We start from the raw sequence: 56,872 nt of genomic DNA, 5'->3' as shown, positions 1-56,872 counted from the left end.
ATCGAAGCGCTGCGGCAGGTGCACATTCCGCACTACCGGGCGCTGATCCTGCGCAAGACCTACCCGCAGCTTTCCGATCTGGTGGACAAGAGCCAGGTGTACTACCACAGGGCGTTCCCGCAGGCACAGTACAACGCCACGGCCCATGTGTGGAACTTCCCCAGCGGGGCAAAAATTTACTTTGGCTCCATGCAGTACACCAAGGACCGTACCAATTATCAGGGCAAGGCCTTCGATTTTATCGGCTTTGACGAGCTGACCCACTTTGAATGGGAAGAGTACAGCTACATGATGAGCCGCAACCGTCCCACCGGCCCGGGCACCCGGGTGTACATGCGGGCCACCACCAATCCCGGCGGCATCGGCCACGGGTGGGTGAAGGCACGGTTCATCACGCCCGCACCGCCCGGAACGCCTATCACCGAAGAATACACGGTAAAGCTGCCGGACGGCACCGAACAGAAGCTGCAGCGAGCGCGGGTGTTCATCCCTTCCAGCATTTTTGATAACCCCGCCCTGCTGGCAAACGACCCCGGCTACCTTGCAAGCCTTGCCAGTATGCCGGAAGCGGAAAAGCAGGCGCTGCTCTACGGCAGCTGGGACAGCTTTTCCGGACAGGTGTTTACCGAATGGCGCAACGACCCGGCCCGCTACGAAGACCAGCGCTGGACCCATGTGATCGCACCGTTCACCATCCCGAAGCACTGGCAGCTCTACCGCGGGTTCGACTTTGGCTTTTCCAAGCCGTTCTCGGTGGGGTGGTACGCAGCGGACGAGGAGGGGCGGCTGTACCGCATCAAGGAGCTGTACGGCTGCACCGGCAGGCCGAACGAGGGCCTGCGCATCGACCCGGTGGAACAGGCCCGGCGCATCCGGGAGGCAGAGCAGAACGACCCGCTTTTGCGCGGCAGGGTGATCCACGGCATTGCCGATCCGGCCATCTTCGATGAGAGCCGCGGCGAAAGCATTGCCGCTATGATGGAGCGCAGCCCGAACTTCCTGCGCTGGTCCCCCGGCGACAACACCCGGCTTGCGGGCAAGATGCAGTTCCACTACCGGCTGAATTTTGATGCGGACGGCAGGCCGATGTTTCAGGTGTTCAATACCTGCAAGCACTTTATCCGCACGATCCCGAACCTTGTGTACGACGAAAGCAACGTGGAGGACATCGACACCCGGCAGGAGGATCACATTTACGACGAGTGCCGCTATGTGCTGATGGAGAACCCTATCAGCCCGCCGGTGCGCTGTGCTGCGCCGCCCATGCCCGACGACCCGCTGAACCTGCACAAGCGGGCAAGATTTTACAGAATTTAAAGGAGAAACGCAATGGACGATTACGAGAACGAAGCTTTGCCCGTGGGTGAAGCACAGGTGGCCGAGGCCATGCAGACCTTGCAGAGGTACAAGGCGGGCAAGGCCGCGCTGGACAAGCGCATTGTGGATAACGAGCTGTGGTTCCGCATGGGCCATTGGAAGAACTACCAGAACCCCATGATGCCCGGCAAGGCCCAGCCTTCCAGCGGGTGGCTGTTCAACAGCATTGCCAACAAGCACGCCGATGCCATGGACAACTACCCGGAACCGAACGTGCTGCCCCGAGAGGCAGATGACGAGGACACCGCACGGGCACTTTCCAGCGTATTGCCGGTGGTGCTGGAACAGGCCGACTACGAGCAGGTGTACAGCGACTGCTGGTGGCGCAAGCTCAAACAGGGCACCGGCGTGACCGGTATCTTCTGGGACCCTGCAATGCGCGGCGGCATTGGCGACATTGCGGTGCGCAGCGTGAACCTGCTGATGCTCTACTGGGAGCCGGGCGTGGCGGATATTCAGGCATCGCCGGACTTTTTCAGCCTGAGCCTTGAGGACACGGCCCGGCTGTGCGCGCAGTACCCGCAGCTGGCAGGACACACCGCCAGCGTGCTGGACGTGCCCCGGTACATCCACGATGAAGGGCAGGACACCAGCTCCAAGAGCGTGGTGGTGGACTGGTACTACAAGCGCCCGGATGAAACGGGGCGCATGGTGCTGCACTACTGCAAGTTCTGCAACGGCGTGGTGCTGTACGCCAGCCAGAACGACCCGGCGCTGGCAGAAAGCGGCCTGTACGACCACGGGCAGTACCCCTTTGTATTTGACCCGCTGTTCGTGGAGGAGGACAGCCCGGCGGGCTTTGGCTACATCGATGTGATGAAGGACTGCCAGACCGCCATTGACAAGATGAACCATGCCATGGACGAGAACGTGCTGCTGAGTGCAAAGCAGCGGTATGTGCTCAGCGACACGGCGGGTGTGAACGAGGAAGAGCTGGCCGATTTCAGCCGGGACATCGTGCATGTGGTGGGACGGCTCAACGACGACAGTTTCCGTCCGCTGCAGACGGCGGGCCTGCAGGGCAACAGCCTGAGTTACCGCCAGAGCCGCATTGAAGAGCTGAAGGAGATCAGCGGCAACCGGGACATGACGCAGGGCGGCACTGCCGGAGGTGTGACCGCAGCCAGCGCCATTGCGGCCTTGCAGGAGGCAGGCAGCAAACTCAGCCGCGATATGCTCAAGAGCGCCTACCGTGCTTTTGCAAAGCAGTGCTATCTCATCATCGAGCTGATGCGCCAGTTCTACGACGAGCAGCGAGTGTTCCGCATCGTGGGCGAAAGCGGCGAGAGCCGGTTCGTGCCCTTCTCGGCGCAGGCGCTGCGGGCGGTGCCCGGCGGCAGCGTGGGCGGCGTGGAACTGGGCAGTCGGGAGCCGATCTTTGACATCGTGGTGAGCGCCGCCAAGAAGAGCACCTTCAGCCGTCTTTCCCAGAACGAGACGGCCAAGGAGTGCTATCAGCTGGGCTTTTTCAAGCCGGAAAATGCCGATGCCGCCCTTGCGGCACTGGAAATGATGGACTTTGAAGGCATTGAGAAGGTGCGTCAGCGGGTGCGGCAGAACGGTACCCTTGCCCAGCAGCTGGCTAGGATGCAGCAGCAGATGGCACAGATGGCGGCGGTGATCGCCCAGCAGGGCACCGGGCCTGACGAACCGGCCCGCAGTGCAGGCGGTGCGTCTGCGCAGAAGGACGTGCAGGCGGTAAAGCTGGCGGGCCTTGGCAATGCCCTGCCGGTGGCCGCCGCTGCACGTGCCATGGACATCCATTAAAAAGGAGGTGAATTTTATGATGAAAGTTTGTTACAGCGAGATGGATACCCCCGCCGGGCTGAGCTGCCGGCTGGAAGCTGCCGGTCATGCAGGCTATGCGCCTGCCGGGCAGGACATCGTTTGTGCAGGAGCCAGCACCGTGATGCAGGGCCTTGTGTACCTGCTGGCCGGGGAAGAGAATGCCCACAGCGAAGCCTTTGATGAGCCGGACGGCCCGCGTCTGGCAGTGAGCGTGGATGCGCCCTGCGAAGAATGGGTGCGCGGTGCCTTTGAGCTGGCCAAAGCCTGCTTTGTGCTGCTGGCCGAACGCTACCCGGAGAATGTCCGCTTTGCGGATGTGAGCCGCAGAGGAAAGGAGAGCATGATGGATCTGCAGCTGTTTGCAGCGGAGGCGACCGCCGCCTGCGGCGGAAATAGGGAGCCGAGGCTGGGGCAGCGGCCAGCAGAACACGAGTGCCGCTCAAGGCACGAAGTGGACGCTGAGAGCCGCAACTCGTGGGGAGCCTTTATGCTACAGCTCTTTGCAGAGGGAGAAGCCGCTCCCCCTGCCCTGAGCGAAGCGCAGACCCGGCAGGCAGTGGCCTCCGGCACCATGAAGCCGGACGAAGCAAAAGCGCCCGCTGTGCCGCAGACTTCGGCAGAGAAAACCGTAGAGCTGCAGCCGGAAAAGCCCCGGCAGGAACTGCCCGTGCAGCGCCCGGAACTGCCGCCGCTGTCCAGCTTTGCCCGCAGCACACAGGCTGCTGTGCACAGCCTGCATGCCCGCTGGGCGGCAGAGGAAGCGGCCATGCGCCGCAGCCAGCCGGATTTTGATCTGCAGAACGAGCTGCGCAGCCCGGAGATGCGCCGCCTGATGCAGCTGCCCGGCATGAGGGTGCGGGATGCGTACCGTCTGGCCCACTACGACGAAAACCTGCGCACTGCAGCGCAGGCTGTGGAGCAGGGCGTGATGGAACGCATTCAGCAGCGGGCCGCACGGCCCACCGAAAACGGCATCCGGCCCGGCGGCGCGGCTACCGTCCGCCCGGATGTAGCCAGCATGACCCGCGCCCAGCGAGAAGCACTGGAACGCCGTGTGCTCCACGGAGCACAGATCGAATTGTGACTATTTTACAAGAGAAAGGAATATGAGCATGAACAAGAATTTCAACATCCAGCTGTTTGCGGAAAACCTGAACACCACCGCTACCATGTCGAAAGAGATGAAAACCTTCTACGAGAAGCGTCTCATCGATCAGGCAGAGCCGCGTCTGGTGCACGACCAGTTTGCGGACTACTACCCTGTGCCCCAGAACGGCGGCAAGACCATTGAGTTCCGCAAGTACGACAGCCTGCCCAAGGCATCCACTCCGCTGACCGAGGGCGTGACCCCGAACGGTCAGGCACTGAATGTGACCACCATCACCAGCGATCTGCACCAGTACGGCGGCTGGACTCCGCTGACCGACGTGCTGCAGATGACCGCCATTGACAACAATGTGGTGCAGGCCACCCGTGTGCTGGCAAGTCAGGCAGGCCGCACCATGGACAGCATTACCCGCGATGTGCTGGCGGGCGGCACCAATGTGATCTATGCGCCCAAGCTGGCCGCAGACGGCACCGAGACTGCCGTTGCCAGCCGCAAGGCACTGGACAAGACCTGCACCCTGACCCCGAAGCTGTTCTTTCAGGCGGCGGCACAGTTGGGCGCGATGAACGCCGACCCCATCGGCGACAGCTACATTGCCATCATCCACCCCTACGCCGCCTACGACCTGAAGACCAGCAAGGAGTTCATTGAGGTGCACAAGTACGCCGACCCGGACACCATGTTCCGCGGCGAGATCGGCAAGCTGGGCAACATCCGCTTCATCGAGACCAGCGAGGCCAAGATCTGGAAGGATTCCACCTGCCCGGACGGTCTGGCTGTGTTCGGCACGCTGGTGCTGGGTGCCCATGCCTACGGCGTGACCGAGCTGGAAGGCGGCGGTCTGGAGCACATTGTCAAGCAGCTGGGCTACGGCGACGACCCGCTGAACCAGCGCGCTTCCGTGGGCTGGAAGGGCATGCGTGCGGCAGAGCGTCTGGTGGAGCAGTACATGGTGCGCATTGAGAGTGCATCCAGCTATTCTGCTACCGCTGCCGCAAACTGAGGAGGCGTGAGCCATGGCTGAAAAGAAAAATGTGCGCATCCGGCTGTTCAAGGATAACAGCCGCTACAAGGGCGATCTGTTCGTCAGCGTGAACGGTGTGAACTATAAGATCCGCCGCGGCGTGGAGGTGGAAGTGCCGCCCGAAGTGGCCGAGGTGCTGGAGCACAGCCAGATGCAGGATGAGCTGACCGCCGCCCGCATTGCGGCGGCAGAGAACGCCGCCCAGTAAACCCGCAACAGACAAAAAGCCCGGCTGGGGAGTCTGCCCGGCCGGGCCTTTATAAAAAGGAGAGTGAGCATATGACCGTAGGACAGGCGCTGGAACGCGCCGAAGAGCTGCGCCCGGGCAGCCGCATTGCGCTGGCCACCCGGCAGGCGTGGCTGAAGGAAGCAGACGCGATGCTGCGGGAACGCTTTTTTAAAAACAGCATCACAGATGCATACGACGATGTGGGCGCAGACCTTGCATGGGACGACAGCCTGCAGGACGACGATGTGCTGCTGGCACCGGCACCCTTTGATGCGCTGTATCCGCATTATCTGTGTGCCATGACCGATGCGGCCCTTGGTGAGACCGACCGCTACGTCGGGGAGCAGGCCCAGTACAACAGTCTGCTGGCAGATCTGGCGGCGTGGCTGCGGCGCAGCTACCCGACCCTGACGGGTGCCCAGTGGCGCTGGTAAGGAGGTGAGAGCATGGTTCTGGCAAACAGAGCGAAGCTGCAGAACAGCCGCAGTCTTGTGAGGGTATTCGGCGGGCTGAACGAGACCTATGCCTGCTCGGAAGCAGAGTACAGCGCGGGCGTGAATTTTTCTGCCCGGGATTTCCCGGCGCTGAGCACCCGCAAGCCGCGCCGCAAGCTGAGGGAGTTGACCGGGCTGAACGGCATGTATCACCTGAACGGGCTGCTGACCGTCTGTGGGAAGGATCTGATCTACACGCCGGATGCCGACGGCGCGAACCCGGTGACCTGCACCGAGGCAGTGACCGACGGCAAAAAGGCACTGGTGGGCATTGGTACAAAAATCCTGATCTTCCCGGACAAGGTAGCATTTGATACAGCGGACGGAAGTGTTTCGGCACTGGGAGCTGTATGGCAGGCAGAGGGACAGAGCGTGCAGTTTGCACCCTGCGATGCCGCGGGCAAGGCCTACGAGGTGAGCGGTTACGGCAAGGAGGAACCGGAGAAGCCTGCAGACGGACAGCTCTTTTTGAAGGTGGAAGACGAGGAGCACCCATGGGCCAGCACCAGCACACTGGAAGAGTACAGCGCATCCTCCGGCAACTGGACGGCAGTGCCGCTGGAATACTGCCGCATCACAGCGGCGGGCGCGCAGAGGCTATTTGCCCAGTGGGACACCGTGACCGTGCAGGGCACGGCAGCACAGCAGGCTGGCATGTGGACAAAGCTGGACGGGGATCTGGTAGTTTACGATGTGCTGGAAAACGGGCTGCGCGTGCGGGTAAGCCCGGAGGGAGATCATGTTTACGGCACGCTGGTGCAGAGCGCCGAGAGCGCCCAGTGGACCAGCTTGGACGGCAAGGAGACACGCAGCTTTGCGGTGAGCACGCCGGTGCGGATGGAACGCCGCGTGCCGGATCTGGACTACGTTACCGAGTGCGACAACCGGGTATGGGGCTGCAGCAGCAAGGAAAACGTGATCTATGCCTGCCGCTTAGGCGACCCCACCAACTGGTTTTCCTACCGGGGCATTGCGGCAGACAGCTACGCAGTGACGGTGGGCAGCGATGGTGCGTTTACCGGCGCGGCCACATGCATGGGCTATGCACTGTTCTTTAAGGAGAACACACTGCACAAGCTCTATGGCTCCAAGCCTTCGGATTTTCAGCTCACCTCGCTGCGCTGCCGGGGCGTTGCCAAAAACGCGGCGCGCAGCCTGTGTGTGCTGAACGAGACGCTCTATTATCTTTCGCCGGACGGTGTGATGGCATGGGACGGCAGCATTCCAACAAAAGTGTCCGGCGCGTTGGATTCGGGCCGACTGGCCAATGTGCAGAGCGCGGTGGGCAGTGCGCTGGATGGCCGCTATTACCTGCATGTGGCCCGCACGGCGGCAGGCGAAAATACGGCAAGGCTGCTGGTGTACGATACCGAGCGCGCGCTCTGGAGCGAAGAAAACGTGTGCTCCTACGAGATGACCAGCACCGGCGGACAGCTTTATCTGTGGGACGGGCAGGCACTGTGGGCCGCAGATCCCAGCCGCGAAGCGGACTGGCAGGCCACCGACGGTGTGGAGGAAAAGCTGAACTTTGAGCTGACCACTGGTGACATTGGGCTGGACGGGGCCGAGGACCGGTATCTTTCCCGACTGACGCTGCGGCTGGATGCCGAGTGCAGCAGTACGGTGGAGGTGGCCGCCAGCTATGACGGCGGCCCATGGGAGACGGTGGCAAGCCTGACGGCACAGGACAAGCGGCGCAGCTTTGATCTGCCGTTCGTGCCCCGGAGGCACGGCACCCTGCGGCTGCGCCTGAAGGGCAGGGGACAGATCACCCTGCGCAGCATTGCAAAAACAATGGCCGCTGCCAAGGGCGGCATTGCAGGCGGGGAGGTGTGACGAATGGCAAGCGTGATGGGCATTAACAAGATCGGCCTGCCCAAGCTCAGCGAGAACATGGACCCGGAGGATGCCCGCGCCCTGCGCAGCTACCTGTACCAGATGCAGGAACAGCTGCAGTATGTACTGAGCAATCTGGACGTTGAAAACATGTCCGACGAGATGCGCACGAAACTGCAGAATTTATAAGGAAAGGATCATATATGGCAAACAGAAAGAAAAAGGACGAAGCGCTTGCCGCTGTGCAGGCGCAGACGGAGGGCAGCGGCCAGCCTGCCGTGCAGAGCGGCTATTCGGCAGCGGGACTGGACAGCCGTTCGGAGGTGGAAAACGCGCTGGCAAATTCCAGCTACAAGCCCAGCCAGACCGTGACGGATGCTGCAGATGCGCTGAAGGAGTGGCAGGCAAACCGCCCGGGCGATTATCAGAGCAGCTATCAGGAGCGGATCGACCAGCTTTTGAACCAGCTGCTGCAGCGTGAGAGCTTCCAGTACAGCTACACCAAGGATCCGCTCTACCGCCAGTACGAGCAGAACTATTTGCAGAACGCCCACAACGCCAGCGCAGATGCTGCGGCGCAGGCTGCAGCCCTGACCGGCGGTTATGGCTCCAGCTATGCCACGAGCGCCGCCCAGCAGGCGTATCAGCAGCAGATCGGTGCGCTGAGCAGCGCCATCCCCACGCTGTACAGTCTGGCGCTGGATACGTATACCAGCGGCGGCAACGAGCTGGTGAGCCAGCTGGATCAGCTGAACAACAGCGAACAGGATGCCCAGCAGCAGTACAACAACAAGCTCTCGGACTACTACACCCAGCTGCAGCAGAAGGGCGAAGCATACAACAACGCCTATGCACAGGACTACGGGCAGTATCAGGATTATCTGAGCCAGCTGGGAACCCTGCACGATTATTACTCCGCGCAGGAACAGCAGCAGGCAGCACGCCGCCAGCAGGTGTTCAACAATGTGATGACCGTGCTGGGTGTGCTGGGCGATGCGGTGCAGATCGTTCTCAGCGGCACCACGGGCGTTGGCTCCATGCTGAGCGGTCTGCTGAATACCGGCTATAACATCTACTCCGGCAACCGTCAGTACGAGGCAGACCGTGCGGACACTCAGTGGAACCAGCAGCTGCAGGAGCGTCAGTATCAGGACAGCCTGAACCAGCAGCGCTACGAGAACGAGACGAGCGAGCGGGAGTATCAGGACAAACTCAACCAGCAGAAATTCAACAACGATGTCACAAGCCAGAAGCTGAACATCGCACTGGGCGAGTGGAACCTGAAAAAGTACAATGCAGCGCAGAAAGCAAGCCGCGCTGGCAGCACGGCGGCAGGCAGTAAGACTGGCGGCACTGGCACGGGCAGTACGTCCTCCGGTACGGCCAGCCGCAGCACGGGCACTGCCACCCGTCTGGGCAGTGACACCTCCCGGAATGTGACGGTGCCCTACATGGCCATGCTGATGCGCAGCCAGGGCAAGAGCGATACCAGCATCAGCACCGCACTGCGGCAGGATGGCTATTCCAGCGCAGAGATCGCACAGATCCTGCAGCAGATGAAGCGCTGACCGTGCGGATGGATATCAAACAATAAAAAGCATGTGCAGAGCACACAGGAGCCGTTCCGGCCAGAGGTGTTCTGCACATGCTTTTTTAGCAGAAAATAATGGCGTGCTGTTCGAGTCCCACTGGGATACCCCACCAAATAAAAAATCCGCCGATGCAGAGCATCAGCACAGCATTTGTCTTGGTAGACATTCCTACTGATTGGAACCCGCAGGCTAACCAACAGCCCACTGGGCTGTTGGTTGCTCTGCCGCTGATGCGTCAGAGCCGCCTTGTTCGAGCCCCACTGGGCACCCCGCCAAATAAAAAAATCCGCTGATGCAAAGCATCAGCGGATTTTTTGGTGGGGTGCCCAGTGGGACTCGAACCCACGGTCTCCAGATCCACAATCTGGCGCGTTAACCGACTACGCTATGGGCACCACATAGATGCGCCCGAAGGGACTCGAACCCCCGGCCCACTGCTTAGAAGGCAGTTGCTCTATCCACCTGAGCTACGGGCGCACGTTGTAATCCCATGGGTTCCATTATGGCGGCAGCTGTGTGTCGGCACACGCTGCGAGAAGTATAATACCATACAGGCCCCATTCTGTCAAGCAAAAAATGCAAAAATCTTTTTTCTTTTTTCAAAGCCCGCAAAGCACTGCTTTACAGCAGCCACATGCCCGCAAAGCCCAAAGCAAAGCCAAGCGCGGCTCCGCCCACGACATCGCGGATATGGTGCACGCCGGTCAGCACACGGCCAACACAGATGAGCACCGTGATGCCCACCATCACCCAGCCCGCCTTCGGGTAGAAATACATCCATACCATGGCCAGCACGGAAGCGCTCAGCGCGTGGCGGGAGGGGAAGGAGTGTCCCCGGGTCTCCTTGTGCCGCAGCGGTTCAAAGCCGGGCTGTTCATAGGGACGCGGCAGGTTCAGCCTGTCCCGCAGGATGGTGCCGCCCCAGAAGGTAAGCCCCGGCACGAACACCGTCCGCGCAATGACGGCGGTGAGATCCAGCGCGGCTTGACGCTGACTGCCCAGCAGCCGAAACAGCCGGACGTTCAGCAGGCAGAGCAGCACCGGATAACATACAAAAGGGATGAGCGGCAGCCAGCGGTCCAGTGCCACCACACAGCGCTTGGCTGTGGGGTGGACATCCATCCAGCTGTGCAGGGCGTGATAATGTTCTGCGGTCAAAAAGATCCCTCCGCATCGGGCACCTGAAAAATTAAAAGCAGGTGTTCAGATAATTTTCCACATCAAAGGGTTCCGGGGTGGAATCCTTGCGCAGGTACAGCGGGTGGTGGGGGTGGCCCTTTTTGCTGCGCCGGCCAAAGGTGATCCACGGGATCTCCCGTTCCCGCGTCAGGGCCACCATCTCCCGCATCAGGCCGGGCAGATAGTCCCGCTTTTCGATCAGCGTGCCCCACGCTGCCCACATGGTGGGTTCGGTCTGGGCCAGAACTGCCCGGAGCCAGCGCAGATTTTCGTCGCACAGGGCACGGTCCGGCACACGGTCCATATCGTTTGGGTCGGTGGCGCGCTGGGGATACACGTTGAACATGATCCAGCTGTCAAAGCCGTTGGCGGCGGCAAGGCGCTCCACACTTTTCAAGGTGGGATCCAGCGCACCGGGCTGGGCGGTGCTGGGGTTGATGCCAATGCATACCAGCGGGTGGGTGCCAATGCGGCCCAGTATGTAACGGTAAGGCTGATATGTATGCGGCTCGTAATACCAGATGCCGCCGGGATATTCGTCGGCCTTGAGTACGGGGATCTGTTCGGTCTGCATGGAAAGAATGCTCCTATCATTGTTTGCTTTCTATTATCGTACCTGAAACTGCAGGATAAATCAACTCTTTTGTGCGGAAAATCCTCCCATAAAATCAAATTTCATGGTATACTAAAGAAGGACGCTGCGGCAGCTGGCTGCAGCGCATTGCAGCTGAGAAAAAGGAGCAACTATGCTGGAAGATTACAAGAACGCACTGAAGAGCGGCCAGCGCGCTTACCGTGCCTGTGTGGCGCGCGGCCAGTCGCCGTATCTTGCGGTGCTGGACGATATTCTGGTCAATGTGAACATCGTGGCGCAGGAGCCGCTGGGCCTTGTGGAGATCCCGGCGGAAAGCATCGTCGGCACAAAGACCAGCGGCCGTCACACCGCCTTTGCACCGAACTTTATGCCCCTGCTGGAGCCGGACACCGAGTTTGCAGGCAAGTGGTCGAACCTCTGCGATGCGCATTTGGAAGAAGGCATCCACACCCCCATCATCGCCTACGAGTTCCTGAACAAATTCTATGTGCAGGAAGGCAACAAGCGGGTATCGGTGCTCAAGTATTTTGATGCGGTCAGGATCGCGGGCACGGTCACGCGGCTCGTCCCGGAACGGAACGACAGTCTGGAAAACCGTATCTACTACGAATTTCTGGATTTTTACAAGCTCTCCAAGGTCAACGATGTGCATTTCTCCCGTCTGGGGGGTTACGCAAAATTGCAGACGCTGGTGTGCAAGGCCAGCGGTGAAAGTTGGACGGATGATGACCGGCTGAGCTTTTCCGCCTTCTATACCATGTTCCGCCAGCAGTTTCTGGCTCTGGGCGGCGGCGGACTGAATCTGACTGCCGGCGATGCCATGCTGGTGTATCTGTCGGTCTACCGTTACGCGGATGCCTGCGAGAGCACGCCCAGCCAGATGAAGCAGAATCTGGAAAAGCTGTGGGATGAGGTGAAGGTGCTCACCGAGCCGCAGGCCGTGGCCCTTTCGCTGGAGCCGAAGCAGGGCCCCGGTGAACCGCTGCTGGCAAAGCTGAACATCTTTACAAAGCCCAGTGAGCTGAAGGTGGTGTTCCTGCACGAGCACAACGCCGAAAACAGCGCATGGGTACGCGCCCACGACAAGGGCATCGAAGCACTGCAGCAGGCGTTCCCGGACCGGGTATTCATCACCCGCAAAGAGAACATCGAGCCTGAGGTGGACGCGGAGCAGGTGCTGGAGGATGTGGCTCACGACAATGCCGACGTGGTGTTCACCTCAAGTGCCCGGATGCATACCGCCTGCCTGAAGGTGGCGGCCCAGCACCCCAAGACCCGCATCCTGAACTGCTCGCTCAACGCGCCGCACCCGCTGGTGCGCACCTACTATCCCCGCACGTATGAAGTGACCTATCTGCTGGGAATGCTGGCCGGCGTGATGGCAAGGACCGACCGCGTGGGCTATGTGGCGGCAAACCCGGTGTATGGCATCCCGGCGGCAGTAAACGCCTATGCGCAGGGCCTGAAGACCGTGCGCCCGGACGCAAAGGTGGTGCTGCGCTGGGCCTGCCTGCCGGACCCGGCACACCCGCTGGATTTCTCTGACCGGCCGGATGTGGAGATCTTCTATGCCCGCGATAACCGCGAGCCGGAAGGCACCCACCGGGACTACGGTCTGTGCCGCCGCCAGCCGGACGGCACCCTGCAGCCGCTGGGCCTGCCGGTGTGGCGGTGGGATACCTTTTATACCGAGATCATCCGTTCCATTTTTGACGGAGCGTGGGACAACGATGCAGCGGGAGCCAGAGCCGTGAATTACTGGTGGGGGATGCGCAGCGGCGCAGAGGAGATCGATTACAGCAAAGACCTGCCCGCAGGCACTTTACAGCTGCTGGACCTGATGGAAAAGATGCTGAGCGAGAACGACCTGCGCATCTTCCCGGAAGATCTGTACGCGCAGGGGCATGTGCTGCACTCGCCGGAGGCCGTGGTCTACAGTCCCAAGGAATTGATGGAGATGGACTGGCTGGACGAATGCGTGGAAGGTGCGCTGCCGCACTACGATGAATTGGATGTAAAAACGCATACGCTGATGGCGATCAACGGCCTCAATACCCTGAAAGGGTTTGTGAAATAAGCGGCCCTCAGGCCGAGAGAGAACGGAGCAAACCGATGTGAAAATTCTTGCAATTTCGGATGTGCCCTCTAAAGCACTGTGGGACTACGGTACCCGCGAACATCTGGAAGGCATCGACCTGATCCTTTCCTGCGGGGATCTGCCGCAGAAGTATCTGGAATATCTTACGAACTTTACGGCTGCGCCCATCTTGTATGTCCACGGCAACCACGACGGCAGTTACAGGGAAAATGAACCTGGCGGATGCATTTGTGTGGACGACAGCGTGTATGTGTGGAAGGGCCTGCGCATTATGGGACTGGGCGGCAGCATCCGCTACAATAACCGGGAGGACAGCTTCCAGTATACGGAAAGGGAAATGCGCCGCCGTGTGCGCAAACTCTGGCGCAAGGCCCATCATGTGGGCGGCATCGACCTGCTGCTCACCCACTCCCCGGCGGCTGGCCTGAACGACAGCACGGATCATGCTCACAAGGGCTTTGCGTGCTTCAATGATCTGATGGATGAATACGAGCCGCAGTGGTTCGTGCACGGCCATGTGCACCTGAACTATGATGCAAAGCTGCCGCGCGTGTGCACCCGCGGCAAGACCACCGTGATCAACGCTACCGAGCGCTATGTGTTCGAGATCCCGGACCCGGACCCCGTGATCCAGCATCATCCGATCTGGAAAAGATGGTTTGATGTAAAATGAAAAGCTGCCCTGCATTTTTGGATGCAGGGCAGCTTTTTTACGGTTTAAAATGGAGCCTTGTGTGGGAACGGACAACCTGCCGCAAAACAGGTGCGGAGTGCTTTGCAGCAGGAGAAAAGAATACAGGAAAAGTTACAGCTCCAGCTTGCCGGAGACTTTGTTGATCACGTAATAGGCAGCGTCTTCCTCGGGCTTGACGTATACCTTGCAGGATTGCACGCCAACCTTGTGGGTAGCGCGGTAATCGGCCTTGGCACGGTCGATGATATCGGTCACGTTATACTGCTTGCCGCTGAACTCCACATACAGCTCCGGTGCAAGCGGAGGACGGCCGCGGCGTGCAGGGGCCTTGGCAGATTTACGGGTCTTAGACTCCTTGGTCTCAGCGGTAGACTCCTTGGCCTCAGCGGCAGGAGCTTCCACAGCAGGAGCAGCCGCTGCGGTCTTTTTCTTTTCGGGCATAGATAAACCCCTCCTTGATCGTATTTGGATGCTGCACAGGGGGCTGCACAGCATTGGCTCCATGAAATATATTACTTATATAATAAGTTTTTAGAAATGGTTTGTAAAGTCTTTTTTGCAAAAAACTTTCGGAAAAAGGCAGGAAATCAGGTGTGAAACTCACTGGAATGCATTTTGATGCAGCAGTATTACGGAACTGCCACAAAAACACGCAAAAAAGGCGGACCTTTCTGGTTTGTGCCGGGAACGCTCCCGCTACAAACCCGGCGGGTAAAAGCGGCGGCTTTCCGGCCCGGATTTACTCCCGGCAAAGCTCCTCGGCGTGTTGCACAACAGGGGTAAGAAGCTCCTCGTCCCAGTCCTCGGCAAGGGTGAACAGCAGCTGATAAACGGCGGCCTGCGCCTGACCCTGCGGGTGCTTTTGGGCCAGCGCAAACGCGGCAGAAAGCATTTGCAGCTTGAGGGTGCGGATACTCTCGGGCGCAGCCCACAGGCGAACAAAATCGTAATCGTTCGTGTTGCCGCAGGGCATGGCACAGGTGGCGCAGCCCGGGGCAACGCGGTGCTTTTCAGTCTGGACGATGGCAAGCATCCGCTGCAGCCTTTCCTCCGGTGCATCCGGCTGCGCGGCAAGGCGCAGACCGGCGTTCAGCACCTCGTCGGTGTCGTCCGTTTTGGGCTCGCTGGTGGTGGCCCTTGCAAGGCCCACAAGGGCACCCAAAAGGGTATCTCTTGCCTGCTGAGCAGGGGTGACAGGCGCTTTTAAAAGTTCAGGCATGGCACAGTTCCTTTCAATGGTTCTTTCTGCGGAAAGTATAGCCGATTCTGCTATGTTTTACAAGATGAACAAAACAGAAATTAAAAATAAAATATAGGCTGCTTGTGAGTTTGATGCCGTTTGTGGTTATGACCCTATTTCGTGAAAAAAGTTCTCAAAAAGCCCGCAGGCTTTTTGAGAACCCAATAAAAATAATAATTCCGCTAAAGATGCTCAGAGCGAAGCGGAGAGCATTTAAAATCGTGCTCAGATCAGGCCCGGCACTTCTTTTGCCAGAAGCTCCGCCAGCTGTGCGTGGCCCTTGCGGGTCAGGTGCATGAAATCCACCTTGTTGAACTCGCAGTCCTTTGCATCGAGGAAGTGCACGCCCTGCCGCTCGCAGATGATGCGGAGCTGCCCGGCTACACCGGCAGATTTTTCCACACAGCCATTGCCCATCACAGCATCGTGGAAGCCTGCACCGATGGGAGGAGGTGCCACCACCAGAATGTTGGGCTGTTTGGTGCCCCAGCAGTCTACGCTCTTGGCTTTGAGGATGAGCCGCTCCATGCCTGCAGCAATGCAGGCGGCATTGGCACCAAAGCGCTCCTTGACATCATTCGTGCCCAGCATGATGATGAGCAGGTCGATGACCTCGTGGCTCTTGAGCAGGGCATAGATAACGCTGAGGGCATCCATGGATTCGTGGATGGGGTCCACAAATACGGTGGTGCGGCCGGAAAGTCCCTCTTCGGTCACAAGGTATTCGTCGCCCAGCGCCTTCTGCAGGCGGCAGGTCCAGCGCTCCTCTTCATTGAAGCGGATGCCGTGGTCGGCGCAGTCGTTTGGGTCGGCACAGTAGCCGTGGGTGTTGGAATCGCCCAGACAGAGGATATGTGTTTTCATATATGATTACTCCTTTTCCATGGTCTGCCGGAAGTAGTACACTGCGCCCACCATACCGGCGTCGTTGTGCAGCTGAGCGGCGCGCACTTCCAGCCCCTCTGCAAAGGCGGGCATGACCGATGCTTTTACCTTTGCGGCAATGGGTTCGATCAGCAGTTTCTGCTGCGCGCTCACGCCGCCGCCGATCAGAATGAGTTGCGGGTTGAAGATGTGCACCATGCCTGCAAGGCCCTGTGCGATCTCGTCCGTCCAGTGGTCCAGCAGGGCAAGAACTGTCTCGTTGCCTGCTTCGGCTGCGGCAAAGATGGCGCGGCCATCCTTCCAATCGGGGCTCTTTTCCTGTGCTGCGCGCACCAGCGCGGTGGTGGCAGCGTAGCGTTCCCAGCAGCCCTTTGCGCCGCAGGTGCAGTCCACACCGTCCAGTGCGTGGGTGCGGTAGTGACCCAGCTCACCGCCAAGGCCCCGTGCACCCTCTAACAAATGGCCTCCGGTCAGGATGCCGCCGCCCACGCCGGTGCCAAGGGTCACACCGATCACGTCCGTATAGCCCTGTGCAGCGCCGACCCACACTTCACCCAGCGTCATGCAGTTGGCGTCGTTGGCCACTGTGACGGGCAGGCCGAAGTCCTTTTCCAGCGCAGCCTTGATAGGGCTGCCGATGTAATTGGGAAAGTTGCCGCAGGTACCGGCCACGATGCCCTTGCGGCTGTCGATCTGACCGGTGGCTGAAACGCCGATGCCCGCAAGGCTTTCCACCGGGATGGAATTTGTAGTCAAAAACTCCTTTGCGGCCTTGCGCACGGTGGTGAGAACAGGCGTCTGGTAGCCGTCAAAACTGACACTCTCTTCGCCCTTGAGCAGCACCCTGCCGGTCTCATCCACGATGCCCAGCTTGACGGCAGTGCCGCCGATATCAATGCCAAAATACTGTTTCATCCGGCACACTCCATTTTACTTTTTTGCAGCGTTGATGGCACCGGTAAAGCGGGCCGTGATTTCTGCCGGGCGGGTGATGGCACCGCCCACCACCAGTGCGAATGCACCGGCTTCCAGCGCCTTGACCGCCTGCTCCGGGTAGTGGATGTGGCCCTCGGCAATGACCTTTGCCGGGCACTCTGCGGCCAGCTTATGGACAAAATCAAAGTCGATATCGTCAATGCCTTTTGTCTCCGGGGTGTAGCCGCGCATGGTGGTGCCCACAAAGTCGGCACCGGCTTCGGCGCAGGCCATGGCGTTCTCAAAGTTGTCGCAGTCGGCCATCACCAGCTGGTCGGGATACTTTGCCTTGATGGCGCGGATGAACTGGGCAGAGGTGGAGCCGTCCGGGCGCAGAGCACCGGTGCCCTGCACGGCAAGGATGTCCACGCCGCAGGCTACCAGCTCGTCCACTTCCTTCATGGTAACGGTGATGTACATGGGCGTGCCGGGGTAGTCTTTTTTGATGATGCCGATGACCGGCAGGTCCACCACCTGCTTGATCTGGGTGATGTCGCGCACGGTGTTGGCACGGATGCCCACAGCACCGCTCATGGCGGCGGCTTTCGCCATCAGCGGCATCACGCCGCCTTCTTTCGTGTACAGGGGCTCCGTCTCCAGTGCCTGACAGGAGACGATCAGACCACCCTTGATCTGAGCAAACAGTTTTTCCTTATCCATCGTTCAATCCTCCATCCGAATCTTTACAACAGCCTTGCGCACGCCCACACAGCCGTGCTGTACAAGGCCGGGTTTGTGCAGCTCAGTAGGGAAGAACAGCACAAAGCGTCCCTCGCCCAGTGTGCCGGTCACGACACTGGCGCTGTCCTGAAAACCGCAGTCGCCGGTAAAATCGCCGATCTCCCTGCCGGGATTTGTGGTAAAGCCCCAGCCCTCGCTGCCGGTGATGTCGAGCTGCAGGTCGGCGTACTTTTTGTGATATTCCGGGTGGTAGCCGTGGTCGGAATGGAGCGTGGCATCCATCGTGTTGATAAAAACTTCCTCGCCATCCACCTCGGTGCGGCCCAGCGGCAGGCTGGCAGGGTCGTGGGTCAGCAGGTAATCAATGGCCGTGTCGAGATTTTTGCAAAGGCCCTTGTAGCGCGTCAGGTGCTGCAGGGTATCACAGATCATAAAACGTCCCTCCAAAAACAAGCGCCCGCTCTCCCCTCTGAAAAGAGACGGAGAGGGGCGCTGCTTCAATTTTACAGTTTTGCGATGGCAGCTTCGATCATGGCCTGTGCTTCGGCCACGATGGCTTCATCTTCCGGAATCAGGCCGGGCATCGGCTCACGCACGCCGCCCAGCTCCAGACCGTACATCCGGCGCAGGATCTCCTTCTGCACGGCGTACAGGTTGCCGTGGGCTTCGCACATCTTGTAGATGATGCGGTCGGCCTCGTACTGGATGGCGCGTGCGGCTTCGATCTCGCCCTTGTTGATGTGCTCGTTCATGGCCAGATACAGCTCCGGCATAACAGCGTAGGTGCCGCCGATGCCGCCGTCTGCGCCGATCACGCGGCCGGAAACGAACTGCTCATCGGGGCCGTTGAACACCACAAAGTTCCCCTTGCCGCGGGCGGCGATGCCGGCATCCTTAAACATCTGGATGTCCTGCGTGGGCATGGAGCTGTTCTTCACAGCCACTACATTGGGGTTCTTGAGCATTTCCTTCAGCAGGCTCATGGTCAGACCGGTGCCTGCCAGCTGCGGGATGTTGTAGATGACGAACTCGGTGTTGGGAGCAGCAGCGGACATATCGTTCCAGTACTTTGCAATGGCGTACTCCGGCAGGTGGAAGTAGATGGGAGGAATGGATGCAATGGCATCCACGCCCACGCTCTCGGCATGGCGGGCCAGCTCCACGCTGTCGGCGGTATTGTTGCAGCCGACATGCGCAATGACGGTCAGCTTGCCCTTGGCTTCGCTCATCACGGCTTCCAGAACGGCCTTGCGCTCATCCACGTGCTGGTAGATGCACTCGCCGGAGGAACCGCCTACATACACGCCCTTGACGCCTTTGGCGATCAGATGGCGGGTAAGGGCCTTGACACCCTCGGTGGAAATGTTGCCCTCTGCGTCGTAGCAGGCGTAAAAAGCAGGAATAACACCCTGATATTTTTTGATATCTTTCATGTTCCAAACCCTTCTTTAAAAATAGTAATAAATACAGATGAAATGGTTTTGCATCAAGCTCGTACGCTTTCTGTTCCGGGCAGCGGCATCAGCGCCCTCTTGCGGTGCCCTGCATCCGCTTCGGCCCTTGGGCGGGCCTTGCGTCTTGCAGACCGCTGCGCCAAAAATCCCTCCCTGCATGCCCCTTTTTGTCGCTGCGCGACATCTTCCCCCGGCCGGGGGAAGTCTTTGCCCGCAGGCGGCGGTCGGGATTTTAGCCCTTAACAGCACCCATTGCGATGCCCTTGGTAAAGTACTTCTGGAAAATGAGGAAGATGATGATGATAGGCACAGCAGCCAGTGCGGCACCTGCCATGATCAGGCCAAAGTCGGTGCTGTTCTCAGCCTGCAGCTTTGCAATGCCCAGCGAGATGGTCAGGTTGCTGGTGCTGGACAGCATGATCAACTGCATGAAGTAGTCGTTCCAGCTGTTGATGAAGGTAAAGATGGCCAGTGCACCGATGCCCGGCTTGACCATGGGCAGCACGATGTCGATGAAGGTCTTGGCCTCGCTTGCACCGTCGATGCGGGCCGCTTCCAGCATCTCAGTGGGGATGCCCTCACTGAACTGCTTCATCAGGAACACACCAAAGGGCCAGCCCACAATGGGGAAGATGACGGCCCAGATGGTGTTGTACAGGTTCAGGCTGCTCATTTCGCGCAGCAGGGGGATCAGAATGACCTGCTTGGGCAGAGCCATTGCACACACGATGAGGGTGAACAGCAGCTTGCGGCCTACAAAGCGCTTTTTTGCCAGTGCATAGCCGGCCATGGCGGCGGTGATGCAGGTGAGGATCATGGACATGACGGCCATGAACACGGTGTTGATCATCCAGCGGATGGCAGCGGGAGCGGTGGGGCCTACCGAGAAGTAGATGGGCTCGCCGTTAGCGCTGAACTTGGAGCCAAAGGGCACAGCCAGCTGCCACAGCGGGGCGCTCTTGCCGGAGAACAGTTTCTGATAGTTTGTCAGCACCCACTGGCTGGGCCACCATTCCGGGGTGGTGGCGTTGATGGCGGCACCGGTCTTGAAGGAACCGGTGATGATCCAGTACAGCGGGAAGGCGAACAGCACCGCAACGATGCTGATGAGGATCAGCGTCAGGATCATGTAGGCACTCATTCTCTTGAGCTTGCTGGGGTGACGCTTCAACGGTTTTTGCTTTTTTGCAGCGGCATTTGCACTCATTGTCCGGCACCTCCTTTAATTATCCTGGTTGCCCAGCTTGAACTGGACAGCCGACAGAATGGCGATGATGACTGCCAGCACCACACCCATTGCGTTGCCGTAGCCGTAGCGGTACAGCTTGAAGGCGGTGTAGTAGATGTAGTACATGATGGTATCGGTGCTGTGGTTGGGGCCGCCGGAAGTCAGCAGCTGGATCAGCGCAAAGCACTGGAAGGAGTTGATGGTGGTAATGACCAGAATGTACAGGGTGGTGGGCATGATGGCGGGCCACTTGATCTTCCAGAAGCACTGGAAATCGGTGGCACCGTCCACTTCTGCGGCTTCCACGATGGACTGGTCCACATTGCCCAGAGCGGAAACGTACAGCACGATGGGCTGGCCCACAGAGGTGGTGAGCAGGATCAGGATAATGCAGCCCAGAGCAAAGCGCTCATCGCCCAGCCAGTTGATGTTCTTGTCAATGAGGCCCAGAGTCTTGCCCAGATAGTTGAAGATGCCATAGTAGTTGTTGTACATCCACTTCCACACCACGGTAACAGCCACAGAGCCGGTGACCACGGGCAGGTAGAACACGCAACGGAAAAGGCTGGTAGCCCACTCGGGCAGGTCTACGATGGCAGAGGAGACCCACAGCGAGAAGGCGCAGGTCACGGGCACGGACACCACCACGATGATGAAGGTGTTCTTCAGAGCACCCAGAAAGATGGGGTCTGTGAACAGTTCTTTGTAGTTTGCAAGGCCCACAAAGATATCGGCACGGTTCATGGTGGAATCGAAGAAGCTGGTCACCACGCACAGCACCATGGGGTAAATGACGAAGCCCAGAAAGAAGATCAGGCTGGGCAGCAGGAAACAGTAGGAGGCAAAGGTCTCGCGCCGTACCAGCGCACTGCTGCGCTTAGGCTCTTTGATCGCCGTTTTTGCAGCCAAGGGGATCACCGTTCCTTTCAGTTATGATTTTTTTTTTACAAATAAAGCCCCTCCCTCGTCGGGGTCTTCGAGGAAGGGGCGAAGAATCAGTAATTATCTGCCCCTGGCAGAACGGATGCGTTATGCCTGTGCGGCAGCGTTTGCGTTGTCCACAAAGGTCTTGACGGCAGTCTCGACATCCTCACCGGAGCCGACGCGCTGCAGCATGTTCCACCACTCGGTACGTGCGGTTGCCCAGCCCGGAGTGATCTGGTAGTAGTCGCCCAGATAAGCCATGAACTTGCTGTACTCGCTCATGATCTCGTTGTCGGCGTAGATATCGCCCACGCTGGTGCGGACCGGGAAGTAGGTGGAAGCCAGCACACTGTCCTTGACCTGATCGGGGTCGGCAGCGATGAAGTCGATGAAGGTCTTGGCTGCTTCGATCTTGGCCTCGTCGCCGTTATCAAAGATGCCGAAGCCCCAGATGCCGCCGCACAGCTTCGGGTCGCCGCTTTCGGTGGGGAAGGCCATGGGGAAGATCTCGTCGCCATCGTTGGTCAGACCGGCGGCGTTGTTGTCGCTGTTGGCCTGCTGTGCAATGTTCCAGCAGAAAGCCATCTGCAGGGTGCCGTTGCGGAACAGGGTGATCTCGTCGCCGCCTGCGATGGAAGCGTCAAAGTTGATGCCCTTGGTGTCGTGCAGGGTCTGGATCGCCTTGATGTTCTCGGCGGAGTCGGCAGTGTACTTGGTGTGAGCTGCATCGGTAAAGGTGCCGCCGTACATGTTGTTGATGATGGCGCGGGTGCCCTGGTCGCCGCCCTGACCTGCGCAGTAGATGGCTGCAACGTTCTCGTAACCGCCGTTGTACAGGGCATCAACGGTCTTCAGGAAGCCGTCGGTGCTCCAGGTGTGCTTGTCGGTATCGATGTACTGGTCAGCGCCCACTTCCTTGACCTTGGTCATGTTCACGGCCATGCAGTGTGCGGTCATGCACAGGGGATACTCGTAGTAGTTGCCGGCAGTGTCCTTGCAGGCGGACTCCACGGACTCGTAAATGTCCTTCTTGGCATCGTCGGTCCACAGGTCGTTCAGCGGAGCCATAACGCCCTTTGCGCCCCAGTTTGCAACCAGACGCTCGGGACCTTCCATGATCAGATCAGGTGCGCTGCCGCCCTCGATAGCGGTGTTCACCTGATCGTCGCCGTTGGTGTAGTCCAGATACTCCACAGTGACCTTGATGTCAGGATACTTTGCGTTGAAGCTGGAAACCAGACCCTGAACGGTGTCGTCATTGCCCCAGCCGCCGATGGGGTATGTCCACAGCTTGATGCTGGTGGAAGAAGCAGCTGCGCTTGCAGCGGTAGAACCTGCGGTGGAAGCAGCAGTGCTGGTGCTTGCAGAAGAGCCGCCGCATGCGGCCAGAGCGCCGGCTGCGCCCAGAATGCCAGCGGCCTTCAGGAACGAACGGCGGGAAATGCAGTTTTTCATAGTAGTTTCTCCTTCGCATTCAAGATGCTTCACGTTGTTGGCGGCCTGCCGTGCCAGCGACCGCTCTTGATGGCTCCATTATAGAAAAATATTTTCATTTTGTCCATTCATGGTTTTCATAAATTTTCAGAATGACAGTGTGCATTGTGCACAAAAGTGTGGGATATATGTTGAAATGCAAAGAAAATCTTGCTTTACTCTTCTGAAATTATTACAAAATGGTACAAACCCACCGAAACGATAGTGAAAATGTTTTTCTAAACAAAAATGCAAAATTGAAAGATATTTTCACAGAATGGCCGTTTTTTCCGCCAAAACTGTGTGCTCTGCACAGAACTGCGGGCCAAAATGTGGGCAATGCGTCTCTTGCGAAGCGGGGACGATTCTTTTATACTTTTTATAAAGGTGAATGAAACGGTCGGCAGCTGATCCGGGTCGGTGGACTGCTGTGCCGGAAAAGAGGAAAAAGAAAAATGGCAACGAATTTTTGGGAGCTGCTGCAGCAGCATCAGGGCGACCTGACAAAATCGGGCCGCACCGTGGCGGACTATCTTGTGCAGCACGCGGCAGAGGCACAGTATCTGTCCATCTCCTCGCTGGCAAAGGAGTGCTGTGTGGCAGAGGCAACGGTGTTCCGCTTCTGCCGGGCGCTGGGGTTTGAGGGCTATCATGAAATGCGCATTGCGCTGGCGCAGGCCAACGCCACCGGTGCACTGGTCAACCAGCATGTGCCGGAGCCGGATGCCGACACGGCAGCTTTGTGCGAGCACGCCAGCGCCCTGCTGATGACTACTATCAACGGCACCCAGAACAATCTTTCGCCGGAGGCGGTGGACAAGGCTTCGGAGCTGATGCACAAGGCCCGGCAGGTGTACTGCCTTGGTCAGGGCGGCAGCATGTATATTGCAAATGATATCTGCGCCCGCTTTGCCTGCATCTCCACCAAGTTCCGCACGGCAGGCGACAGCCATATGCAGCTGATCACGGCCAGCCTGATGACCCCGGAGGATGTGGTGCTGTTCGTTTCCTATTCCGGCGCTACCCGCGATATGCTGGAAACGCTGCGCGCGGCCAAGGCGGCGGGCGCAAAGATCATTCTGCTCACCCATTATGAGGATTCGCCCGGCGCAAAGCTGGCGGATATCGTGCTGCTGTGTGGTGCGCAGGAAAGCCCGCTGGACTCCGGCAACATCCCGGTCAAGGTGGCGCTGCTGTATGTGGCTGAAGTGCTGGTGCTGCGCTACACCATGGACGACCCCGAAAATGCCAACGCCGCACAAGATCGCACCAGTGAAGCACTGGCGGTCAAAATGCTGTAAAAATATTGCCCGCAAGGCCCCTGCAGATCCCGTGTTCTGCGGGGGCCTTGGCATATCCGGAAAAGAGTGCACAAAATTTGTTCTTGATCTTTTTCAAAAAAAAAATAGACCTCATCTTTTTGATGAAGTCTATTTTTCTTTAGCCTCTTAACTTAACGGCATTGGGCGAATGCCTGATGGGCTTTTATGCCGGTGGTGGGGGTCGAACCCACACGTGTTATTAGCACAAGGGATTTTGAGTTTTTATCCGCATCTTCCATCTGGTGTCATCCAGTGATATCTAGTGATATCTGGTTCCCACTGTGCAAAGGCAAAATTCACGCCTCAACGAACAATAATTTGAAATATCCACGATTTTTCGATGCGTTTTTCCTCTACTCTGTTTTTTCGGTTTGGACCGCCCAAATGGAAATTGGAGGGATGTTCAGGAGGGATGCAGGGCAAAACGCTCCTCTGCTTAGGCACAAAACGAAAGGAAAGTCAAGGATAATGAATCAAAATCAAGCAAAAGAGTATTATAAAAAATTATTTGTGAACTATCCTGATGTGCTGTCTGTCGAAGAAGCAACAACTTTACTCGGTTTCAAAAGCCAGACTGCCATCATCAGAAGAATCCATCAACATAGAATTCGCTGCCTGAAAGTCGGACGATCTTTCATGATTCCGAAAGAATATCTCATCGACTATCTTTTGGATAGCTAAATTATATAGCCATTATATTACATAGCGCACCACTTTTCAATAAGAAAAGAGTGCGCTTTTTATTTTCAAACGAAAGGCGGTTGATTTTTTGAACACAAGCTGGAGCAAAACGTTGAAAAAGCCACATGACCCTTGACTACTTTTACGGACAAGCCGGAGAACTGTTTTCATTCTACCGCATTCCCAAGGCTCTTTTTCAGGAGCCACGGTTCCAGAGTCTGTCCACCGATGCAAAAACCCTGTACGGCATCCTGCTGGACCGCATGAGCCTGTCTGTGAAAAACGGCTGGCTGGACGAGCAGAACCGGGTGTTCATCATCTTCACGATAGAGGATGTCAAGAGGGCGTTGTGTTGCGCAGACAACAAAGCGACCAAGCTGCTCCGGGAACTCGAAAAGTTTGGTCTGATTGAACGAAAACGCAGAGGTCTGGGAAAGCCAAGTTTGGTGTATGTGAAGAACTTTTCGGCAGAATCGTCAAAATCAATATTCCAAAATCGTGATTTTCACGATTCTGGAGGCTTCAAAAACGCAAGTCAAGACCCTTCAAAATCACGATGTAATAAGACTAAAGAGAATGATACTGAAATGAGTGAGACTGATCCATTCAATTCTGAAGAAGCGGATGGGATGAGCAAACGCACCCAACTGGAAGAATATTTTTCTCAGTCTTTGGAGATAGACCTTTTGCTCCGGCTCTGCCCGGATGACAAGGACATTATCTACCAGATCGTAGACTTGCTGGTGGACACCTGCGCTACCAACCGTAAGCTGCTGCACATTGCTGGGGACGATAAGCCCGCCGAGGTGGTATGCAGTCGGTTTATGAAGTTGAACGCCGACCACATCCGCTTTGTGCTGAAGTGCTTTGCAGAGAACAGCAGCCCGATCCGTAACATGAAACAATATCTGCTCGCTTCTCTGTACAACGCGCCCACCACCATGCAGCTTTCCTACCAGAACCAAACCAACCACGACTTAGCGAATCGGAGGTGATGAAAATTTCAAAGAAAGCAACCACGATAGCCATCGTCAACCAGAAAGGCGGCACCGGCAAGACCACCACCTGTGAAAATCTGGGCATCGGGCTGGCGATGGAGGGCAAAAAAGTTCTGCTGGTGGACACTGACCCGCAGGGCAGTCTTACCATCAGCATGGGCTGGCAGCAGCCGGACGAGCTGCCTGCCACATTGTCTACTCTGATGCAGAAAGCCATGAACGACCAGCCTATCCAACCCGGTGAGGGCATCCTGCACCATGCAGAGGGCGTAGACCTCATCCCTGCCAACATCGAATTGGCAGGATTGGAGGTGGCTCTGGTAAACAGCATGAACCGGGAAAAGATGCTCAAACAGGTGTTGGACGGAGCAAAACGGGAGTACGATTATATCCTGCTGGACTGTACTCCCTCCCTTGGTATGCTCACCATCAATGCACTGGCAGCGGCAGACACTGCTTTGATACCCGTACAGGCTCAATATCTTTCTGCCAAAGGTCTGGAGCAGCTTTTGCAGACAATCTGTAAGGTACACCGGCAGAAAATCAATCCGAAGCTGAAAATCGAGGGCATCCTGCTCACCATGACGGACAGCCGCACCAACTATGGAAAGCAGATCGACACTTTGATTCGTCAGGCATACGGTAGTAAAATCAAGGTGTTCGACCAGACCATTCCCCGGTCTGTTCGTGCTGCTGAAACCAGTGCCGCCGGCAAGAGCATTTTCCAGTATGACCCCAAGAGCAAGGTGGCAGAAGCCTATCAATCTCTTGCGAAGGAGGTGTTGGTGGATGCCGAAAAGCGGCTTAAACGTAGCACTGAAAGGTCTCGATGATATTTTTTCGACCGAAGAGTCCCGGCAGGAAGAACAGCGGGAGCAGGTACAACAGATTCCCGTCAGCGAACTTTTCCCGTTCAAAAACCACCCGTTCAAAGTTCTGGACGATGATTCCATGACCCGGACGGTGGAAAGCATTTCGCAGTTCGGTGTGCTTGCGCCGCTGATTGCCCGCCCCAGACCAGAGGGCGGCTATGAGATCATCTCCGGGCATCGTCGGAAACACGCCGCAGAGCTTGCAAATCTGGACACCGTGCCTGTCATTGTGCGAAACATGGAGGATGATGCCGCCACGATATTGATGGTCGATTCCAATTTGCAGAGAGAACACATCCTGCCCAGCGAGCGGGCATTTGCGTACAAGATGAAGCTGGATGCAATAAAAAATCAAGGTGCTAGGTCAGATTTAACTTCGTCCCAAGTTGGGACGAAGTTGAGAGCCGATGAAAAAGTAGCAAAAGATTCAGGCGAAAGTCGCAATCAAGTCCAGCGTTTTGTGCGTCTGACGAACCTTGTCCCTGAATTGCTCGACATGGTAGACGAGAAAAAAATCTCTTTTAACCCTGCGGTAGAACTGTCCTATCTGGACGAAAAACAGCAACAGGATTTTTTAGAAGCAATGGATGCTTCTCAGAACGCACCATCTCTTTCACAAGCCATTCGGATAAAAAAGCTGGCGCAGCAGGGTGAGTTTGACTATGATGCAGTCTACAACATTATGAATGAGGAAAAGAAAAGCGAACTGGACACCGTGACCATCAAAAACGAAACCCTGCGGAAATACTTTCCACGCAATTACACGCCCCGGCAGATGGAAAGCATCATCATCAAGCTGCTCGACCAGTGGCAACTAAAAAAGCAACAGGCAAAACAGAAGAAGCAGGAAGAAGCGCGCTGATCGCAGACTGAACCAAAAGACCCAGTTCCGGGTCTTTTATTTTTGCAAAAATTTTGGAGGAAACGTCTATGAACTTTACTACCACTCACATCCGTTCCGAGAAAGTCACCATTGATACTCGCATCTACACGATTCTGAACGGCAGAAAAAAGCCTGGTGAAGTCTATCTCGCTGCCATTGCCCCGGATATGGAGCTGACCATCATCACGCTGGACGAGGCTCCCGGCATCCTGCCCTGCTTTGAGGAGGATGATGCCTGCCTGAACCTTCCCAACACCTCGCTGCTGCTCTGCTACAACCCGGCGCAGGTGCTGAAGATGGGCGGAAAGCACTACCTGACCGGCCCGGTGATTCTTGTTCGCACCAACATGGACGGCGAGGTCATCTCGCTGACCATCGATGAAGTCTACCTGTTCCAGAAGTATCTGGCAAGCCACAGCATCACCCTGATGGCAGACGACCAGAAGCTGCCCTGCATCTGCATGGAGTGAGGTGTGCCATGCTGAACTTTTTTATCGGTTTCGCCTTTTTTGAAGCAGGTGCCATTTTCGGCTTCTTTGTGGCGGCTCTGATGCAGGCGGCACAGAGCCGCGAAATCGGGCTGAACGGAAAGGAGGATTCGCATGGCTGAAAACACCTTGTCGGTGCTGAAAATTGCACCGGGACAGTATCCGCAGCAGGTCGAGATCGATAACGACCTGAAGACTTTGCAGCAGGCAGTGGGCGGCTCCATCGGCGCAAGCTACCCATTTGAAGATCCGGTTGCCATCGTTTATAACGATGACGGCAAGCTCATGGGTCTGCCCCTGAACCGTGCCCTTCGGGATGAAAACGGAGAAATGTATGATGCCGTTGCTGGGACTTTTCTCGTGGTGGGGCTGGGCGAAGAGGATTTTGTATCGCTCTCCCCGGAACTGGCACAGAAGTACGAGCAGCTTTTCCATCAACCGGAAGCCTTTCTGAAGCTGGGCAACCGTCTGCTGGTGCTGCCGGTGCCTGATGAACCCCCGGCAGAAAAGCCCCGCACCAAGCCCTCGGCAGAGCATGAACGCTAAAAGCATCCTGCTGCATGGGAGGTGATGGCAGTGCAGGAAGAAATCGAACAGAAATCATTCAACATTATGATCTCTACCACCAAGCTGTCTGCCCGGACCGTTCTCCGGGCGGTAAAAGCGGCGTTTCGGCTGTACCAGTCCAAGGCATCCCAAGGCAAGCAGAGCGTCCGCACCCTTCTGCGGCAAAACCGGGGTGTGTCCAGCGTGGAGATCAGCAAGACCGGCATCCGTGGTCTGGAACGCTACGCCAAAAAGTACGGCATCGACTATGCCATCCGCAAGGACACCTCCGAAGTGCCGCCCCGGTATCTGGTCTTTTTCAAAGCCCCGGATGCAGAAGCCTTCAACTCGGCGTTCAAAGAGTATTCGGCATCTCTGCTGAACAGAGACAAACGCCCCTCGGTGCTGGCAAAACTGCATGAACTGGTGCAGGCGGCGGCAGAACTCCCCGGCAAAGTCCGGCATAAGGAACAGGAGCGTGGACTGTGACCACGAAAAAGCTGACAAAGCTGCTGGCACTGTATCTGCCCTATATTTTGCTGGGGCTGGTGGCAACCAACATTGGCGAAGCGTGGCGGCTTGCCGAGGGCAAAGAGCTGGGGGATAAGATCATGGCGATGATGGGCACCGTTCCGGTGGCGTTTGCGAACCCGCTGCCCAGCTTGCATCCGCTCGATTTGCTGGTGGGCTTGTGCTGCGGTGCAGGGTTACGGCTGGCGGTCTATTTGCGTGGAAAAAACGCCAAGAAGTACCGCCACGGCATGGAGTACGGCTCTGCCCGGTGTGGTGCATAATCTTAACTGTAAGGAAAACTATGTGGACGCAGGAGGTATGCACATGAACGAATATAATAAAATTACAGCCCTTTACTCCCGCCTTTCCGTCGGGGACGAGGACAGAGATGGCGGCGAGAGCAACAGCATTGTAAACCAAAAGGCATTTCTGGAACGGTACGCCCAACAGCAGAGATTAACCAATATCCGGCACTACATTGACGATGACGAAAGCGGCAGGTTCTTTGACCGCTCTGCCTATTCCCGCATGATGGAGGATGTGGAAAACGGAAAAATAGGCGTCTGCATTATGAAAGACCTGACGCGCTGGGGGCGTGATTATCTCCAAGTCGGCAATGCAATGGAGGTATTCAGACGGAACAATGTCCGCTTTATCGCGGTCAATAACGGCATAGACAGCGACAATCCCGATACATTGGAGTTTGCGCCCTTTATCAATATCATGTCGGAGTGGTACGCAAAGGACATCAGCAAGAAAGTAAAAACGGGTATCAGGACCAAGGGTGCAAGCGGCAAACCCATCGCCACCGAAGCCCCATACGGATATATGAAAGACCCGAACAACAAGGATTTTTGGATAATCGACGAGGAAGCCGCCGAAGTGGTACGCTTGATTTTCCGTCTGTTTATCGGCGGGAAGAACAGAAACCAAATTGCCGTATATCTCAAAAACGAGCAAATCCTCACGCCTACGTTCTACCTCAAACAGCACGACAGAGGGACAGCGAAAAGCAGACCGCTGAACGAGGAAAATCGCTATAAATGGAACAAAGCAACCTTAACCAAGATACTCACAAGGCAGGAGTATTGTGGTGATGTTGTCAATTTCAAGACCACAAAGCATTTTCGGGACAAGCGCAACCACTATGTAGATAAAAGCGAATGGCAGATAACCGAGAATGTGCATGAGCCGATTATCGACCGCGCCGACTTTGAAACCGTACAGCGGATTTTGGAAAACGCGCCTGTCAGACGCCCTAACGGGGACGGAGAAATCCACCCTTTGTCGGGCTTGATGTTCTGTAAAGACTGCGGCGCAAAAATGCACATTCGCATAGATTACAGGAACGGCGGCAAGCGTCATGTTGCCTTTTGCAGCGAGTACCACAAGGGCAAAGCCAAAAATCCCAAATGCAATTCCCCGCACATCATAGACGCTGATTTAGTCATGCAGACTATCGCGGATGTTCTGAAAAAAGTTGCAGAATACTCCATAAGCAACCGGGAGGAATTTGAAGCATTAGTCCGAAAAAACCTTGATATGCAGCAGACGGACAAGAGCAAAAAACAGCAGAAGCGTATTCCGCAAATTACAACACGCCTTGAACAGATTGACAAGGTGCTGAATAAACTCTACGAGGATAACGCCCTCGGTGCTATCCCACAAGACCGATACGAGCAAATGTCACAGAAATATTCGGAGGAATACTATACGCTGAAAGCGGAACTTGCAGAACTCAAAGAACAGTTATCCGCGTTTGAGGACGCAGGAGGATGGGCGCATAAGTTTTTGAAGCTGATAGAACGCTACGCCGCCTTTACCGACCTTACCCCCGCCATTCTCAATGAATTTATCAGCAGAATTGAAGTGCATGAGCGCGATAAGAAAAGGGCAAAACAAGCTGTTCAGCATATCGGGATATATTTCAGCTATATCGGCAAGTTTGAAAACGAACTGACACAGCTTGCAGAGCCGACAGAGGAAGAAATCCGGCAAATGCGGGAGAAAATCGAAGAAGCCCAAAAGGAAAAGAGCCGCGCTTATCATCGGAACTACTCAAAGGAATACCGGGCGAAAAACCTTGAAAAACGCCGGGAGTATGAACGCATCAAGGCGCGGGAATATCGGGCAAAGCGAAAGGCGCAAGCCGCTGCGCTGCCCGTATCGTAAAACAGAATAACCGACAGCAGAAAGGGATTTTCCAACTATGGGAAATCCTTTTTTTGCACCCAAAGGAAGGAGTGACCCAATGACAGAAAAGAAAACCACAACCACCGCGCAGAAGCAGCCGGATGGTATCATCACAACACAGCGGAACGGACAGACCATCGTTGCGGAGTTGTTTTTCAATCACAGAAGCGCAGAAACATTCCGCGACAAGCTGCTGAAAGCGATACTTGCCGACTATTCGCATTTTTCTGCGTCTGACGGTCAAGAGCCGTAAAAACGGAATATTTGACGATTGGAACACTCTGGACGAGGAATGTATCGCCAGAGCATTTTCTATTGAAAAAACGCCGTTTTTCCCAAGTCAAGAGCCGAAGAAAACACCCGAAAAATGCCCCTACTGCGTAACAGGGGCGCAGAAAGGAGAGTTTATGAAAACAGGACTGAAAAAGCAGGAAAAGACCACCGATATTTGGTTTGACGAGAAAGACCCCCTTATCCATATCCGCACCCACAACACCGACTTGAAGAACAGGCTGACCGCGTACAGCCGCCGCTTCCCCTCTGTCTGTAAGCTGACCGACAGCGACCCGGAAACGGGCTGTATGGAGTTTGAGATTGCAAAGGGACGCTTCTCTTTCCGTCTGACCGCACCATACAGCGAGGAACGCAGACAGGCGGCAAGCGACTATGCAAAGAAGCATGGTATTTCAGCCGGGAAAAGCAAGCCATGACACAAAGATACAGTAAAATTATTAGGTAAGGACGGTTGATGTCTATGTAAAACGAACAGGAGGATAAAAATTGACTGGAAGCATTTACGGCTATGTGCGTGTCAGCACAAGAGAACAAAACGAGGACAGGCAGCTTATCGCCTTACGCGAGGTAGGCGTTTCAGATAAGAATATCTTTATGGATAAGCAATCCGGCAAAGATTTTGAGCGTCCACAGTACAAAAAGCTGCTTAGAAAAATGAAAAAAGACGACCTGCTCTATATCAAGAGCATAGATCGTCTGGGACGCAACTATGAAGAAATCTTACAGCAATGGCGTATCATCACAAAGGACAAGGGCGTTGACATTGTGGTTTTGGATATGCCCCTGCTTGATACGCGCCGGGGAAAAGACCTTATGGGAACATTTCTCTCGGATATTGTGCTTCAAGTGCTGTCCTTTGTGGCAGAAAACGAGCGCACCAATATCAGACAGCGGCAAACAGAGGGTATCGCGGCAGCAAAGGCGCGGGGTGTGCGCTTTGGGCGACCACCACGCCCCTTGCCGGATAACTTTCATGCTGTTTATCAGAGGTGGCGTGCCGGGAAAATTACCGGCACAGCAGCCGCAAAAGAGTGTGGTATGCCCCTTGCGACCTTTCGCTACCGGGCAGAAATCTACGAAAAAGCCAAATTATTGTAAATAGGCGGTTTTACAGAAAGGTGTACTTTCCTGTAAACCGCCTATTGCTTATAGGTATTTAATATTATACTTCTTCAGACGGCGTTTTTCAAGTCTTGAAATGTAAATATTCGTTTATATCCCGGCTAATTTGTCGATAAAATGCGTTTACAGGAAAGTACACGTTACTAAAGGGAATGGAGATAAATTATTAGATATACTACTGACAGCTTCCAAGAAGCTAAAGAGGTCCCTAGCGCCTACGGGGAATTTGTATCGATAAGGGGTACAAATTCCCACTAAGCGCTCGGGACCCCTTGTAGGAAAATGTCCTAAAATTTTGTATAATAGGAATTGAAGTTAAATTAGATGCTAAAAATTTGTAATTAAGAAGGAGGGATTCGTCATGTTGGTATTCCAAATGCGTAATGTAGATAAAACATCTACTGTTTTGAAACAGACTAAAAACAGTGATTACGCAGATAAATAAATACGTTAGATTAATTCCTACCAGTGACTAATCTTATGACTTTTTAAACAGATAACTAAAATTACAAACAAATCGTTTAACTTCTGTATTTGTTTATAGATGTAATCACTTCAGGAGAGATTACATGAACAAAAATATAAAATATTCTCAAAACTTTTTAACGAGTGAAAAAGTACTCAACCAAATAATAAAACAATTGAATTTAAAAGAAACCGATACCGTTTACGAAATTGGAACAGGTAAAGGGCATTTAACGACGAAACTGGCTAAAATAAGTAAACAGGTAACGTCTATTGAATTAGACAGTCATCTATTCAACTTATCGTCAGAAAAATTAAAACTGAATACTCGTGTCACTTTAATTCACCAAGATATTCTACAGTTTCAATTCCCTAACAAACAGAGGTATAAAATTGTTGGGAATATTCCTTACCATTTAAGCACACAAATTATTAAAAAAGTGGTTTTTGAAAGCCGTGCGTCTGACATCTATCTGATTGTTGAAGAAGGATTCTACAAGCGTACCTTGGATATTCACCGAACACTAGGGTTGCTCTTGCACACTCAAGTCTCGATTCAGCAATTGCTTAAGCTGCCAGCGGAATGCTTTCATCCTAAACCAAAAGTAAACAGTGTCTTAATAAAACTTACCCGCCATACCACAGATGTTCCAGATAAATATTGGAAGCTATATACGTACTTTGTTTCAAAATGGGTCAATCGAGAATATCGTCAACTGTTTACTAAAAATCAGTTTCATCAAGCAATGAAACACGCCAAAGTAAACAATTTAAGTACCATTACTTATGAGCAAGTATTGTCTATTTTTAATAGTTATCTATTATTTAACGGGAGGAAATAATTCTATGAGTCGCTTTTTTAAATTTGGAAAGTTACACTTTTTAATAACGGAGGGAATGGAATGAAAAAACTTGTAACCTTGCTTCTTTCGCTTGCTTTAGTGCTATCAGCATGGTTTTATTTGTTTTAGTAGCTTTTCAATCTTGCGCTGCCGGATTAGGAAATGCTTTAGCAGATAACGGCGAAGTAAGCGGAACATCAGGAATGTTGCTTGCTTTCTGTATGCTGATTGCAGGCATCGTTGGAGTAGCAACCCGAAAGAGCAAAGGCGGCGGAATTGTTGCCGGAGTATTCTATCTGTTGGGCGGACTGCTGGGAATTGTAAATTACGGTAGCTTCTCTGACCTTGCTATCTGGTCTGTCCTTTGTTTCATTTTCGGAGCTGTCTTTATTTTGGGCTCCTTGAAAATGAAGAAAGCAGATAAAAGTAACACAGACGCGGCAGAATAATATTATTCAAATAACAATAACATAATTCCCCAACAGGGCGACTATTTCCAAACCGAAGTAGCCGCCCTTTTCTTTTACTAAAAATCAAAAAGGAGGGCTACCATGTCGAAGAAAAAACCACCGACCACCATCGAGGAATGTAACGCCGAAATGGAACTGACACAGAAGAAAATCCGGCAGTATGAGAACAGGAACAAAATGCTTGACCGCAAACTTGCCATTGAGAAGCGCAAGGAGCGCAACCACCGTCTTTGTTCGCGGGGCGGCTACCTTGAAAGCCTTGTCCCGGCACTCATTGATATGTCAGAACAGGAAGCCCGCGACTTCCTCTACACCGCGGTTTTCAGCGACAAAGCGCAGGAGTTTTTGAGAAAACGAGCCGGAGAAGCGACACCGAAGAATTACCCTTGCACACAAGGGCGCACTTATACACCCTAACGGGCGTGTGCGCTCTGCCGAGGGCTTTATCTCCGCACCGGGCATTATTGCCTTGTGCAGAGATTGGCGGCTTGCGCCGCGACAGGGAAACCTACACTTTCCCTGCGACAGCTTGCGCTGTCTACCCTTTTGTGTACCCCACGAAAGCGAACACCTTGCTTTGCAAGCTATTCACTTTCATGGGGTTTTGTTGACCGTATCGGGAGGTGATACTATCGCAATCTACCATTGCAGCATTAAGATTGTCAGCCGGGGAAAGGGCAAATCTGCCGTAGCCGCAGCAGCCTACCGCGCCGGAGAGAAGCTGACAAACGAGTGGGACGGACTGACCCACGACTATACAAGAAAAGGCGGCGTTGTTCATTCTGAAATCATGCTGCCGCCCCATGCCCCACCCTCTTTCTCTGACCGTTCTATTCTATGGAACAGCGTGGAGCAAATCGAAAAATCGAATAACTCACAGCTTGCGAGGGAAATCGAAATCGCCCTACCTGTTGAACTTTCAAGAGAGGAACAGACCCGCCTTGTCCGGGAATACTGTTCCTCTCAATTTGTTTCCAAAGGAATGTGCGCCGACTTCAATATCCACGACACAGGCAACGGCAACCCACACGCTCATATCCTTTTGACTATGCGCCCCCTTGATGAAAAAGGCACATGGGCGGCGAAGTCAAAAAAGGAATATGTCCTTGACGAAAATGGGGAGCGCGTAAAGCTGCCAAGCGGCAGATACAAGACGCGCAAGGTTGACCTTATGGACTGGAACAGGCAGGAGAACGCCGACCTATGGCGCAAGGCGTGGGCTGACCTTGCCAACGACTATTTAGAGCGAAGCGGCAGCGCGGAGCGTATCGACCACCGCAGCCATGCAGAGCGTGGTATTGAGGAACTCCCCACCGTCCACATGGGTGTTGCAGCTTCCCAAATGGAGAAGAAAGGCATAGCCACCGACAAGGGAGAAATCAACCGCATGATACAAAAGACCAACCGACTTATGCGGGAAATCCGGGGCTATATCGACAGCTTGAAAGAATGGCTTGCGGAGGTTTTCGCCGCTAAGAAGCAACTGCAAGCTGCCCCGCACTCTCCCGATATTGCCACGCTGCTTACAAGGTATTTGAGCATTGAACGAGAGAAAAGCCGGAAGTATTCACAGGGCTGGCAGCAACAGCATACTGCCGGGGAATTGCAAAAAATCAGCAAGGCGATTGTCTATCTGCAAAGCAAGGGCATTGCTACCCTTGAAGATTTGGACGCTGCCCTTTCCTCTGTTGATGAAGAAGCAAAGCGGCTGAATACAAGCGTTGTTGCCAAGCAGAAGCGCATGAGGACATTGGAAAAGTTTATCGAGCATGGCAGCAACTACAACCGCTTGAAGCCCATTCACGATGAACTGAAAACGCTGAAAAACGGATGGGGCAAAAAGAGAGAAAAATTTGAGCAAGCCCACGAAAGCGACCTCATTATCTGGAACGCCGCCAACCGTTTCCTGCACGCAAATCTGCCGGAGGGTACAAAGTCTTTCAAGGTGTCCGAGTGGCAGAAAGAATTTGACGAACTGAAAGCCCAATCCACAGGCGAATATGAAGAACTGAAAACAAAGCGCAGCGAGGTTAAGGAGTTACAGCAAATCCGAAAGTGCATTGATATTGTAGAGCAAGCCGAGCAGCGCACACAGGAACAGACACACCAAACACCAAGACGCAAAAAGGAGGATATTTCCCTATGACCTACACCAAAGAACAGATTGACCGGGCAAATCAGACCGACCTTGTATCATTCCTGCAAGCCCAGGGCGAACAGCTTGAACGCGCCGGACAGGAGTACCGTTGGAAACGGCACGACAGCTTGACGGTCAGAGAAAACAGATGGTATCGGCACAGCCAGAGCAAAGGCGGCGGTCCGATTGATTTTGTCATGGAGTTTTACGGCAAAAGTTTTCTTGAAGCCGTTGAAATGCTGATAGGCGAACGGGGCGAAGCACCCCCACCCGTCTATCTGCAATTCAGACTACCACCCAAAAGCCCCGACAACCAAACAGCGAGGAACTACCTTACAGCCGCCCGGCGCATTGATGAAGATGTGTCGGGCTTTTTCTTTTCCTGCGGCGATCTCTACGAGGAAGCCGCCCACCATAACGCCGTATTTGTCGGCAGAGATGAAAGCGGCATACCGAGATATGCCCACCAACGGGGAACGGTGGGCAGCTTCCGGCTTGATGTGAAAGGCAGCGACAAGACTTTTAACTTCTGCTACCGGGGCGAGGGCGAAAGGCTTTTTGTCTTTGAAGCCCCCATTGACCTGTTATCTTTCCTCTGCCTGTTCAAAAAGGAATGGCAGAAACAAAGCTATCTGTCATTGGGCGGCGTGAGTGAAAAAGCCCTGCTGCGTTTTCTCTCTGACCGTCCGAATATCAAGACCGTCTATCTCTGCCTTGACAGCGACAAAGCCGGGACAGACGCTTGCAGCCGCCTTAACAGCATTATCCCCCAAGGCTACACCGTCAATCGCCTTGTACCGTTGTTCAAAGACTGGAACGAGGTTTTACAGCGTAAAGAGGAAATTACAGACGGAAAATATCTGCGCGAAGCTGTCTATGGCTTGCGTGAGCCGCAACAGGAAGAAACCGTTGAAATTATCCGCATGAGCGAGGTTGACACACAGACCGTTGAATGGCTATGGGAGCCGTATATCCCTTTTGGAAAGGTAACAATCGTACAGGGCAACCCCGGCGAGGGAAAAACCACCCTTGCCCTGCGCCTTTGCGCCGCCTGTACCAACCGCAAGCCCTTTCCGGCTATGGCAGAGCATGAGCCTTTTAATGTTATCTATCAGACCGCAGAGGACGGTTTGGGCGATACCGTCAAGCCGCGCCTTATGGAAGCGGACGCAGACCTTGACCGGGTACTTGTCATTGACGAGGGCAAACAGGAATTGTCCTTATCCGATGAACGCATAGAAAGGGCAATCCGGCAGACCGGGGCGCGTCTTATAATCCTTGACCCCATACAGGCGTATGTAGGCGAAAAAACGGATATGAACAAGGCAAACGAAATACGCCCTATCTTTCGCCGCCTTGCCGAAGTTGCAGAGCGTACCGGGTGTGCCGTTGTGCTTATCGGGCACTTGAACAAAGCTGCCGGAGGTCAGAGCGCATACCGGGGATTAGGCTCTATCGACTTCCGAGCCGCCGCTCGTAGTGTGCTGCTCATAGGGCGCGTGAAACGAGAGCCGAATGTGCGCGTTATCATTCACGACAAATCTTCCCTTGCACCGGAGGGTAAGCCTATGGCGTTTTCGTTGGGCGCGGAAAGCGGCTTTTCATGGATAGGCGAATATGACATTACCGCTGATGAACTGCTGTCCGGCACAGGCGGCAACACCGAAACCAAGACCGAGCAAGCGGAAAGGTTGATACTCGATTTACTTGCAGACGGTAAGGAAATGGCAAGCGAGGATATTGTCAAGGCGGCAGCCGAAGCCGGAATATCCGAAAGAACGGTACAAAATGCCAAGCGCAGCATGGGCGGCATATTGGGCGCAAGGCGCGTTGGAAGTCAATGGTACAACTTCATCAAGAAGAAGCAGCCGCCCGAAACTGCAAAATGAAAGTGCAAAACGCAGAGCCTTTGCACCTTGCACTTTCGCACTTTCACTTTATCAACTCGCCCCATGTTGACCGCATGGGGCTTTTCTCTTGAAAAAATCCTGTTTTGCGTCAATAAATTGCGAAAAGCACTTGACAAAACGCTTCATGGGGCACCGCCAAGGATATTGAGCCGTTCATGGCACCCAAGTTTGCAGACAACATCATCCTGACCAAAACGGAACGGCTGATGATGTCCAACCGCCCACCGGACCCCAAAAACGCCCGGAACAAAAATGTGCTGGTGGTGGGAGGCTCCGGCAGCGGCAAGACGAGATTTTGGCTTAAACCCAACCTTTTACAATGTCATAGTTCCTATGTGGTCACTGACCCGAAAGGTAGTATCGTGGTCGAGTGCGGGAACGCACTTCTGAAAAACGGTTACAAGCTGAAAATCCTGAACACCATCAACTTCAAAAAGTCCATGCACTATAACCCCTTCGCCTATGTCCACAGCGAAAAGGACATTCTCAAACTGGTCACAACCCTGATGACCAACACCAAGGGTGAAGGGTCCGGCGGGGACCCATTCTGGGAAAAATCGGAGCGTCTTTTGCTTACTGCCCTGATCGCTTATCTGCACTATGAAGCCCCGGTGGAGGAGCAGAATTTTGCAACACTGTTAGAAATGCTCAACACCATGCAAGTGCTGGAGGACGACGAGGAATACCAGAACCCTGTGGACTTGCTGTTTGAGGAACTGGCAAAAAAGAAGCCCAACAGCTTTGCCGGGCGGCAGTACAAACTTTACAAGCTGGCTGCAGGTAAGACTGCGAAATCCATCCTGATTTCCTGCGGTGCCAGGCTCGCCCCATTTGACATCCAAGAGCTGCGGGACCTCACCATGTACGATGAACTGCAACTGGACACGCTGGGCGATAAGAAAACGGCGCTGTTCCTCATCATGTCGGACACGGATTCCACCTTCAACTTTCTGATTTCAATGGTCTACACCCAGCTTTTCAATCTGCTGTGCGATAAAGCAGATGATGTGTACGGCGGCAAGCTGCCCATCCATGTGCGGTGCCTGATCGACGAGTGTGCCAACATCGGGCAGATTCCAAATCTGGAAAAGCTGGTGGCGACCATCCGCAGCCGTGAGATCTCAGCCTGCCTTGTTTTGCAGGCGAGAAGCCAGTTGAAAGCCATCTACAAGGACAATGCGGATACCATCGTAGGCAACATGGACAGCCAGATTTTCCTCGGCGGCAGCGAGCCTACCACCCTGAAAGACCTGTCGGAGATGCTGGGCAAGGAGACCATCGACGCATTCAACACCTCGGACACCCGTGGCAACAGCCCCAGCTACGGCACCACCTTCCAAAAGATGGGGCACGAATTATTGAGCCGGGACGAGCTGGCGGTGCTGGACGGCGGCAAGTGCATTTTGCAGCTGCGTGGTGTCAGACCTTTTCTTTCTGACAAATACGACCTGACCCAGCATCCCAACTACAAGCTGACCTCGGACTACGACCCCAAAAACACCTTTGATATTGAAAAATATCTGAACCGCAAAGAAAAAATCAATCCCAATGATGAATTTGTTGTGATTGATGCTGATTCGCTCCCGTCTGCCTAACCCGGTAGGCGGTTTTATTTTTGACCGGAGAGGTACACCAGAAAATCTACTCCGCCGCAGTTCGCGGCACAACATCTATGGTTTCGGGTGTGTACGGACGGTCTTCGATTTTTTCAAAATAAAGGAGAAACGACTATGGAATTCTTTAACTCTGCTATCGAAGTTCTTCAGACTCTGGTTGTGGCTCTGGGTGCCGGTCTCGGCGTGTGGGGTGCCATCAACCTGCTGGAAGGTTATGGTAACGACAACCCCGGCAGCAATGCTCATGTGCGGTAAAGTAACAAATGATAATTTGATAGACAGCAGCCACTATTTCCAAAACACAGACCAATACGAAAAGCTGATGTGGGGATTTTCCTATATCAGCTTTTGTCTTTCTAAGCATTTTTTGGAAAGTGATGTATTTGTATCTTTCCTATTGACAGCCAGCCTTTGAAGTGATATATTTATCTTGTAAAGTGACAAATACATCTCATCGGAGGACACCATTATGAAAAAAAGAACGAAACTCACAATTTGCCTGGGCGTGATATGCGCTCTGCTGGTAGCAATATCTTCATGGTACACGATAGCATTTAACAATTCAAGGTTTATTGTGCCTATGGATTTATCTGAATATGTTTTCAGAGTGCAAGACCTGCCTATGATTATTTCCGGCGTACTTCTTACCTTGTATATTGTGAATATTGTTGTGTTGTTTTTGGAATCTATTAAAACAAACAGGCGTAGGGAATTAACCTTGCAATCCACCAGAACAATAAATCCAAAACTGGGTTTTTTAGGTTTATTAGGATTTGCCGGATTTTTGGGATTTTGGACTTACAGCGTTGACAAGACAATTTTTCCTTTTGTGTTTTTCCTGTTTTTCGGCTTTTTCGGATTTTTCTATGAGGGAAAAATGTCAAATACTCTTATAGATGAACGATACAAAGAAAACAAAATGAAAGCGCAAAGTGTAGCGAACAAAACCTCTCTGTCCATTATTTTTCTTGCAATACTCATTTTGGGACAGGGAAAGCTCATGGATAACCTTGAATATACCTTAATTGCTCTTGTTATTGTTATAGCTCTCTCCATAGCACTTGAAATATTCCTTAGCGAATATCTGCTATATCATTATGATAACGATGAACAGTTTGATGAAAGCGAGGAATAAGTGTGCCGGATTTTGAATGTAGATTAAAAAAGTACAGGCTATTAAAGGATTTGACACAAGAGCAGTTAGCGGCACAGGTAGGCGTGCGGCGAGAAACAATTATGCGGCTGGAAAAGGCACAATACAATCCCTCACTTAAACTGGCGATTGATATTTCAAGAGTTGTTGAAGCACCGATTGAAGAAATATTCGTTTTCAAGTGATTTGTGCGGAATTATGCTTATTTTATAGGCAGTTTTTATAGGCAGTTGCGCTAATGTTAATCTGCATTGCTTGCCGCATAGCAGCTATCATGCTATTTTTGATTTACCAAGACAAAGGAGTGGAACACATCATGTTTAGTGAAAATCTAAAAACTCTCAGAAAACAGAAAGGCTTTTCACAGGAAGAATTAGCAACCAGACTTCATGTAGTCAGACAGACTATCTCCAAATAGGAGAAAAATTTGTCCGTTCCCGACGCTGATACTCTTATTCGTCTGGCTGAAATATTAGAGGTATCTGTCAGTGAATTGCTGGGTACGAAAATTGAAAATGAAAATGTCGCCAGTGATGTTGCCGAACAACTATCCAGAATAAACGAGCAACTGGCAATCAAGAACCGCCGCTCACGTCGTATCTGGAAAATTGTTGCCATTATATTGGCAGTAATCGTTCTTGTGAATATTTTTATTGCTGCCTTTTTCAGCGTTCCAGACCTCAACAGCAATACCCAGAATAACCCGCCAGCAATAAGTGATGAAACGATAAGCATAGATGAATGAAGTCGCTAAAAATAGCAAAACCAGCGGAGCAAATCAACGGTCAAGATGAACGGGCTGCGCCCGCCGTTGACAGTTCCGACTGTCCTTGCTGGTGGGTAATCAAGGGGCGACAGCAAAAAGTGCTGCCGCCCTTTCCCATAATCGAAGAAAGGGGGATTTTCCATGACTGAATACGAAGCCTATCAAGAACATATCCGCTATACCCATGATACCTATTGCCGGATTGTTATTCGCCATGCGTCCTTTGACGCTGCCCGTATGCTGGCAGCGAGGTGGAAACGGGAAATCTCCCTTGAATACTTGACCGAAGAAAAGTTTGTTCCACTAAGCGCCATAGACGAGTATTTTCAAGTTCCAGACTATGGCGAAACTTATCCGTTCTCTGTCCGGGGGCAGACGATACTTTTAGATAGCTGTTCTCTTGCGGCTGCTCTTGCCCGATTGCCGGAACAGACGCAGGAAGAAATCTTTTTGTACTACTTTCAGCACTTGACGCAGAAAGAAATCGGAGAACAAAGCGGCTGGACACGCAGCACAATCGGGCGGCATATACGGCTTGCCTTGAAGCGGCTAAAAGAGGAAATGGAGGTGCTGTCCCATGAGTAACCGACTTCTCCCCTATGACACTATCATAAAGGCACATGAGGGCGACCCCATAGCGATACAAGCCGTCCTTGACCGATACGCTGGATATATCCGCTACTTCTCTAAGATGAACGGCTATTACAACTCTGATATGGAGGACTACATCAGAATAAAGCTGATTGAAAGCCTGTTCAAGTTCCGGCTTGACCGATAACATAGAAACTGAATATCCCGCCGCCCCGCAGCGGCACATGAAGCAGTAAATCCGAAAAAGATTTGCTGCTTTTTTTGCGCTCATTTTTGGCAAATTTCCAAAAGTTCCGTATTAGATAGTGAAACCAAAAAAAGGCTGCCGTTTTTTTTAGACAGCGGGCAAAACGCAGCTTCCGAAACGCCTTATTGTCGGGAAAGACCGAGCCGCCGGAAAAGTTCTTGCCGGAAAGTCCGTCATTTTTGCTTTTTGCGGTGTTGTAGGGAGTAAGGGAAGAACGCCAGCCCGCAGCCTTTTATGAAAAAGCTGGTTGCGATTTTCTGAAAAAGTGGCAGTAGCAAGTGAACGGCAGTCCGGCAGTTTCTTAGAGCAAGATTCTACCGCAGTACCAAAATTCGCTTTTCGCTCATTTTGCTCCTGCGGGAATCTTGTTGGGGAGTGCCTTCCCCAAACCCTGCTTATGCGGCTTACGCCGCTTATCCCGCCGCAGCCATGCGGCAGCCGAAAGGAGGTTTTTACCATGCGAAAACGATACAACACGCCGCACCGCAGCCGGGTAGTCAAGACACGCATGACCGAGGAAGAATACGCCGAGTTTGCGGAAAGGCTTTCTGCCTGCAACATGAGCCAAGCCGAGTTTATCCGGCAAGCCATAACCGGGGCAGCCATACGCCCCATCATAACCGTTTCCCCCGTCAATGACGAGCTGCTTGCCGCTGTCGGGAAGCTGACCGCCGAATACGGCAGGATCGGCGGCAACTTAAACCAGATAGCCCGGACGCTGAACGAGTGGCACAGTCCCTACCCGCAGCTTGCCGGGGAAGTACGGGCGGCGGTTTCCGACCTTGCTGCCCTAAAGTTTGAAGTCTTGCAGAAAGTGGGTGATGCTGTTGGCAACATTCAAACATATCAGCTCTAAAAATGCCGACTATGGCGCAGCGGAAGCCTACCTCACATTTGAGCATGACGAGTTTACCATGAAGCCCACCCTTGATGAAAACGGGCGGCTGATACCGAGGGAGGACTACCGCATTTCTTCCCTTAACTGCGGGGGCGAGGATTTCGCCGTTGCCTGTATGCGAGCCAATCTCCGCTATGAGAAAAACCAAAAACGGGAAGATGTGAAAAGCCACCACTATATCATCAGCTTTGACCCACGGGACGGGACAGACAACGGCTTGACCGTAGACCGGGCGCAGGAGCTGGGCGAGCAGTTCTGTAAAGAGCATTTCCCCGGACACCAAGCCTTAGTCTGCACCCACCCGGACGGGCATAACCACAGCGGCAATATCCATGTGCATATCGTCATCAACTCCCTGCGGATTTATGAAGTCCCGCTTCTGCCCTACATGGACAGACCAGCCGACACACGGGAGGGCTGCAAGCACCGCTGCACCAACGCCGCTATGGAATATTTCAAGAGTGAAGTCATGGAGATGTGCCACCGGGAGGGGCTTTACCAAATCGACCTCTTGAACGGCAGCAAGGAACGGATAACAGAACGGGAATACTGGGCGGCAAAGAAAGGGCAGCTTGCCCTTGATAAAGAGAACGCCGCCAGAGAAGCCGCCGGACAACCGACCAAGCCCACCAAGTTTGAAACGGACAAGGCGAAGCTGCGCCGGACGATACGGCAGGCACTTTCCCAAGTTACCAGCTTTGACGAGTTTTCTTCCCTTTTGCTGCGGGAGGGCGTGACCGTCAAGGAGAGCCGGGGGCGGCTTTCCTACCTCACGCCGGACAGAACAAAGCCTATCACAGCCCGGAAGCTGGGGGACGATTTTGACAAGGCTGCTGTCCTTGCCCTGCTCACGCAGAACGCCCACAGAGCCGCCGAAAAGCCTAAAGCCATACCGGAATACCCACATACCCAAAAGGGACGCTTGCAGGAGGAAAAAACCGCAAAAACCGCCCCGGCAGACAACACCTTGCAGCGCATGGTTGACCGGGAAGCCAAGCGAGCCGAGGGCAAGGGCGTGGGCTATGACCGCTGGGCGGCAAAGCACAACCTAAAGCAGATGGCGGCTACCGTTACCGCCTACCAGCAGTACGGCTTTTCCTCCCCGGAGGAACTGGACGAAGCCTGTTCTGCCGCCTATGCCGCCATGCAGGAAAGCCTTACAGAGCTGAAGCAGGTGGAAAAGACGCTGAACAGGAAAAAGGAGCTGCAACGGCAGGTACTTGCCTATTCCAAGACCCGCCCTGTCCGGGACGGGCTGAAACAGCAGAAAAACGCCAAAGCAAAAGCAGCCTACCGACAGAAGCACGAAAGCGACTTTATCATAGCAGACGCAGCCGCCCGTTATTTCAGGGAGAACGGCATTTCCAAGCTGCCGGGCTATAAAGCCTTGCAAGCAGAGATTGAAAGCCTTATCAAAGAGAAAAACAGCGGCTACAACGATTACCGGGCAAAACGGGAGGAATACCGCCGCTTACAGACTGTCAAGGGCAATATCGACCAGATTTTACGCCGGGAGCGCAAGCCTGTGAAAAGGCAGGAACAGGAACGATAAAAACCACCCCAAAATGTACCCGAACCCATACAGAACAAGGGGGCTGCCCCGTACTCTACCCGCAATACCAAAGGATTTTTTAACGGGCTTACAGGGCAGAAAAACCCCGAAAATGATACCGAGATGATACAGAATTACCGTCGATACCGCCACACCAGCGGAAACGGCAGAAAGGAGCGCACCCATGCCAAGAATGAGCAAGAAACGGCGGCTGGAATGGTCTTTTTTCCTGCGGCAAGTAAAAGTCGGGAATACCACCTGCGACCGTATCACATACAACGACCTCTGCCGGGGCTGTACCCATAGCTGTAAGCAGAGCTTCCGGGCGGTTATCATACTTTGCCCCCGCTACTACTCCAAACGCCGGAAAAAGGAGGACAGGGACAATGGCAGATAACCGCAAGTATTACTACCTCAAGCTGAAAGAGAACTTTTTTGACAGCGACTCCATTGTGCTGCTGGAAGATATGAAAGACGGGATTTTATACTCCAATATCCTCTTGAAGCTGTACTTAAAATCGCTGAAAAACGGCGGGAAATTGCAGCTTGACGAGCATATCCCCTACACAGCGCAGATGATAGCGACACTGACCCGCCACCAGATAGGGACGGTTGAGAGGGCTTTAGAGATTTTCCGGCAGTTGGGGCTTGTGGAGCAGCTTGACAGCGGGGCTTTCTATATGACCGACATTGAGCTGATGATAGGACAGTCCTCTACCGAAGCCGAGCGGAAACGGGCTGCAAGACTGGAAAACAAGGCACTTTTACCGCCCCGGACAAAAGGCGGACATTTGTCCGACATTCGTCCACCAGAGATAGAGATAGAGTTAGAGAAAGAGATAGAGATAGAAAAAGAGAGAGAGGGAGAAACGGGACACCCCGCCCCCGCCGCTTATGGCAGATACAACAATGTGATACTGACCGATACAGAGCTTTCCGGGCTAAAAACAGAGTTGCCCGACAAGTGGGAGTATTATATTGACCGGCTTTCCTGCCATATCGCTTCCACCGGGAAACAGTACCACAGCCATGCAGCCACCATTTACAAGTGGGCGCAGGAGGACGCTGCCAAAGGCAAGGCTGCCCCGAAACAGGGCATACCCGATTATTCATGCAAGGAGGGCGAGAGCTTATGAAAAACGGAATTGAAGCTATGATTACGGACATTACAGCCACTACCGCCGAAGCGGAGGACTACACAGGCGAGGACGGGCTTTTATACTGCGGTAAGTGCCATACGCCCAAAGAAGCCTATTTTGCAGAGGGAAAGACTTGTTTCGGGCGTGACCGCCACCCGGCAGAGTGCGACTGCCAGCGGGCAGCCCGTGAAAAGCAGCAAGCCGCCGAAAGCCGACAGAAGCACCTTGAAAAAGTGGAGGACTTGAAACGCCGGGGCTTTACCGACCCTGCTATGCGGAACTGGACATTTGAGCATGACAACGGCAGAAACCCGCAGACCGAAACCGCCCGCTTTTATGTGGAGAGCTGGGAAACCATGCAGGCTGAAAATATCGGCTACCTGTTTTGGGGCGGCGTGGGGACGGGAAAAAGCTACCTTGCCGCCTGTATCGCCAACGCCCTTATGGAAAAAGAGGTTGCCGTCTGCATGACAAACTTTGCAACGATACTGGGTGACCTTGCCGCCAGCTTTGAGGGCAGGAACGAATATATTTCCCGCCTTTGCAGCTACCCTCTGCTGATACTTGATGATTTCGGTATGGAGCGAGGAACAGAATACGGGCTGGAACAGGTTTACAGCGTGATTGACAGCCGTTACCGAAGCGGCAAGCCGCTGATCGCCACGACCAACCTCACGCTGGAGGAATTGCAGCACCCGCAGGACACGCCCCACGCCCGTATCTATGACAGGCTGACTTCCATGTGCGCCCCCGTCCGCTTCACGGGCAGCAACTTCCGAAAGGAAACCGCACAGGAAAAGCTGGAACGCTTAAAGCAACTGATGAAGCAGCGAAAGGAGAGCCTATGACAGAAACGAAACAGACAAGCACCACCAAAACAGACCGCCGCCCGGACTGTGTGACGGAAATCCGCATGGGCAACTCCGTCCTTACCGTTTCCGGCTTCTTCAAGCAGGGCGCAACCGACACCGCAGCCGACAAGATGATGAAAGTGCTGGAAGCGGAAGCTGCTACACAAAAAACGGCGATTTGACCGACCATAAAGAAGCAGATTTGACGCTTTTGCCGCTATACAGACAGCCGCCCCATGTGGTACAATCAAGGTACGGAATAGTGGGGCTGGCTGTCGGAAACGGAGGATTTTATGTTAAGACAGACCAACCAACAACCAATTACCGCCCTTTACCCAAGACTATCCCATGAGGACGAGCTGCAAGGCGAAAGCAATTCCATTTCCAATCAGAAGCGTATCCTTGAAACCTATGCAAAGCAGAACGGCTTTTCCAATCTGCGCTGGTACACGGACGACGGTTATTCTGGTGCGAACTTTCAAAGACCCGGTTTTCAAGCCATGCTTGCGGACATTGAAGCCGGAAAAGTCGGGACAGTTATCGTAAAGGATATGTCGAGGTTAGGGCGAAACTACCTGCAAGTGGGAATGTACACGGAAATGATTTTCCCACAGAAAGGTGTCCGCTTCATCGCTATCAATGACGGAGTGGACAGCGCACAGGGCGACAATGACTTTGCCCCGCTGCGGAATATCTTTAACGAATGGCTGGTGAGAGATACGAGCAAGAAAATCAAAGCAGTAAAACGCTCAAAAGGCATGAATGGCAAGCCCATCACAAGCAAGCCTGTGTATGGCTACCTCATGGACGAGGATGAAAATTTCATTATTGACGAGGAAGCTGCACCCGTAGTCAAGCAGATATACAACCTCTGTCTTGCCGGGAATGGTCCGACCAAGATAGCCCGTATGCTCACAGAGCAGCAAATCCCCACGCCGGGAACGCTTGAATACCGCAGGACGGGCAGCACCCGCCGCTACCACCCCGGCTATGAGTGCAAGTGGGCGACCAATACCGTAGTGCATATCCTTGAAAACCGGGAATACACAGGCTGTCTGGTAAATTTCAAGACAGAAAAACTTTCTTACAAAGTCAAGCACAGTGTAGAAAATCCCCCGGAAAAGCAAGTGATTTTCGAGAACCACCACGAGCCTATCATAGACACCCAAACATGGGAACGGGTGCAGGAGCTTCGCAAACAGCGCAAACGCCCAAACCGCTATGATGAAGTGGGTTTGTTCTCCGGCATACTGTTCTGTGCGGACTGCGGCAGCGTGATGTATCAGCAGCGATACCAGACGGACAAGCGCAAGCAGGACTGTTATATCTGCGGCAACTACAAGAAACGCACCCATGACTGTACGGCGCACTTTATCCGCACCGACCTCTTGACCGCTGGTGTACTCTCCAATCTGCGGAAAGTGACCAGCTATGCGGCAAAGCATGAAGCCCGGTTTATGAAACTCTTGATTGAGCAGAACGAGGACGGGGGCAAACGCAGGAACGCCGCCAAGAAAAAGGAACTGGAAGCCTCCGAGAAACGCATAGCCGAGTTATCCGCTATCTTCAAGCGGCTGTATGAGGACAGCGTGACCGGGCGCATATCAGACGAGCGTTTCACAGAGCTGTCGGCAGACTATGAAGCAGAGCAACGGGAGCTGAAAGAAAGAGCCGCTGCTATTCAAGCGGAGCTTTCCAAAGCACAGGAAGCCACCGTGAACGCAGAAAAGTTTATGAATGTTGTCCGGCGGCATACCAGCTTTGAAGAACTTACCCCTACTCTGCTGCGGGAGTTTGTAGAGAAAATCGTTGTGCATGAGTGCAGCTATGACGAGAACAAGACCCGCAGACAGGACATTGAGATTTATTATTCTTTTGTTGGCAAGGTGGACTTGCCCGAATAACCGCCCGACCTATCCGACACAATGCGCAAGTGCCGGATAGGAACGGCAAAATTTTTTACACTTCTATTACTTCTTTATCGCACATCAGTAAAGAGTCAGGGCATGAAGCAGCTCATGGCTGGCGGTGGCGTTGCTCTGGTGGGCATCACCCTGATTCCTCTGCTGTCTGGTCTGTTTGGCTAAGAGCCACAGGCGGGTTTTCCCGCCTGTACATACGCAATCGCTCTATCTCTGCTGTGGATAATAGCCCTTTATCATAAGGAGCGCATTGTGGTACGAATCTCCACCCATCCATGAAAGGCGGTGCTATTATGCAGTTTTTGACCCACATTATTTTTCTTCTGAACCTTCTCAAGACCCTTATCAACCACTTCAGCTAAGGACGGTGACTACTGAATGGAAACCGTTCTTAAAGCCATTGCCGACTGGATCAAAGGCATCCTGACGGCAGGCATCATGTCCAATCTTTCCGGCCTGTTCGATGATGTGAACACTCAAGTGGGCAACATCGCACAGCAGGTGGGCACCCAACCATCCAGTTTTGAACCGCGCGTTTTCGCTATGATCGAAGCCCTCTCCCGGAACGTTGTGCTGCCCATTGCAGGCATCATCCTGACTTTCATCGCCTGTTATGAACTCATCGAGATGATCACTCAGCACAACAACATGGCACAGTTTGAGCCTGCACTCATCATGCGCTGGATTTTTAAGACCGCTGTTTCGGTATGGCTCATCAGCAATACTTTTGACATCGTGATGGCGGTGTTCGATGTCACCCAGAAGGTGGTGTCCGATTCCAGCAGCATCATTGCTGGAAACACCCGTGTCAACGACATTGGGCTTTCCATGCTGCAATCCAGCCTGATGCAGATGGATGTCGGCCCCCTGTTCGGGCTGTTCCTGCAAAGTTTCTTCATCGGCATCACCATGCGGATATTGAGCATCGTGATTTTCGTCATCGTCTACGGGCGCATGATTGAAATTTACTGCATGGTGAGCCTTGCCCCCATCCCCATGGCGACCTTCGGCAACCACGAGCAGAGCCACATGGGGCAGAACTACCTGAAATGCCTGTTTGCACTGGGTTTTCAGGGCTTCCTGATCTTGATTTGTGTTGCCATTTATGCGGTGCTGATCCAAAGCGTAGCGATTTCCGGGGATGCCATCAACTCCATTTGGAGCATTGTGGGCTACACCGTTCTGCTCTGTTTCAGCCTGTTCAAGACCAGCTCGGTGACGAAATCCGTCCTCGGAGCGCATTAAGGAGGTGTTCGATTGGCTGCGTATATCTCTGTTCCCCGTGACCTGACGAAAGTGAAATCGAAGGTCGCGTTCAACCTGACCAAACGGCAGCTTGTCTGCTTTGGCACAGCGGCTCTCATTGGAGTGCCGCTGTTTTTTGTTCTCCGGGATTCCGGCGGCAACACCGCCGCCACCCTCGGCATGATGGCGGTGATGCTGCCGGCGTTCTTTCTCGGAATGTACGAGAAAAACGGTCAGCCCATGGAAAAGCTGCTGTCGTACTATGTGCAGTCCCGGTTTGTCCGCCCGAAGATTCGCCCCTACAAGACCAACAACTACTATGCGATTTTGATGAAGGGAGGCATGACTCATGATTCCGTTTTGGAAAAAGACCGGTAAGCACAGCAAGCCGCAGTCTGCGCAGAAGCGCAGGCAGAATGCAAAGCCTGCTGTGCCCTGGACCGCCCAGCAGTCCATCCCCATGCAGCGGATGTTTGAGGACGGCACCTGCCGTGTCCGTCCCGGCTACTACACCCGCACCATCCAGTATCAGGACATCAATTACCAGCTCGCCCAGCAGGAGGATAAGACGGCGATTTTCGAGGAATGGTGCAGTTTTCTGAACTTCTTCGATTCCAGCATCAAGTTTGAATTGTCCTTTGTGAACATGGCAACCGACAGCACCGAGTTTGAAAAGAGCATCCGCATTCCGTTCCAGAAGGACGGCTTTGACGATGTTCGTGCCGAGTATTCCCAGATGCTGCGCCAGCAGCTTGCCAAGGGCAATAATGGTCTGACCAAGACCAAATTCATCACCTTTGGCGTGGAGGGCGAAAGCATGGCGCAGGTCAAGCCCCGTCTGGACCACATCCAGAACGACCTGATGAACAATTTCCACCGGCTTGGTGTGCAGGCGAAGCCCCTGAACGGTGCCCAGCGGCTGAAACTCATGCACGATATGTTCAACATGGACGGTGCCAGCAAGTTCCACTTTGACTGGAAAGACCTTGTAAAAAGCGGGCTTTCCGTGAAGGATGCCATTGCACCCACCGCCTTTGCGTTCAAGAACAGCCGCACCTTCCAGATGGGCGGCATCTTTTGCGCCGCCAGTTTTCTGAGCATCACGGCATCCGACATCAGCGACCAACTTTTGAAGGATTTTCTGGACATGGATTCGTCCCAGATCGTCACCATGCACATCCAGTCGGTTGACCAGAACCGTGCCATCAAGACGGTGAAGCGCACCATCACGGAACTGGACCGCAGCAAGATCGAGGAGCAGAAAAAAGCTATCCGTGCCGGGTATGATATTGACATCAGTGCGACTCGTTCCTGAACAAAACCTTCGTGGTTGAAGGATAAAATCAGGCACTAACAAAAGAACGAGGTTCTAAAGTTAGGAGAACTAACAATCCAAGCGGTGGAATGATGGGGTAACGCCCTGAAACGCCCCCTTAATACTCCGACTGGCACCAAAGATGGAAACATCCGGTGTCAGAAGCTCGGTGAAGGCGGCCGAGAGCAGCCGTAAGAAATGCTGGAAAGTCACCAGCCCCACGAAAGCCGTCCAGAGGTGGACGGTGCTGCCTATAGGCCGGAGGTCTACAAGATACCCAAGGTTAGAATGTTTGCAAGATAACTGACGAAAACCGCGAATGTACGGGTCTATACGATGACGGCATAGAAATGTGCCGGTAGCGTCAATCGCTAGTCAGTGTGGTGAAGTAAGAATTGATGTTATGAAACACCATAGCAGGTTACAGGCCTGCTCAAGCTGGCAGGACCAAAGCGGAAACCTAAAGGTATATGGAGAGATAGGATTGTTGGAACGAGGAAAGGCAGTGAGCTTTCTCATTTGAAAGCAAGAGGGCGAATCATATAAGCCTCTGAATCACTACTGAAAAGCAGAGGTCGAACCGATAATGCTTTTTGCGAAAAAGAGAAAAGCACAGGAATGGCCTCAAGTCAGTTAAACAGACACCCTTAACACTTAGTCGCAATTAGGATTGCGAGTATGACAAAAAGAAGTCACTCGCCGTAAAGGAGAGTGATGCCTAATGCCACGTGAGAAACGCCCCAAAGCAAGAAGCATGGAATCCCTTCGCCATGCAGAATACTACGACATGCAACGTACCTTTGATGAACTATACGCCAGAAGTCAGGCCGGAGAAATATTTGATGACCTGATGGATTTGATTCTTTCAAGAGAAAATATCATGTTGGCGTATCGGAACATCAAGGCGAATTCTGGAAGTGCAACTCCGGGAACAGACCGACTGCGGATAACGGATATTGGCAGACTGTCTGCCGATGAAGTTGTCGCAAGGATACGAAAAATTGTCAACGGAGGAAGGAACGGCTATACCCCCAGAAGCGTAAGAAGAAAAGAAATCCCGAAGCCAAACGGAAAGACCAGACCACTGGGAATACCGTGCATTTGGGACAGGCTGATACAGCAATGTATCAAGCAAGTCATGGAGCCAATCTGTGAAGCAAAATTCAGCAGTAATAGCTATGGATTCCGTCCGAACAGGTCGGTTGAAAATGCAATTGCTGCGATGTACCGTCTGATGCAGAGGTCAGGACTTTACTATGTAGTAGAGTTCGATGTGAAAGGCTTCTTTGACAATGTAGACCACTCGAAACTGATACGGCAACTGTGGTCGATGAATATTCGAGATAAAGAGTTGCTCTACGTTATCCGCAGAATCCTAAAAGCCCCAATTCAGATGCCCGATGGACATCTGGAAAATCCAAAGAAAGGAACACCGCAAGGTGGAATAATATCTCCCCTGTTGGCAAATGTTGTGCTGAATGAACTTGACCACTGGGTCGAAAGTCAATGGCAGAACCATCCGGTTATAGAGAAATACTCCTACAGGGAAAATGCAGCAGGATGTCCGATACACAGTCATGCGTACCGGGCTATGCGGAATACAAACCTGAAAGAAATGTATATCGTGCGATATGCAGATGATTTTCGGATTCTTTGCAGAACGAAAGAACAAGCGAATCGAACGCTGATAGCGGTGACAAAATGGTTGACTGAACGCTTAAAACTTGAGGTTTCTCCAGAGAAAACGAGGATTGTTGATGTCAGGCGGAGCTATTCGGAATTTCTCGGATTCAAAATTCGATTGCGCAAAAAAGGGAAAAAGCATGTTGTGCAGTCGCACATGTGCGATAAGGCATACAAACGGGTCAAAGCCGACCTTGTAAAGCAGGTTGGAAATATTAAGTTTCCAAGAGCCTGCCGAGGAGAATCGGGTGAAGTTCACCTGTTCAACTCTATGGTCATAGGAATCCAAAACTACTACCGATTAGCAACAGACATTAGTCTTGACTGTAGCAACATCGGCAGAGCAGTCGATATTGTTCTTAAGAACAGGCTGAAAGCCGGAAAATCCCATCGTCTGAAAAAAGAAGGCCGCGACCTGACTAAAAGCGAATTTCAAAGATATGGGAAATCCCAAAAGCTGAGATATCTCGCCCAATCAAAAGAGCCAGTTTATCCGGTAAGCTATGTGCGGTGTAAAAAGCCGATGGACTTAAAGCGGAATGTATGTGCCTATACCCCGCAGGGTCGAAGTGAAATCCACAATGATTTGAGGATAGATACTACCCTGCTTTTGCAGCTTATGAAAGCAACCGCATACAGCCGTAGCGCAGAATATATGGACAACCGTATTTCGCTTTTCTCTGCCCAGCAGGGAAAATGTGCAATCACGGGAAAGCCGTTTGAATGCGTGACAGACATCCACTGTCACCACAAGAGGCCGAGAAGCCTTGGTGGAACTGACAAGTATGGAAATCTTGTGCTGGTCTTAGCACCTGTGCATGAGCTGATTCACGCTACAAATAAAAGCACCATAGATTCGAGTCTTTCATCTCTAAAACTGAATCAACAGCAGTTGGCAAAGTTGAATAAGTTGAGGATTTTGGCTGAGGTAAAACCCATAGAATTGGAAGAAGTAGCTTTAGAAAACCAGTCTCACAATGGTATGACTAAGGAGATTAAGACAACTGTTTAATTGAGGGAACGCCGGATGCGGTGAAAGTCGCATGTCCGGTGTGAAGCGGGGGAAAAGTCGGAGATGACTTCAAAGACTTACCTATCGCTATTCCCCAGCGATCTTGCCACCTACGGCGAGGATGCCAAAAAGCTGCTGAACAAATTGCAGACCCGGAACGAACGGCTTTTCATGCTAACTTTTCTGGTGCTGAACATGGCCGACACCAAGCAAAAACTGGGCAACGATGTGTTCCAAGCGGCAGGTGTGGCCCAGAAGTACAACTGCTCTCTTGTCCGGCTGGACTACCAGCAGGAGCAGGGCCTTGTGTCCAGTCTGCCGCTGGGCATCAACCAGATAAAGATTCAGCGCAGCCTTACCACCTCCAACGTGGCGGTGTTCGTGCCTTTTGTCACGCAGGAGCTTTTCCAGAGCGGCGCGGCCATGTACTACGGCATCAATGCGAAATCCCACAACATGATCATGCTGGACCGCAAGCAGGCCCGGTGTCCCAACGGTCTGAAGCTGGGCACGCCCGGCAGCGGCAAATCCATGAGCTGCAAGTCTGAAATCGTCAGTGTGTTTTTAACGACCGCTGACGATATTTTTATTTCAGACCCAGAGGCCGAGTATTATCCGCTGGTCAAGCGGCTGCATGGGCAGGTCATTAAACTTTCGCCCACCAGCAAGGACTATGTGAATCCTCTGGACATCAACCTGAACTACTCCGAAGATGACAGCCCTTTGGCCCTAAAATCAGATTTTGTGCTGTCGTTCTGTGAACTGGTCATGGGCGGCAAAACAGGTCTGGAAGCGATTGAGCGCACCGTGATAGACCGTGCCGTGAAAGCTATCTATCGCCCCTATCTGGCAAACCCCTGCCCAGAGAATATGCCGATTCTCTCTGACCTCCACCAAGCCCTGCTCGACCAGCACTTGCCGGAAGCGGACCGGGTAGCGCAGGCATTGGACTTGTATGTGTCCGGCTCACTGAATGTGTTTAATCACAAAACGAATGTGGACATCCATAATCGGCTTGTGGCCTTTGACATCAAAGAGTTAGGCAAGCAGTTAAAAAAACTGGGGATGCTCATTATCCAAGACCAGATATGGGGCCGCGTCACCCAGAACCGCAGCCAAGGCAGGGCTACATGGTATTTTGCAGACGAGTTCCACCTTTTGCTGAAAGAAGAACAGACCGCTGCGTACAGTGCCGAGATTTGGAAACGCTTCCGCAAATGGGGCGGTGTGCCCACGGGCGCCACCCAGAATGTGAAGGACCTTCTTTCTTCGCCGGAGATTGAGAACATTCTGGAAAACAGCGACTTCATCACGCTGCTGAATCAGGCATCCGGCGACCGCAAAATCCTGTCGGAACGGCTGAACCTCTCCGCAGACCAGCAGAAGTACATCGACAATTCGGAACCGGGCGAAGGACTGCTGATTTTTGAAAACGTGGTGCTTCCGTTTTCCAACCCCATCCCGAAAAACACACAGCTCTATAAGATCATGACCACCCGGCTCAGCGAGGTGGTGGAGCTATGAGCTTAACACATTTCAGCTTGTTTTCCGGCATCGGCGGCATCGACCTTGCCGCGGAAGCAGCGGGGTTTACCTCTGTCTGTCAATGCGAGTGGGCGGCATTTCCCGCCGCTGTGCTGGCAAGCCACTGGCCGGAAGTGCCCCGTTTTCAGGACATCACCACTGTAACAAAGGAGGCTTTCTTTGAAAAAACAGGACTTCGCACCGTCACCCTCATTTCAGGTGGCTTCCCGTGCCAGCCGTTCTCCACCGCAGGGCGGCAGCGCGGCTTCCACGATGAACGCTACCTGTGGCCCGAAATGCTGCGGGTCATCCGGGAATTGCAGCCCCGTTGGGTGCTTGGAGAAAATGTTGCTGGCTTCCTCCGTATGGGGCTCGACAAAACGCTCATTGACTTGGAGCAGGCAGGTTACGATGTTCGGGTTTTCGTATTACCTGCTGCTGCCGTTGGCGCGTGGCACGAACGGAAACGGGTATTCATCATCGGCTCCGCTGCTTCCCACACCCCTTGCCAGCGACACCGGGGATGTGGGCAAGGGGTTGGACATCCAGATTTCTGCAAATGGCAGTTACCGCAAAATGAACAAGGATGGCAAGGCGTGGACGGCGCGGCTTGCCCATGTGGTCTACCGGATGACACCCGCCACACTGGAAAAGCCCTACCTCAACCCGGACTGGGTAGAGTGGCTGATGGGTTTCCCGCGCAAATGGACGGACATTCCCTTTGGGCCGAAGAACCCGCCGACATCCC

61 protein-coding genes, 2 tRNA genes and 4 pseudogenes (1 of these 67 only partly in view) are annotated in these 56,872 nt (G+C 53.6%); 53 read left to right on the top strand and 14 right to left on the bottom strand.

Annotated features, from left to right (window positions below):
* From DW937_RS08050 to DW937_RS08010, 9 genes are all read left to right on the top strand, one after another.
* Positions 1–1,317: the 3' portion of a phage terminase large subunit gene (locus DW937_RS08050; protein ID WP_120120599.1), read on the top strand. It extends 132 nt beyond the left edge of the window; the window shows 1,317 of its 1,449 coding nt (coding positions 133–1,449); its start codon lies beyond the left edge, outside the window; it ends in the stop codon at positions 1,315–1,317.
* Between the two features lie 12 nt (positions 1,318–1,329).
* The gene (locus DW937_RS08045; RefSeq protein WP_118529052.1) at positions 1,330–3,144 is read left to right on the top strand and encodes a hypothetical protein; all 1,815 of its coding nucleotides are present in this window, start codon (positions 1,330–1,332) and stop codon (positions 3,142–3,144) included.
* A 16-nt stretch (positions 3,145–3,160) separates the two neighbouring features.
* Complete coding sequence (locus DW937_RS08040) at positions 3,161–4,249, top strand: ribosomal-processing cysteine protease Prp (protein WP_120120598.1); 1,089 nt, start codon at positions 3,161–3,163, stop codon at positions 4,247–4,249.
* Positions 4,250–4,277: 28 nt separating this feature from the next.
* Positions 4,278–5,276: a N4-gp56 family major capsid protein gene (locus DW937_RS08035; RefSeq protein ID WP_044954098.1), complete on the top strand. Its 999-nt coding sequence runs from the start codon at positions 4,278–4,280 to the stop codon at positions 5,274–5,276.
* Positions 5,277–5,289: 13 nt separating this feature from the next.
* The gene (locus tag DW937_RS08030) at positions 5,290–5,505 is read left to right on the top strand and encodes a hypothetical protein (RefSeq protein ID WP_097775085.1); all 216 of its coding nucleotides are present in this window, start codon (positions 5,290–5,292) and stop codon (positions 5,503–5,505) included.
* Between the two features lie 71 nt (positions 5,506–5,576).
* Positions 5,577–5,960, top strand: coding sequence for a hypothetical protein (locus tag DW937_RS08025; RefSeq protein ID WP_005944627.1), 384 nt, complete (start codon positions 5,577–5,579; stop codon positions 5,958–5,960).
* 12 nt (positions 5,961–5,972) lie between these two features.
* Positions 5,973–7,856 carry a hypothetical protein gene (locus DW937_RS08020; protein WP_120120597.1) on the top strand — a complete coding sequence of 628 codons (1,884 nt, stop codon included), beginning with the start codon at positions 5,973–5,975 and terminating at the stop codon, positions 7,854–7,856.
* A 3-nt stretch (positions 7,857–7,859) separates the two neighbouring features.
* On the top strand, positions 7,860–8,045 hold the full coding sequence (locus DW937_RS08015) for a hypothetical protein (RefSeq protein WP_005944623.1): 186 nt from the start codon (positions 7,860–7,862) through the stop codon (positions 8,043–8,045).
* A gap of 14 nt (positions 8,046–8,059) precedes the next feature.
* Positions 8,060–9,424 carry a cell envelope biogenesis protein TolA gene (locus DW937_RS08010; protein ID WP_120120596.1) on the top strand — a complete coding sequence of 455 codons (1,365 nt, stop codon included), beginning with the start codon at positions 8,060–8,062 and terminating at the stop codon, positions 9,422–9,424.
* 342 nt (positions 9,425–9,766) lie between these two features.
* Here DW937_RS08010 and DW937_RS08005 read toward each other — a convergent pair.
* The 4 genes from DW937_RS08005 to DW937_RS07990 form a co-directional block, all read right to left on the bottom strand.
* Positions 9,767–9,843 (bottom strand) — tRNA-His (locus DW937_RS08005).
* An 8-nt stretch (positions 9,844–9,851) separates the two neighbouring features.
* A tRNA-Arg gene (locus tag DW937_RS08000) sits at positions 9,852–9,925 on the bottom strand.
* A 144-nt stretch (positions 9,926–10,069) separates the two neighbouring features.
* Positions 10,070–10,606, bottom strand: a complete 537-nt coding sequence (locus DW937_RS07995; RefSeq protein ID WP_243111445.1) for a phosphatase PAP2 family protein — start codon at positions 10,604–10,606, stop codon at positions 10,070–10,072.
* A 31-nt stretch (positions 10,607–10,637) separates the two neighbouring features.
* Positions 10,638–11,201 (bottom strand): DUF1643 domain-containing protein, encoded by a 564-nt coding sequence (locus tag DW937_RS07990; RefSeq protein ID WP_120120595.1) that lies wholly within the window; start codon positions 11,199–11,201, stop codon positions 10,638–10,640.
* Between the two features lie 172 nt (positions 11,202–11,373).
* Here DW937_RS07990 and DW937_RS07985 point away from each other — a divergent pair, with 172 nt between their 5' ends.
* Together DW937_RS07985 and DW937_RS07980 are read left to right on the top strand one after the other, a co-directional pair.
* Positions 11,374–13,299 (top strand): BMP family ABC transporter substrate-binding protein, encoded by a 1,926-nt coding sequence (locus tag DW937_RS07985; protein WP_120120594.1) that lies wholly within the window; start codon positions 11,374–11,376, stop codon positions 13,297–13,299.
* Between the two features lie 37 nt (positions 13,300–13,336).
* Complete coding sequence (locus DW937_RS07980; protein WP_097776402.1) at positions 13,337–13,993, top strand: metallophosphoesterase family protein; 657 nt, start codon at positions 13,337–13,339, stop codon at positions 13,991–13,993.
* Positions 13,994–14,125: 132 nt separating this feature from the next.
* On the opposite strand, the gene DW937_RS07975 is transcribed toward DW937_RS07980, so the two are convergent.
* From DW937_RS07975 to DW937_RS07930, 10 genes are all read right to left on the bottom strand, one after another.
* Positions 14,126–14,455, bottom strand: coding sequence for a DUF6465 family protein (locus DW937_RS07975; protein ID WP_120120593.1), 330 nt, complete (start codon positions 14,453–14,455; stop codon positions 14,126–14,128).
* 298 nt (positions 14,456–14,753) lie between these two features.
* Entirely contained in the window at positions 14,754–15,233 is a 480-nt protein-coding gene (locus DW937_RS07970; RefSeq protein WP_120120592.1) for a hypothetical protein, read from the bottom strand.
* Between the two features lie 246 nt (positions 15,234–15,479).
* Positions 15,480–16,118: a GDSL-type esterase/lipase family protein gene (locus DW937_RS07965; protein WP_120120591.1), complete on the bottom strand. Its 639-nt coding sequence runs from the start codon at positions 16,116–16,118 to the stop codon at positions 15,480–15,482.
* A 6-nt stretch (positions 16,119–16,124) separates the two neighbouring features.
* Positions 16,125–17,054, bottom strand: coding sequence for an ROK family protein (locus DW937_RS07960; protein WP_120120590.1), 930 nt, complete (start codon positions 17,052–17,054; stop codon positions 16,125–16,127).
* A gap of 15 nt (positions 17,055–17,069) precedes the next feature.
* Positions 17,070–17,774, bottom strand: a complete 705-nt coding sequence (locus DW937_RS07955) for an N-acetylmannosamine-6-phosphate 2-epimerase (protein WP_097776405.1) — start codon at positions 17,772–17,774, stop codon at positions 17,070–17,072.
* Positions 17,775–17,777: 3 nt separating this feature from the next.
* Positions 17,778–18,227, bottom strand: a complete 450-nt coding sequence (locus DW937_RS07950; protein WP_097776406.1) for a YhcH/YjgK/YiaL family protein — start codon at positions 18,225–18,227, stop codon at positions 17,778–17,780.
* 71 nt (positions 18,228–18,298) lie between these two features.
* Positions 18,299–19,228 carry a dihydrodipicolinate synthase family protein gene (locus DW937_RS07945; protein WP_120120589.1) on the bottom strand — a complete coding sequence of 310 codons (930 nt, stop codon included), beginning with the start codon at positions 19,226–19,228 and terminating at the stop codon, positions 18,299–18,301.
* 253 nt (positions 19,229–19,481) lie between these two features.
* Positions 19,482–20,456: a carbohydrate ABC transporter permease gene (locus DW937_RS07940; RefSeq protein ID WP_005944590.1), complete on the bottom strand. Its 975-nt coding sequence runs from the start codon at positions 20,454–20,456 to the stop codon at positions 19,482–19,484.
* Positions 20,457–20,471: 15 nt separating this feature from the next.
* Complete coding sequence (locus tag DW937_RS07935) at positions 20,472–21,395, bottom strand: sugar ABC transporter permease (RefSeq protein ID WP_207666638.1); 924 nt, start codon at positions 21,393–21,395, stop codon at positions 20,472–20,474.
* Between the two features lie 111 nt (positions 21,396–21,506).
* Complete coding sequence (locus tag DW937_RS07930; protein WP_120020526.1) at positions 21,507–22,856, bottom strand: ABC transporter substrate-binding protein; 1,350 nt, start codon at positions 22,854–22,856, stop codon at positions 21,507–21,509.
* Between the two features lie 473 nt (positions 22,857–23,329).
* On the opposite strand from DW937_RS07930, the gene DW937_RS07925 reads away from it, so the two are divergent.
* From DW937_RS07925 to dcm, 42 genes and pseudogenes are all read left to right on the top strand, one after another.
* Entirely contained in the window at positions 23,330–24,175 is an 846-nt protein-coding gene (locus DW937_RS07925) for a MurR/RpiR family transcriptional regulator (protein ID WP_120120588.1), read from the top strand.
* A 186-nt stretch (positions 24,176–24,361) separates the two neighbouring features.
* On the top strand, positions 24,362–24,877 hold the full coding sequence (locus tag DW937_RS07920; RefSeq protein WP_120120587.1) for a helix-turn-helix domain-containing protein: 516 nt from the start codon (positions 24,362–24,364) through the stop codon (positions 24,875–24,877).
* A gap of 125 nt (positions 24,878–25,002) precedes the next feature.
* Positions 25,003–25,872: a DUF6017 domain-containing protein gene (locus DW937_RS07915; protein ID WP_117475934.1), complete on the top strand. Its 870-nt coding sequence runs from the start codon at positions 25,003–25,005 to the stop codon at positions 25,870–25,872.
* A complete protein-coding gene (locus tag DW937_RS07910; protein WP_117475933.1) occupies positions 25,872–26,708 on the top strand; it encodes a ParA family protein in 837 nt (278 codons plus the stop codon). Before DW937_RS07915 ends, DW937_RS07910 begins: the two co-directional genes overlap by 1 nt.
* The gene (locus DW937_RS07905) at positions 26,665–27,609 is read left to right on the top strand and encodes a ParB/RepB/Spo0J family partition protein (protein WP_097791889.1); all 945 of its coding nucleotides are present in this window, start codon (positions 26,665–26,667) and stop codon (positions 27,607–27,609) included. The genes DW937_RS07910 and DW937_RS07905 overlap by 44 nt, the downstream gene beginning before the upstream one ends.
* A gap of 68 nt (positions 27,610–27,677) precedes the next feature.
* The gene (locus DW937_RS07900) at positions 27,678–28,100 is read left to right on the top strand and encodes a hypothetical protein (protein ID WP_097839639.1); all 423 of its coding nucleotides are present in this window, start codon (positions 27,678–27,680) and stop codon (positions 28,098–28,100) included.
* 8 nt (positions 28,101–28,108) lie between these two features.
* A complete protein-coding gene (locus DW937_RS15410; protein WP_279221256.1) occupies positions 28,109–28,240 on the top strand; it encodes a hypothetical protein in 132 nt (43 codons plus the stop codon).
* Entirely contained in the window at positions 28,227–28,664 is a 438-nt protein-coding gene (locus DW937_RS07895) for a DUF3846 domain-containing protein (RefSeq protein WP_120120586.1), read from the top strand. The genes DW937_RS15410 and DW937_RS07895 overlap by 14 nt, the downstream gene beginning before the upstream one ends.
* A 24-nt stretch (positions 28,665–28,688) precedes the next feature.
* Positions 28,689–29,153, top strand: coding sequence for a PcfB family protein (locus tag DW937_RS07890; RefSeq protein ID WP_120120585.1), 465 nt, complete (start codon positions 28,689–28,691; stop codon positions 29,151–29,153).
* Positions 29,150–29,458: a conjugal transfer protein TraG gene (locus DW937_RS07885; protein ID WP_120120584.1), complete on the top strand. Its 309-nt coding sequence runs from the start codon at positions 29,150–29,152 to the stop codon at positions 29,456–29,458. Before DW937_RS07890 ends, DW937_RS07885 begins: the two co-directional genes overlap by 4 nt.
* A gap of 43 nt (positions 29,459–29,501) precedes the next feature.
* Positions 29,502–31,349: a recombinase family protein gene (locus DW937_RS07880; RefSeq protein ID WP_207732025.1), complete on the top strand. Its 1,848-nt coding sequence runs from the start codon at positions 29,502–29,504 to the stop codon at positions 31,347–31,349.
* Positions 31,350–31,428: 79 nt separating this feature from the next.
* Positions 31,429–31,623: a transposon-encoded TnpW family protein gene (locus DW937_RS07875; protein ID WP_071143486.1), complete on the top strand. Its 195-nt coding sequence runs from the start codon at positions 31,429–31,431 to the stop codon at positions 31,621–31,623.
* Between the two features lie 154 nt (positions 31,624–31,777).
* Positions 31,778–32,080, top strand: a complete 303-nt coding sequence (locus DW937_RS07870; RefSeq protein ID WP_071143485.1) for a hypothetical protein — start codon at positions 31,778–31,780, stop codon at positions 32,078–32,080.
* 70 nt (positions 32,081–32,150) lie between these two features.
* The gene (locus DW937_RS07865; protein ID WP_071143484.1) at positions 32,151–32,762 is read left to right on the top strand and encodes a recombinase family protein; all 612 of its coding nucleotides are present in this window, start codon (positions 32,151–32,153) and stop codon (positions 32,760–32,762) included.
* Between the two features lie 385 nt (positions 32,763–33,147).
* A complete protein-coding gene (locus tag DW937_RS07855) occupies positions 33,148–33,231 on the top strand; it encodes a 23S rRNA methyltransferase attenuation leader peptide (RefSeq protein ID WP_001814874.1) in 84 nt (27 codons plus the stop codon).
* Between the two features lie 124 nt (positions 33,232–33,355).
* Positions 33,356–34,093, top strand: coding sequence for a 23S rRNA (adenine(2058)-N(6))-methyltransferase Erm(B) (erm(B), locus tag DW937_RS07850; protein WP_001038795.1), 738 nt, complete (start codon positions 33,356–33,358; stop codon positions 34,091–34,093).
* Positions 34,038–34,177: pseudogene (locus DW937_RS07845) on the top strand (rRNA adenine methyltransferase); the annotation flags it as partial. The gene erm(B) and the pseudogene DW937_RS07845, both read left to right, overlap by 56 nt.
* Before the next feature lie 26 nt (positions 34,178–34,203).
* Complete coding sequence (locus tag DW937_RS07840) at positions 34,204–34,542, top strand: hypothetical protein (protein WP_102288625.1); 339 nt, start codon at positions 34,204–34,206, stop codon at positions 34,540–34,542.
* A 102-nt stretch (positions 34,543–34,644) separates the two neighbouring features.
* Positions 34,645–34,980: a DUF3847 domain-containing protein gene (locus DW937_RS07835; RefSeq protein WP_071143482.1), complete on the top strand. Its 336-nt coding sequence runs from the start codon at positions 34,645–34,647 to the stop codon at positions 34,978–34,980.
* A gap of 160 nt (positions 34,981–35,140) precedes the next feature.
* Positions 35,141–36,709, top strand: coding sequence for a MobQ family relaxase (gene mobQ, locus DW937_RS07830; RefSeq protein ID WP_242700206.1), 1,569 nt, complete (start codon positions 35,141–35,143; stop codon positions 36,707–36,709).
* Positions 36,706–38,589, top strand: coding sequence for an AAA family ATPase (locus DW937_RS07825; protein WP_071143481.1), 1,884 nt, complete (start codon positions 36,706–36,708; stop codon positions 38,587–38,589). Before mobQ ends, DW937_RS07825 begins: the two co-directional genes overlap by 4 nt.
* Before the next feature lie 176 nt (positions 38,590–38,765).
* Complete coding sequence (locus tag DW937_RS07820; protein WP_120120583.1) at positions 38,766–40,205, top strand: VirD4-like conjugal transfer protein, CD1115 family; 1,440 nt, start codon at positions 38,766–38,768, stop codon at positions 40,203–40,205.
* Between the two features lie 135 nt (positions 40,206–40,340).
* Positions 40,341–40,463 (top strand): annotated as a pseudogene (locus DW937_RS07815) (Maff2 family protein); the annotation flags it as partial.
* Between the two features lie 232 nt (positions 40,464–40,695).
* Positions 40,696–41,361 (top strand): DUF3796 domain-containing protein, encoded by a 666-nt coding sequence (locus DW937_RS07810; RefSeq protein WP_050540877.1) that lies wholly within the window; start codon positions 40,696–40,698, stop codon positions 41,359–41,361.
* Positions 41,362–41,363: 2 nt separating this feature from the next.
* Positions 41,364–41,564, top strand: coding sequence for a helix-turn-helix transcriptional regulator (locus DW937_RS07805; RefSeq protein ID WP_032747079.1), 201 nt, complete (start codon positions 41,364–41,366; stop codon positions 41,562–41,564).
* A gap of 242 nt (positions 41,565–41,806) precedes the next feature.
* A complete protein-coding gene (locus DW937_RS07800; protein WP_243032367.1) occupies positions 41,807–42,124 on the top strand; it encodes a hypothetical protein in 318 nt (105 codons plus the stop codon).
* A gap of 162 nt (positions 42,125–42,286) precedes the next feature.
* Complete coding sequence (locus DW937_RS07795) at positions 42,287–42,730, top strand: sigma-70 family RNA polymerase sigma factor (protein WP_118685223.1); 444 nt, start codon at positions 42,287–42,289, stop codon at positions 42,728–42,730.
* Positions 42,723–42,923, top strand: coding sequence for a helix-turn-helix domain-containing protein (locus tag DW937_RS07790; protein WP_118685221.1), 201 nt, complete (start codon positions 42,723–42,725; stop codon positions 42,921–42,923). Before DW937_RS07795 ends, DW937_RS07790 begins: the two co-directional genes overlap by 8 nt.
* A gap of 517 nt (positions 42,924–43,440) precedes the next feature.
* On the top strand, positions 43,441–43,839 hold the full coding sequence (locus DW937_RS07785) for a plasmid mobilization relaxosome protein MobC (protein ID WP_034479871.1): 399 nt from the start codon (positions 43,441–43,443) through the stop codon (positions 43,837–43,839).
* On the top strand, positions 43,811–45,433 hold the full coding sequence (locus DW937_RS07780) for a relaxase/mobilization nuclease domain-containing protein (RefSeq protein WP_120120663.1): 1,623 nt from the start codon (positions 43,811–43,813) through the stop codon (positions 45,431–45,433). Before DW937_RS07785 ends, DW937_RS07780 begins: the two co-directional genes overlap by 29 nt.
* A 184-nt stretch (positions 45,434–45,617) precedes the next feature.
* The gene (locus tag DW937_RS07770) at positions 45,618–45,830 is read left to right on the top strand and encodes a hypothetical protein (RefSeq protein WP_005927784.1); all 213 of its coding nucleotides are present in this window, start codon (positions 45,618–45,620) and stop codon (positions 45,828–45,830) included.
* Positions 45,820–46,569 (top strand): phage replisome organizer N-terminal domain-containing protein, encoded by a 750-nt coding sequence (locus DW937_RS07765; RefSeq protein WP_002569235.1) that lies wholly within the window; start codon positions 45,820–45,822, stop codon positions 46,567–46,569. The genes DW937_RS07770 and DW937_RS07765 overlap by 11 nt, the downstream gene beginning before the upstream one ends.
* A complete protein-coding gene (locus DW937_RS07760) occupies positions 46,566–47,420 on the top strand; it encodes an ATP-binding protein (RefSeq protein WP_002569234.1) in 855 nt (284 codons plus the stop codon). The genes DW937_RS07765 and DW937_RS07760 overlap by 4 nt, the downstream gene beginning before the upstream one ends.
* Entirely contained in the window at positions 47,417–47,605 is a 189-nt protein-coding gene (locus DW937_RS07755; RefSeq protein ID WP_002569233.1) for a transposon-encoded TnpW family protein, read from the top strand. The genes DW937_RS07760 and DW937_RS07755 overlap by 4 nt, the downstream gene beginning before the upstream one ends.
* A 111-nt stretch (positions 47,606–47,716) precedes the next feature.
* Positions 47,717–49,327, top strand: a complete 1,611-nt coding sequence (locus tag DW937_RS07750; protein ID WP_002569232.1) for a recombinase family protein — start codon at positions 47,717–47,719, stop codon at positions 49,325–49,327.
* A gap of 21 nt (positions 49,328–49,348) precedes the next feature.
* Positions 49,349–49,510: a Maff2 family mobile element protein gene (locus tag DW937_RS07745; RefSeq protein ID WP_120120582.1), complete on the top strand. Its 162-nt coding sequence runs from the start codon at positions 49,349–49,351 to the stop codon at positions 49,508–49,510.
* 213 nt (positions 49,511–49,723) lie between these two features.
* A complete protein-coding gene (locus tag DW937_RS07735) occupies positions 49,724–50,590 on the top strand; it encodes a VirB6/TrbL-like conjugal transfer protein, CD1112 family (RefSeq protein ID WP_120120581.1) in 867 nt (288 codons plus the stop codon).
* A 12-nt stretch (positions 50,591–50,602) separates the two neighbouring features.
* Complete coding sequence (locus tag DW937_RS07730) at positions 50,603–50,968, top strand: PrgI family protein (RefSeq protein WP_120120580.1); 366 nt, start codon at positions 50,603–50,605, stop codon at positions 50,966–50,968.
* Positions 50,940–51,887, top strand: a pseudogene (locus tag DW937_RS07725) (conjugal transfer protein TraE); the annotation flags it as partial. The gene DW937_RS07730 and the pseudogene DW937_RS07725, both read left to right, overlap by 29 nt.
* A gap of 739 nt (positions 51,888–52,626) precedes the next feature.
* The gene (gene ltrA / locus DW937_RS07720; protein WP_120120579.1) at positions 52,627–54,600 is read left to right on the top strand and encodes a group II intron reverse transcriptase/maturase; all 1,974 of its coding nucleotides are present in this window, start codon (positions 52,627–52,629) and stop codon (positions 54,598–54,600) included.
* Positions 54,601–54,681: 81 nt separating this feature from the next.
* Positions 54,682–56,124, top strand: a pseudogene (locus tag DW937_RS07715) (PrgI family protein); the annotation flags it as partial.
* On the top strand, positions 56,121–56,872 hold a 752-nt coding region (dcm, locus tag DW937_RS07710; protein WP_243111449.1), incomplete at its 3' end, for a DNA (cytosine-5-)-methyltransferase. The pseudogene DW937_RS07715 and the gene dcm, both read left to right, overlap by 4 nt.

The sequence above is a fragment of the Faecalibacterium sp. AM43-5AT genome (assembly GCF_003603345.1).
GTDB lineage: Bacteria > Bacillota > Clostridia > Oscillospirales > Ruminococcaceae > Faecalibacterium > Faecalibacterium taiwanense.
This window is presented reverse-complemented; position numbering and strand designations above follow the sequence as displayed.

Bases quoted from the DNA above. Each gene is read 5' to 3' on its own strand.
- DW937_RS07890 (WP_120120585.1), top strand. From the start codon at position 28,689: ATGGCAGTGCAGGAAGAAATCGAACAGAAATCATTCAACATTATGATC.
- DW937_RS07875 (WP_071143486.1), top strand. From the start codon at position 31,429: ATGACAGAAAAGAAAACCACAACCACCGCGCAGAAGCAGCCGGATGGT.
- DW937_RS07940 (WP_005944590.1), bottom strand. From the start codon at position 20,456: ATGAGTGCAAATGCCGCTGCAAAAAAGCAAAAACCGTTGAAGCGTCAC.
- DW937_RS07760 (WP_002569234.1), top strand. From the start codon at position 46,566: ATGAAAAACGGAATTGAAGCTATGATTACGGACATTACAGCCACTACC.
- ltrA (WP_120120579.1), top strand. From the start codon at position 52,627: ATGCCACGTGAGAAACGCCCCAAAGCAAGAAGCATGGAATCCCTTCGC.
- DW937_RS07785 (WP_034479871.1), top strand. From the start codon at position 43,441: ATGCGAAAACGATACAACACGCCGCACCGCAGCCGGGTAGTCAAGACA.
- DW937_RS07915 (WP_117475934.1), top strand. From the start codon at position 25,003: ATGACCCTTGACTACTTTTACGGACAAGCCGGAGAACTGTTTTCATTC.
- DW937_RS08010 (WP_120120596.1), top strand. From the start codon at position 8,060: ATGGCAAACAGAAAGAAAAAGGACGAAGCGCTTGCCGCTGTGCAGGCG.
- DW937_RS08015 (WP_005944623.1), top strand. From the start codon at position 7,860: ATGGCAAGCGTGATGGGCATTAACAAGATCGGCCTGCCCAAGCTCAGC.
- DW937_RS07880 (WP_207732025.1), top strand. From the start codon at position 29,502: ATGAACGAATATAATAAAATTACAGCCCTTTACTCCCGCCTTTCCGTC.
- DW937_RS07790 (WP_118685221.1), top strand. From the start codon at position 42,723: ATGAGTAACCGACTTCTCCCCTATGACACTATCATAAAGGCACATGAG.
- DW937_RS07955 (WP_097776405.1), bottom strand. From the start codon at position 17,774: ATGGATAAGGAAAAACTGTTTGCTCAGATCAAGGGTGGTCTGATCGTC.
- DW937_RS07900 (WP_097839639.1), top strand. From the start codon at position 27,678: ATGAACTTTACTACCACTCACATCCGTTCCGAGAAAGTCACCATTGAT.
- DW937_RS07765 (WP_002569235.1), top strand. From the start codon at position 45,820: ATGGCAGATAACCGCAAGTATTACTACCTCAAGCTGAAAGAGAACTTT.
- DW937_RS07945 (WP_120120589.1), bottom strand. From the start codon at position 19,228: ATGAAAGATATCAAAAAATATCAGGGTGTTATTCCTGCTTTTTACGCC.
- DW937_RS07755 (WP_002569233.1), top strand. From the start codon at position 47,417: ATGACAGAAACGAAACAGACAAGCACCACCAAAACAGACCGCCGCCCG.
- DW937_RS07810 (WP_050540877.1), top strand. From the start codon at position 40,696: ATGAAAAAAAGAACGAAACTCACAATTTGCCTGGGCGTGATATGCGCT.
- DW937_RS07970 (WP_120120592.1), bottom strand. From the start codon at position 15,233: ATGCCTGAACTTTTAAAAGCGCCTGTCACCCCTGCTCAGCAGGCAAGA.
- DW937_RS07950 (WP_097776406.1), bottom strand. From the start codon at position 18,227: ATGATCTGTGATACCCTGCAGCACCTGACGCGCTACAAGGGCCTTTGC.
- DW937_RS07920 (WP_120120587.1), top strand. From the start codon at position 24,362: ATGCCGGTGGTGGGGGTCGAACCCACACGTGTTATTAGCACAAGGGAT.
- DW937_RS07770 (WP_005927784.1), top strand. From the start codon at position 45,618: ATGCCAAGAATGAGCAAGAAACGGCGGCTGGAATGGTCTTTTTTCCTG.
- DW937_RS07750 (WP_002569232.1), top strand. From the start codon at position 47,717: ATGTTAAGACAGACCAACCAACAACCAATTACCGCCCTTTACCCAAGA.
- DW937_RS07795 (WP_118685223.1), top strand. From the start codon at position 42,287: ATGACTGAATACGAAGCCTATCAAGAACATATCCGCTATACCCATGAT.
- DW937_RS07825 (WP_071143481.1), top strand. From the start codon at position 36,706: ATGACCTACACCAAAGAACAGATTGACCGGGCAAATCAGACCGACCTT.
- DW937_RS08020 (WP_120120597.1), top strand. From the start codon at position 5,973: ATGGTTCTGGCAAACAGAGCGAAGCTGCAGAACAGCCGCAGTCTTGTG.
- DW937_RS07745 (WP_120120582.1), top strand. From the start codon at position 49,349: ATGCGCAAGTGCCGGATAGGAACGGCAAAATTTTTTACACTTCTATTA.
- DW937_RS15410 (WP_279221256.1), top strand. From the start codon at position 28,109: ATGCTGAACTTTTTTATCGGTTTCGCCTTTTTTGAAGCAGGTGCCATT.
- DW937_RS07855 (WP_001814874.1), top strand. From the start codon at position 33,148: ATGTTGGTATTCCAAATGCGTAATGTAGATAAAACATCTACTGTTTTG.
- DW937_RS08035 (WP_044954098.1), top strand. From the start codon at position 4,278: ATGAACAAGAATTTCAACATCCAGCTGTTTGCGGAAAACCTGAACACC.
- DW937_RS07990 (WP_120120595.1), bottom strand. From the start codon at position 11,201: ATGCAGACCGAACAGATCCCCGTACTCAAGGCCGACGAATATCCCGGC.
- DW937_RS08040 (WP_120120598.1), top strand. From the start codon at position 3,161: ATGATGAAAGTTTGTTACAGCGAGATGGATACCCCCGCCGGGCTGAGC.
- DW937_RS07925 (WP_120120588.1), top strand. From the start codon at position 23,330: ATGGCAACGAATTTTTGGGAGCTGCTGCAGCAGCATCAGGGCGACCTG.
- DW937_RS07910 (WP_117475933.1), top strand. From the start codon at position 25,872: ATGAAAATTTCAAAGAAAGCAACCACGATAGCCATCGTCAACCAGAAA.
- DW937_RS08025 (WP_005944627.1), top strand. From the start codon at position 5,577: ATGACCGTAGGACAGGCGCTGGAACGCGCCGAAGAGCTGCGCCCGGGC.
- DW937_RS07965 (WP_120120591.1), bottom strand. From the start codon at position 16,118: ATGAAAACACATATCCTCTGTCTGGGCGATTCCAACACCCACGGCTAC.
- DW937_RS08030 (WP_097775085.1), top strand. From the start codon at position 5,290: ATGGCTGAAAAGAAAAATGTGCGCATCCGGCTGTTCAAGGATAACAGC.
- DW937_RS07975 (WP_120120593.1), bottom strand. From the start codon at position 14,455: ATGCCCGAAAAGAAAAAGACCGCAGCGGCTGCTCCTGCTGTGGAAGCT.
- DW937_RS07870 (WP_071143485.1), top strand. From the start codon at position 31,778: ATGAAAACAGGACTGAAAAAGCAGGAAAAGACCACCGATATTTGGTTT.
- DW937_RS07905 (WP_097791889.1), top strand. From the start codon at position 26,665: ATGCCGAAAAGCGGCTTAAACGTAGCACTGAAAGGTCTCGATGATATT.
- DW937_RS07930 (WP_120020526.1), bottom strand. From the start codon at position 22,856: ATGAAAAACTGCATTTCCCGCCGTTCGTTCCTGAAGGCCGCTGGCATT.
- DW937_RS07985 (WP_120120594.1), top strand. From the start codon at position 11,374: ATGCTGGAAGATTACAAGAACGCACTGAAGAGCGGCCAGCGCGCTTAC.
- DW937_RS07840 (WP_102288625.1), top strand. From the start codon at position 34,204: ATGGTTTTATTTGTTTTAGTAGCTTTTCAATCTTGCGCTGCCGGATTA.
- DW937_RS07960 (WP_120120590.1), bottom strand. From the start codon at position 17,054: ATGAAACAGTATTTTGGCATTGATATCGGCGGCACTGCCGTCAAGCTG.
- DW937_RS07835 (WP_071143482.1), top strand. From the start codon at position 34,645: ATGTCGAAGAAAAAACCACCGACCACCATCGAGGAATGTAACGCCGAA.
- DW937_RS07820 (WP_120120583.1), top strand. From the start codon at position 38,766: ATGGCACCCAAGTTTGCAGACAACATCATCCTGACCAAAACGGAACGG.
- DW937_RS08045 (WP_118529052.1), top strand. From the start codon at position 1,330: ATGGACGATTACGAGAACGAAGCTTTGCCCGTGGGTGAAGCACAGGTG.
- DW937_RS07735 (WP_120120581.1), top strand. From the start codon at position 49,724: ATGGAAACCGTTCTTAAAGCCATTGCCGACTGGATCAAAGGCATCCTG.